General features: G+C 55.4%; 50 protein-coding genes and 1 pseudogene (1 of these 51 only partly in view). 25 read left to right on the top strand and 26 right to left on the bottom strand.

Annotation, left to right across the window (positions count from 1 at the left end; translation table 11 throughout):
* Positions 1–1518, bottom strand: the 5' portion of a protein-coding gene (locus D9980_RS23275; protein ID WP_121608551.1) for a beta-N-acetylhexosaminidase. It extends 876 nt beyond the left edge of the window; 1518 of the gene's 2394 nt are visible here — the first part of the coding sequence; the start codon lies at positions 1516–1518; its stop codon lies beyond the left edge, outside the window.
* Between the two features lie 508 nt (positions 1519–2026).
* The gene (mgtA, locus tag D9980_RS23270; RefSeq protein WP_121608550.1) at positions 2027–4735 is read right to left on the bottom strand and encodes a magnesium-translocating P-type ATPase; all 2709 of its coding nucleotides are present in this window, start codon (positions 4733–4735) and stop codon (positions 2027–2029) included.
* Positions 4736–5272: 537 nt separating this feature from the next.
* Here mgtA and treR point away from each other — a divergent pair.
* The 4 genes from treR (at position 5273) to D9980_RS23250 (ending at position 12057) form a co-directional block, all read left to right on the top strand.
* Positions 5273–6220: a trehalose operon repressor TreR gene (gene treR, locus D9980_RS23265; protein WP_024483407.1), complete on the top strand. Its 948-nt coding sequence runs from the start codon at positions 5273–5275 to the stop codon at positions 6218–6220.
* A gap of 189 nt (positions 6221–6409) precedes the next feature.
* The gene (gene treB, locus D9980_RS23260; RefSeq protein WP_021179093.1) at positions 6410–7825 is read left to right on the top strand and encodes a PTS trehalose transporter subunit IIBC; all 1416 of its coding nucleotides are present in this window, start codon (positions 6410–6412) and stop codon (positions 7823–7825) included.
* A gap of 18 nt (positions 7826–7843) precedes the next feature.
* Positions 7844–9508: an alpha,alpha-phosphotrehalase gene (gene treC / locus D9980_RS23255; RefSeq protein WP_121608549.1), complete on the top strand. Its 1665-nt coding sequence runs from the start codon at positions 7844–7846 to the stop codon at positions 9506–9508.
* Positions 9509–10023: 515 nt separating this feature from the next.
* Positions 10024–12057 (top strand): glycoside hydrolase family 3 N-terminal domain-containing protein, encoded by a 2034-nt coding sequence (locus D9980_RS23250; protein ID WP_121608548.1) that lies wholly within the window; start codon positions 10024–10026, stop codon positions 12055–12057.
* A gap of 57 nt (positions 12058–12114) precedes the next feature.
* Here D9980_RS23250 and D9980_RS23245 read toward each other — a convergent pair whose 3' ends face one another.
* Entirely contained in the window at positions 12115–12639 is a 525-nt protein-coding gene (locus D9980_RS23245; protein WP_121608547.1) for an NAD(P)H-dependent oxidoreductase, read from the bottom strand.
* Between the two features lie 104 nt (positions 12640–12743).
* Here D9980_RS23245 and D9980_RS23240 point away from each other — a divergent pair, with 104 nt between their 5' ends.
* The 3 genes from D9980_RS23240 (at position 12744) to nrdG (ending at position 16834) form a co-directional block, all read left to right on the top strand.
* Entirely contained in the window at positions 12744–13631 is an 888-nt protein-coding gene (locus tag D9980_RS23240) for a LysR family transcriptional regulator (protein WP_121608546.1), read from the top strand.
* A 311-nt stretch (positions 13632–13942) separates the two neighbouring features.
* Entirely contained in the window at positions 13943–16081 is a 2139-nt protein-coding gene (nrdD, locus tag D9980_RS23235) for an anaerobic ribonucleoside-triphosphate reductase (RefSeq protein WP_121608545.1), read from the top strand.
* A 288-nt stretch (positions 16082–16369) separates the two neighbouring features.
* Complete coding sequence (nrdG, locus tag D9980_RS23230; RefSeq protein ID WP_021807485.1) at positions 16370–16834, top strand: anaerobic ribonucleoside-triphosphate reductase-activating protein; 465 nt, start codon at positions 16370–16372, stop codon at positions 16832–16834.
* 48 nt (positions 16835–16882) lie between these two features.
* On the opposite strand, the gene D9980_RS23225 is transcribed toward nrdG, so the two are convergent.
* Complete coding sequence (locus tag D9980_RS23225; RefSeq protein ID WP_121608544.1) at positions 16883–17095, bottom strand: hypothetical protein; 213 nt, start codon at positions 17093–17095, stop codon at positions 16883–16885.
* Between the two features lie 282 nt (positions 17096–17377).
* Here D9980_RS23225 and phnF point away from each other — a divergent pair, with 282 nt between their 5' ends.
* From phnF to phnP, 10 genes are read left to right on the top strand one after another with little or no spacing between them, the layout of a single operon-like run.
* Positions 17378–18106, top strand: coding sequence for a phosphonate metabolism transcriptional regulator PhnF (gene phnF / locus D9980_RS23220; RefSeq protein WP_121608543.1), 729 nt, complete (start codon positions 17378–17380; stop codon positions 18104–18106).
* Positions 18107–18550, top strand: coding sequence for a phosphonate C-P lyase system protein PhnG (phnG, locus tag D9980_RS23215; protein ID WP_121608542.1), 444 nt, complete (start codon positions 18107–18109; stop codon positions 18548–18550).
* A 3-nt stretch (positions 18551–18553) separates the two neighbouring features.
* Positions 18554–19135 (top strand): phosphonate C-P lyase system protein PhnH, encoded by a 582-nt coding sequence (gene phnH, locus D9980_RS23210; protein ID WP_121608541.1) that lies wholly within the window; start codon positions 18554–18556, stop codon positions 19133–19135.
* Positions 19135–20220 carry a carbon-phosphorus lyase complex subunit PhnI gene (locus D9980_RS23205; RefSeq protein ID WP_121608540.1) on the top strand — a complete coding sequence of 362 codons (1086 nt, stop codon included), beginning with the start codon at positions 19135–19137 and terminating at the stop codon, positions 20218–20220. The genes phnH and D9980_RS23205 overlap by 1 nt, the downstream gene beginning before the upstream one ends.
* Positions 20213–21064 carry an alpha-D-ribose 1-methylphosphonate 5-phosphate C-P-lyase PhnJ gene (locus D9980_RS23200; RefSeq protein ID WP_024483395.1) on the top strand — a complete coding sequence of 284 codons (852 nt, stop codon included), beginning with the start codon at positions 20213–20215 and terminating at the stop codon, positions 21062–21064. The genes D9980_RS23205 and D9980_RS23200 overlap by 8 nt, the downstream gene beginning before the upstream one ends.
* Entirely contained in the window at positions 21064–21852 is a 789-nt protein-coding gene (phnK, locus tag D9980_RS23195; protein ID WP_121608539.1) for a phosphonate C-P lyase system protein PhnK, read from the top strand. The genes D9980_RS23200 and phnK overlap by 1 nt, the downstream gene beginning before the upstream one ends.
* Before the next feature lie 13 nt (positions 21853–21865).
* Positions 21866–22570 (top strand): phosphonate C-P lyase system protein PhnL, encoded by a 705-nt coding sequence (phnL, locus tag D9980_RS23190; protein WP_121608538.1) that lies wholly within the window; start codon positions 21866–21868, stop codon positions 22568–22570.
* Positions 22567–23703: an alpha-D-ribose 1-methylphosphonate 5-triphosphate diphosphatase gene (gene phnM / locus D9980_RS23185; RefSeq protein WP_121608537.1), complete on the top strand. Its 1137-nt coding sequence runs from the start codon at positions 22567–22569 to the stop codon at positions 23701–23703. The genes phnL and phnM overlap by 4 nt, the downstream gene beginning before the upstream one ends.
* Positions 23703–24257 carry a ribose 1,5-bisphosphokinase gene (gene phnN / locus D9980_RS23180; protein ID WP_121608536.1) on the top strand — a complete coding sequence of 185 codons (555 nt, stop codon included), beginning with the start codon at positions 23703–23705 and terminating at the stop codon, positions 24255–24257. Before phnM ends, phnN begins: the two co-directional genes overlap by 1 nt.
* An 18-nt stretch (positions 24258–24275) precedes the next feature.
* Positions 24276–25025, top strand: coding sequence for a phosphonate metabolism protein PhnP (phnP, locus tag D9980_RS23175; protein ID WP_121608535.1), 750 nt, complete (start codon positions 24276–24278; stop codon positions 25023–25025).
* Here the strand turns inward: phnP and D9980_RS23170 are convergent.
* The 3 genes from D9980_RS23170 to D9980_RS23160 all read right to left on the bottom strand — a co-directional run bounded on the left by D9980_RS23170 (position 25020) and on the right by D9980_RS23160 (position 27239).
* Complete coding sequence (locus tag D9980_RS23170) at positions 25020–25655, bottom strand: NAD(P)H-binding protein (protein ID WP_024483390.1); 636 nt, start codon at positions 25653–25655, stop codon at positions 25020–25022. The two genes, phnP and D9980_RS23170, sit on opposite strands and share 6 nt — an antisense overlap.
* A gap of 66 nt (positions 25656–25721) precedes the next feature.
* The gene (locus tag D9980_RS23165) at positions 25722–26777 is read right to left on the bottom strand and encodes a DUF1176 domain-containing protein (RefSeq protein WP_284122086.1); all 1056 of its coding nucleotides are present in this window, start codon (positions 26775–26777) and stop codon (positions 25722–25724) included.
* 30 nt (positions 26778–26807) lie between these two features.
* Positions 26808–27239: a YhbP family protein gene (locus D9980_RS23160; protein WP_121608534.1), complete on the bottom strand. Its 432-nt coding sequence runs from the start codon at positions 27237–27239 to the stop codon at positions 26808–26810.
* A gap of 429 nt (positions 27240–27668) precedes the next feature.
* Between D9980_RS23160 and speFL the strand changes: the two genes are divergently transcribed.
* From speFL to potE, 3 genes and pseudogenes are all read left to right on the top strand, one after another.
* Positions 27669–27773: a leader peptide SpeFL gene (gene speFL, locus D9980_RS23155; RefSeq protein WP_112363015.1), complete on the top strand. Its 105-nt coding sequence runs from the start codon at positions 27669–27671 to the stop codon at positions 27771–27773.
* 285 nt (positions 27774–28058) lie between these two features.
* Positions 28059–30220, top strand: a pseudogene (gene speF / locus D9980_RS23150) (ornithine decarboxylase SpeF).
* A gap of 116 nt (positions 30221–30336) precedes the next feature.
* Positions 30337–31653: a putrescine-ornithine antiporter gene (gene potE / locus D9980_RS23145; RefSeq protein ID WP_121608533.1), complete on the top strand. Its 1317-nt coding sequence runs from the start codon at positions 30337–30339 to the stop codon at positions 31651–31653.
* A 75-nt stretch (positions 31654–31728) separates the two neighbouring features.
* Here the strand turns inward: potE and D9980_RS23140 are convergent, their stop codons facing one another.
* Together D9980_RS23140 and ascF are read right to left on the bottom strand one after the other, a co-directional pair.
* Complete coding sequence (locus D9980_RS23140; RefSeq protein ID WP_024483386.1) at positions 31729–33159, bottom strand: 6-phospho-beta-glucosidase; 1431 nt, start codon at positions 33157–33159, stop codon at positions 31729–31731.
* Positions 33160–33196: 37 nt separating this feature from the next.
* Complete coding sequence (gene ascF, locus D9980_RS23135; protein ID WP_121608532.1) at positions 33197–34636, bottom strand: PTS cellobiose/arbutin/salicin transporter subunit IIBC; 1440 nt, start codon at positions 34634–34636, stop codon at positions 33197–33199.
* A 198-nt stretch (positions 34637–34834) separates the two neighbouring features.
* Between ascF and D9980_RS23130 the strand changes: the two genes are divergently transcribed.
* Positions 34835–35854, top strand: a complete 1020-nt coding sequence (locus tag D9980_RS23130) for a LacI family DNA-binding transcriptional regulator (protein WP_121608531.1) — start codon at positions 34835–34837, stop codon at positions 35852–35854.
* A 26-nt stretch (positions 35855–35880) separates the two neighbouring features.
* On the top strand, positions 35881–36177 hold the full coding sequence (locus D9980_RS23125; RefSeq protein ID WP_121608530.1) for a GIY-YIG nuclease family protein: 297 nt from the start codon (positions 35881–35883) through the stop codon (positions 36175–36177).
* Here D9980_RS23125 and D9980_RS23120 read toward each other — a convergent pair.
* Together D9980_RS23120 and D9980_RS23115 are read right to left on the bottom strand one after the other, a co-directional pair.
* Positions 36164–36667 (bottom strand): GNAT family N-acetyltransferase, encoded by a 504-nt coding sequence (locus D9980_RS23120; protein WP_121608529.1) that lies wholly within the window; start codon positions 36665–36667, stop codon positions 36164–36166. The two genes, D9980_RS23125 and D9980_RS23120, sit on opposite strands and share 14 nt — an antisense overlap.
* Positions 36661–37182, bottom strand: a complete 522-nt coding sequence (locus tag D9980_RS23115; protein ID WP_024483381.1) for an SCP2 domain-containing protein — start codon at positions 37180–37182, stop codon at positions 36661–36663. Before D9980_RS23115 ends, D9980_RS23120 begins: the two co-directional genes overlap by 7 nt.
* 288 nt (positions 37183–37470) lie before the next feature.
* On the opposite strand from D9980_RS23115, the gene D9980_RS23110 reads away from it, so the two are divergent.
* Together D9980_RS23110 and D9980_RS23105 are read left to right on the top strand one after the other, a co-directional pair.
* Positions 37471–38466 (top strand): peptidase U32 family protein, encoded by a 996-nt coding sequence (locus D9980_RS23110; RefSeq protein WP_121608528.1) that lies wholly within the window; start codon positions 37471–37473, stop codon positions 38464–38466.
* An 8-nt stretch (positions 38467–38474) separates the two neighbouring features.
* Positions 38475–39353, top strand: coding sequence for a U32 family peptidase (locus D9980_RS23105; protein ID WP_121608527.1), 879 nt, complete (start codon positions 38475–38477; stop codon positions 39351–39353).
* A 112-nt stretch (positions 39354–39465) separates the two neighbouring features.
* Here D9980_RS23105 and D9980_RS23100 read toward each other — a convergent pair whose 3' ends face one another.
* Genes D9980_RS23100 through D9980_RS23090 form a run of 3 tightly spaced genes read right to left on the bottom strand, consistent with a single transcriptional unit; the run spans position 39466 to position 42709 of the window.
* Positions 39466–40605 (bottom strand): ABC transporter permease, encoded by a 1140-nt coding sequence (locus tag D9980_RS23100; protein ID WP_024483379.1) that lies wholly within the window; start codon positions 40603–40605, stop codon positions 39466–39468.
* Positions 40602–41756, bottom strand: a complete 1155-nt coding sequence (locus D9980_RS23095; protein ID WP_024483378.1) for an ABC transporter permease — start codon at positions 41754–41756, stop codon at positions 40602–40604. The genes D9980_RS23100 and D9980_RS23095 overlap by 4 nt, the downstream gene beginning before the upstream one ends.
* Entirely contained in the window at positions 41738–42709 is a 972-nt protein-coding gene (locus D9980_RS23090; protein ID WP_021179061.1) for an HlyD family secretion protein, read from the bottom strand. The genes D9980_RS23095 and D9980_RS23090 overlap by 19 nt, the downstream gene beginning before the upstream one ends.
* Positions 42710–42924: 215 nt before the next feature.
* Between D9980_RS23090 and D9980_RS23085 the strand changes: the two genes are divergently transcribed.
* On the top strand, positions 42925–43938 hold the full coding sequence (locus D9980_RS23085) for a luciferase-like monooxygenase (protein ID WP_202913968.1): 1014 nt from the start codon (positions 42925–42927) through the stop codon (positions 43936–43938).
* A gap of 34 nt (positions 43939–43972) precedes the next feature.
* Here D9980_RS23085 and yedF read toward each other — a convergent pair whose 3' ends face one another.
* From yedF to rimP, 12 genes are all read right to left on the bottom strand, one after another.
* Entirely contained in the window at positions 43973–44212 is a 240-nt protein-coding gene (gene yedF / locus D9980_RS23080; protein ID WP_021179059.1) for a sulfurtransferase-like selenium metabolism protein YedF, read from the bottom strand.
* Positions 44209–45423 carry a selenium metabolism membrane protein YedE/FdhT gene (gene yedE / locus D9980_RS23075; RefSeq protein ID WP_024483376.1) on the bottom strand — a complete coding sequence of 405 codons (1215 nt, stop codon included), beginning with the start codon at positions 45421–45423 and terminating at the stop codon, positions 44209–44211. Before yedE ends, yedF begins: the two co-directional genes overlap by 4 nt.
* A gap of 183 nt (positions 45424–45606) precedes the next feature.
* Entirely contained in the window at positions 45607–47565 is a 1959-nt protein-coding gene (locus tag D9980_RS23070) for a DEAD/DEAH family ATP-dependent RNA helicase (protein ID WP_121608525.1), read from the bottom strand.
* Positions 47555–47629 carry a protein YrbN gene (yrbN, locus tag D9980_RS27360; protein ID WP_223499600.1) on the bottom strand — a complete coding sequence of 25 codons (75 nt, stop codon included), beginning with the start codon at positions 47627–47629 and terminating at the stop codon, positions 47555–47557. The genes D9980_RS23070 and yrbN overlap by 11 nt, the downstream gene beginning before the upstream one ends.
* Positions 47630–47752: 123 nt before the next feature.
* On the bottom strand, positions 47753–48637 hold the full coding sequence (gene nlpI / locus D9980_RS23060; protein WP_021179056.1) for a lipoprotein NlpI: 885 nt from the start codon (positions 48635–48637) through the stop codon (positions 47753–47755).
* A gap of 127 nt (positions 48638–48764) precedes the next feature.
* A complete protein-coding gene (gene pnp, locus D9980_RS23055) occupies positions 48765–50885 on the bottom strand; it encodes a polyribonucleotide nucleotidyltransferase (RefSeq protein WP_121608524.1) in 2121 nt (706 codons plus the stop codon).
* 240 nt (positions 50886–51125) lie between these two features.
* Entirely contained in the window at positions 51126–51395 is a 270-nt protein-coding gene (gene rpsO, locus D9980_RS23050) for a 30S ribosomal protein S15 (protein ID WP_010279698.1), read from the bottom strand.
* Positions 51396–51510: 115 nt separating this feature from the next.
* Entirely contained in the window at positions 51511–52455 is a 945-nt protein-coding gene (gene truB / locus D9980_RS23045) for a tRNA pseudouridine(55) synthase TruB (RefSeq protein WP_121608523.1), read from the bottom strand.
* Positions 52455–52865: a 30S ribosome-binding factor RbfA gene (gene rbfA / locus D9980_RS23040; RefSeq protein ID WP_024483372.1), complete on the bottom strand. Its 411-nt coding sequence runs from the start codon at positions 52863–52865 to the stop codon at positions 52455–52457. The genes truB and rbfA overlap by 1 nt, the downstream gene beginning before the upstream one ends.
* A 69-nt stretch (positions 52866–52934) precedes the next feature.
* The gene (gene infB, locus D9980_RS23035) at positions 52935–55622 is read right to left on the bottom strand and encodes a translation initiation factor IF-2 (RefSeq protein ID WP_021807516.1); all 2688 of its coding nucleotides are present in this window, start codon (positions 55620–55622) and stop codon (positions 52935–52937) included.
* 23 nt (positions 55623–55645) lie between these two features.
* A complete protein-coding gene (gene nusA / locus D9980_RS23030) occupies positions 55646–57154 on the bottom strand; it encodes a transcription termination factor NusA (protein WP_024483371.1) in 1509 nt (502 codons plus the stop codon).
* Between the two features lie 21 nt (positions 57155–57175).
* Complete coding sequence (gene rimP / locus D9980_RS23025) at positions 57176–57628, bottom strand: ribosome maturation factor RimP (protein ID WP_024483370.1); 453 nt, start codon at positions 57626–57628, stop codon at positions 57176–57178.
* Positions 57629–57671: the final 43 nt, after the last annotated feature.

Below are 57671 nucleotides of genomic sequence, written 5' to 3'. Positions count from 1 at the left end.
TACCGGGCGCGTGTCACCCATCCAGGTATCAATGCGGAAGGTCACCTGTTCTGGCGTACGCCACTCGATATCCCGCACTGCACGGCGCGATTTGTCTTTGAAATCGATAAAGCCACGCCATCCCTGCTTGCCTTCGATCAGCGTGAAGGTGCCTTCTACCGGGCTCCCCTTGAAACGCGGCATGCTGAATTGCCAGCTCTGCGCCTGCTCATCCACCTGCACGTTGGTATTTACCCCCAGCGGCTGCGGCAAAATTTCATTGCGATAGTGATAGGCGGTGCTGTGCGGCTGATCGAGATAGAAACCGGTAGAGAGGATGCCTTGATAGCCATCCTGGGCGCTGGCCCCCAAAGAATCTGGCCCACGCCAGGATTGGATCACAATGGTGCGCGGCAAGGTCGGATGGTAAATCTCATCCCAACCCACCATGCGGCGCTGATGTTGTTCGAGGATCTTTTCCAGCTTCTGGTTGAAGAAAGCCTGCAGCGCATGGGCATCTGCCAGCTGGTTCTGCTGCATAAACGCCTGGATGGTTTTGGACTCTTTCCACTGGGTGGCATCCACCTCATCCCCGCCGATATGCAAGTAAGGATCGGGGAAGATAGCCACCAGTTCGCCGATGATGCTATCGACAAACTGATAAACCTTGTCATTCGAAGGATCGAGCGTCGGCTTGTGGACGCCCCAATGGCGTTCCATTTGATACGGCCCTGGTGCACTAAGCAGCTCAGGATACGCCACGGCAATGGTAGAAGCATGGCCCGGCAGGTCGATTTCGGGCACTACCCGAATGCCACGCGCCGTAGCGTAGGCGACTACCTGCTGCATCTGTTCACGGGTGTAGAAATGACCGTCACTGGCCAGTTGCTGTAACTTTGGATAGTGCTCGGAAGCAAAGCGCCAGCCCTGATCGTCGGTCAGATGCCAGTGGAATACGTTGAGTTTAGCGGCCGCCATGCCATCGAGCTGGCGCAGAATATCCTCGACCGGCAAAAAATGGCGCGCCGAATCCAGCAGTACCCCACGCCAAGGGAAGCGTGGGACGTCGGTAATATTCACCAACGGCATAAAGGTGTTTTCGCCGTCGGTCTGCACCAATTGCAGCAGCGTTTCCATGCCGCGTAGCGCACCGAAGCGGGTGTTGGCCGTCAGCGTCGCGCCCTGCGGCGTCACCTTGAGCTGGTAACTCTCGTCGCTGTCCGGTAGCGGCTGAGCTGCAACCTGATGTTTGATGATGATGTTGATCGTTGCCGCCTGGTTTTTCTCGCTCTGTGGGGCCAGCGTCCAACCGGTTTGCCGTTCCAGGCGATCGCGCCAGCGAGCCTGCGCTTCGCTCAAGTCATCGCCCTGAACGTTGAACGATAAGCGATAATCCAGCACCAGCTTGCCTTGCGGCTGAGCTAACTCAACCTGCTGTGGCCAGGGCATCAGCGGCAGATCGCCAGCCGGTTGGGCTAGTGCATTCAGGGAAAATAACAGCGAAGAAGCCAGTAGCGTATAACTGAAGGGTTTGTGCATCGGAAATTCCTCAGAGGAAAAAATCAATCTAGCCAAGGAAGTAGATAAAGACTGAGCTGGGGAGAGATGTCCAACCGCAGGGGCAAAACGGTGCGATGGATCACAGATTGGCTCTGGAGATGCCCCTCACCCCAACCCTCTCCCACGGGGAGAGGGAGCTGGTTTGGCGTTGTCATCACGTCCGCGATCAATCTACTTCAACGCAAAAGGAAGCTAGTTCAGCATTGCAGTCAAGTACCGCGATCAAGCTATTTCGCCGCAAAAGGAAGCTAGTTAGTACCGTGATCAGGTAATTTTCTGCAACAGATGGCGTACTCGGTCGGTCCCCTCTCCCTGTGGGGAGAGGGAGATGGCTCGGCGTTGTCATGAAATATCGTGATCTAACTACTTCACTGCAAAAGGGAACTAGTTAGTGCCGTAATCAGGTAATTTTCTGCAACAGATGGCGTACTCGGTCGGTCCCCTCTCCCTGTGGGAGAGGGTTAGGGTGAGGGGACCATCAGCAAATTTACTGCCAGCCATACCGGCGTACAAACCACCCTTTCACGCACTGGGTCAGCACCATGTAACCAGCGAGGATCAGCACCAGCCACGGGAAGTAGCCCAGCGGCAACGCCTGCAGTTGCAGGAAGCCCGCCAGCGGCGAGAAGGTCAGGCCGATACCGATGGCGATCACCGCCAGCGTCATCACACACAGCGGCCAAGATGGACGGCTCTGAATAAACGGGATCTTGCGCGTACGGATCATATGGACGATCAGCGTCTGCGACAGCAGCCCTTCCACAAACCAGCCGGACTGGAACAGCGTCTGCATTTCCGGCGTATTGGCCTGGAACACGTACCACATCAGGGCAAAGGTCAGCACGTCAAAGATCGAGCTTATCGGCCCGAAGAACACCATAAAGCGGCCCAGATCGCCAGAGTTCCAACGCTGTGGCTTGGTGATCTGATCGTCATCGACGTTATCGAACGGAATGGCAATCTGTGAAATATCGTACAGCAGGTTCTGGATCAACAGATGCAGCGGTAACATCGGTAGAAAAGGTAAAAAGGCACTGGCGATCAGCACACTGAAGACGTTACCGAAGTTGGAGCTGGCGGTCATCTTGATGTATTTCAGCATGTTGGCAAACGTGCGGCGGCCCTCTATCACCCCCTGCTCCAGCACCATCAGGCTTTTTTCCAACAGGATGATATCCGCCGCTTCCTTGGCGATATCCACCGCAGAATCTACCGAAATACCAATATCCGCCGCGCGCAGCGCCGGGGCATCGTTGATACCGTCACCCATAAAGCCCACTACGTGGCCCTGCTTACGCAGCAGTTGGACGATGCGTTCCTTGTGCAGCGGCGTCAGCTTGGCAAACACCGTAGTACGCGCCGCCGCCGCGACCAGCGTGGCGTCATCCATCAGTTCGATCTCGCTGCCACGCAGGATATGCTCCGCATCCAGACCCACGTCCTTACACACCTTACCGGCGACCAGTTCGTTGTCGCCGGTGAGGATCTTGACGGTTACGCCATTCTTTTTCAGCGCAGCCAACGCCGGTGCGGTGCTCTCCTTCGGCGGATCGAGGAAGGCGATATAGCCTTCGAGGATCAGATCCGATTCATCCGCCACGCCATACTCATGATCCGTCGCTGGCAGGATCTTGTTGGCCACCGCCACCACGCGCAGCCCTTGCTGGTTGAGCTCGTCGGTAACACGGCGGATGCGCGCCAGCAGCGCTTCGCTGAGCGGGATCACCTCATCTTCCTGACGCACATGGCTACAGATCGACAGCATCTCTTCCAGCGCGCCCTTGCAGATCAGCTCATGGTATTGCGCCTCTTTCGCAACCACCACTGACATGCGGCGGCGTTCGAAATCGAACGGGATCTCGTCCACTTTGCGGTAATGCTGCAACGCGTCCGGCTGTTGGCTTTCGTCGGCACAGGTCAGCACCGCCACATCCAGCAGGTTTTTCAGTCCGGTCTGGTAGAAGCTGTTCAGCCAGGCGTAACGCAGCACCCGCTCGCTGTTGGCTCCAAACACATCGGTATGGCGCTCCAGCACAATTTTGTCCTGAGTCAGCGTGCCGGTTTTATCGGTGCACAGAATATCCATCGCGCCAAAGTTCTGGATCGCGTCCAGACGTTTGACGATCACCTTCTGGCGCGACAGCTTGACCGCCCCTTTCGCCAGGGTAGAGGTGACGATCATCGGCAGCATTTCCGGCGTCAGCCCCACCGCCACCGAGAGCGCAAACAGTGCCGCTTCCCACCAGTCGCCTTTAGTGAAGCCGTTAATGAGCAACACGATTGGCGTCATCACCAACATGAAGCGGATCAATAGCCAGCTTACTTTGCTGATACCGGCCTGGAAGGCGTTGGGCTGCTCATCCTGGCTGGTTACCCGCTGCGCCAACTGGCCGAAGTAGGTTTCGCTGCCAGTACCAATCACTATGGCCAGCGCGGTGCCGCTGACGACGTTAGTGCCCATGAAGCACAGGTTTTGGCACTCCAACGGATCGCTCACCTGGCCACGGGGATCCGCCACTTTTTCTACCGGCAGCGATTCACCGGTCAGCGCGGCCTGGCTGATAAACAGATCCTTGGCAGAAAGCAACCGCAGATCCGCTGGGATCATATCCCCAGCCGACAGCTTGATGATATCGCCCGGCACCAGCTGTGAGATCGGCAGTTCGCTATGTTCGCTTTTACCGGTATGCGCATCACTGCGGTACACCGTCGCGGTGTTACTGACCATCGCCTTCAGCGCATCCGCCGCCTTGTTGGAGCGGGCTTCCTGAATAAAGTGCAGCAGCGTGGAGATCAGCACCATCAGACCAATCACCAGCGCAGCGATCAGATCCTCGGTGGCGTAGGAAATCAGCCCCAGTACTGTCAACAGGAGGTTGAAGGGGTTGCTGTAGCAGTGCCACAAATGCTTCCACCAGCTTTCGGCCAGCTGGTTTTCGATGGTGTTGCTGCCAAACAGTCCGCGGGCAGTTTCTGCTTCATGCGCGGTGATGCCTTCCGGGTGACTGTTGAAACGCTCATACAGTTGCATCGCGCTGGCGGCGGCACATTCCAGGCGTTGTTTAGCCAAACCGGCAGGCAGCTCTTGCGCCGAGCCACTGACGCTTTCCAATAGCGCATCACGCCGCACCAGGCGGCGTGGCAAATTGCGGCTGAGCAAACCCAGCAGCCGACGGGGGATATATTTAAATTTCATCGTTCGCACCTCATCGCCCAGCGCCTCACGGCAGTGGGTGAACGGCGGATCGGCCCGCTGGCTTGATTTTCTGACGCGCCAAAAATCCTCCGCCGGAACAGATCCTATTATTTTCAATCACAACAGAGGCGAACTATCGAGCAAGTGCCGCTGCTTACCTAAACCGGTAAAACAGCAACGCAGAGCGAAGAGGTTTTACCGGGGAACCGAATGAGTAGTGTCAGGGCTCGGATCAGGATCCATTCAGGGATTTACCTCCGGTAAAGAAAAAGTGAGAACGGCAAAGGCGGCCATTCCGTTTTGCAACACTATGGGCCGCGCACCAAGATCCGCGCGTTAAAATGCGCTATGGTAGCGAGCATAAGTGGGATGTTGTATACCCTATGAATTTCAAGTTGCAGCTAGGCGACAAACTGACTCATCCCCAGGAGCTTACTTTAGTAAGTGACCGGGGTGTGTAAGTACAGGTAACAACGCTGCAACTTGAAAGGCGACGGGTATAAGTTTAAGCCTCATAACCTAAATGAAAAGTAAACCATGCAAAACCGGCTGACAATCAAGGATATCGCCCGCCTGAGCGGGGTAGGCAAGTCTACCGTCTCACGCGTGATGAATAACGAAGGCAGCGTAAGCCCACAAACCCGTGAACGGGTGGAGGCGGTGATCCGCAGCCAGGGTTTTACCCCGTCAAAATCGGCGCGTGCCATGCGCGGCCAGAGCGACAAAGTGGTCGCCATTATCGTTTCCCGTCTGGATTCCCCTTCGGAAAATCAGGCCGTGCGCACCATGTTGCCGCTGCTGTATCAGCAGGGCTTCGATCCGATCGTGATGGAAAGCCAGTTTGAAACCCGGTTGGTAGAGGAACACCTCAACGTACTGCGCCAGCGCAACGTCGACGGCGTGATCCTGTTCGGCTTTACCGGCCTGACCGCTGATATGCTCAAACCGTGGCAGGAAAAGATGGTGGTGGTCGCCCGCGAATATCCGGGGATTTCCTCCGTTTGTTATGACGATGAAGGTGCCGTGAAACTGCTGATGCAGCGCTTACGCAAGCAGGGTCACAGCCATATCAGCTACCTTGGCGTGCAGGAGTCCGATGCCACCACCGGGATGCGTCGCCATCAGGCCTATCTGGATACCTGTCGCGCGCAAAAAATCTCGCCGCTGGTGGCGTTGGGTGAACTGAACTATCAGAGCGGTTTCCAACTGGCCGCCAACGTGATTGAACCTCAAACCACCGCGCTGGTGTGCGCCTCCGATACTATCGCGCTAGGTGCGATGAAGTACCTGCAACAGCAACAGATTACGCCAATCCAGGTGTGCGCCATCGGTAATACGCCAATGCTCAACTTCTTGTTCCCAGAGACGTTTTCCGTTGAGTTGGGCTATGGTACCGCAGGGCAGCAGGCGGCCCTTCAACTGCTGGGCCAGTTGAGTGGTGAACTCAGCATCCGCCAAATCATTATCCCCTGCAAACTTGCCTAATAGCAGGCGCAGCATGCTGCGCCCCTACATATCGTAGCCAGAGTTCATTTTGACGCTATTTGCGGCTTTATTGTTCATTTTGTGATCCTCACCGCAAGTTGGGAACGTTCCCATTTAATAAAAACGGCCTAGTGGCTAAGCTTAAAAACATCAATACCTCTGAGCCTCACTGATAACAAAGGTGCCATAATGAGCAAAGTTCAGCAGCAGGACATCGATCGCCTGATCGTGCTGGTGGGTGGCCGCGAGAATATCGCCACCGTCAGCCACTGCATTACCCGCCTGCGTTTCGTCCTTAACGATCCCGCCAAGGCCAAGCCGAAAGAGATTGAGCAGTTGCGCATGGTCAAAGGCTGTTTCACCAACGCCGGGCAGTTCCAGGTGGTGATTGGCCCTGAAGTTGGTGATTACTATCAGGCGTTAATCGCAGCCACCGGCATCAACGAAGCCGATAAGGAACAGGCCAAACTGGCCGCTCGCCAGAACATGACCTGGTTCGAACGCGGTATCTCCCACTTCGCCGAGATCTTCTTCCCACTGCTGCCAGCCCTGATCAGCGGCGGTTTGATCCTGGGTTTCCGCAACGTGATCGGCGATATCCCAATGTCCGGCGGCCAAACGCTGGCCCAGATGCACCCTGCCTGGAAAACCATTTATGACTTCCTGTGGTTATTGGGCGAGGCCATCTTTATGTTCCTACCGGTGGCTATCTGTTGGTCAACGGTGAAGAAGATGGGCGGTACCCCAGTACTCGGCATCGTGATGGGGATCACCCTGGTCTCCCCGCAGTTGATGAACTCCTACCTGCTCGGCCAGCAAGTGCCAGAAGTGTGGAACTTTGGCTGGTTCACCATTGAGAAAGTGGGCTATCAGGCGCAGGTGATCCCGTCGATCCTCGCCGGTATGGCGTTGGGCTGGATCGAAACTCGTCTGAAAAAGATCGTGCCGGATTATCTGTATCTGGTGGTGGTGCCGGTGGTTTCCCTGCTGTTGGCCGTGTTCCTGGCTCACACGCTGATCGGTCCGTTTGGTCGCATGATTGGCGATGGCGTCGCTTGGGCAGTGAAGTGGGTAATGACCGGTAGTTTCGCCCCGATCGGCGCGGCACTGTTTGGCTTCCTGTATGCACCGTTGGTGATCACCGGGGTGCATCAGACCACGCTGGCAATCGATATGCAGATGATCCAAAGCATGGGCGGTACGCCAGTCTGGCCGTTGATTGCCCTGTCTAATATCGCGCAGGCCTCGGCAGTGCTGGGCATCATCATCGTCAGCCGCAAGGCCAACGAACGTGAGATTTCCGTACCGGCCGCCATCTCCGCCTATCTCGGCGTGACCGAACCAGCCATGTACGGCATCAACCTGAAATATCGCTTCCCTATGCTGTGCGCGATGATCGGCTCCGCCTTCGCAGGCTTGATTTGTGGCCTGACCGGCGTGATGGCTAACGGCATCGGCGTAGGTGGCCTGCCGGGCATCCTGTCTATCCAACCGCAGTTCTGGCTGATCTACTCCGTAGCCATCCTGGTGGCCGTAGTGATCCCACTGCTGCTGACCATGATGGTTTACAAACGCAAAGCCAGCCGCGGCGAGTTACCGGTTTAAACTGAAAGGTATTTTTTTATGAGCAATGTAATTCCCTGGTGGCAGAACGGCGTTATTTATCAAATCTATCCGAAGAGCTTCCAGGACAGCACCGGTAACGGCTATGGCGATCTGGCAGGGGTAACTCAACGGCTGGACTATTTGCAGGAGCTGGGCGTCGATGCCATCTGGCTGACGCCGGTCTATGTCTCGCCCCAGGTCGATAATGGCTACGACGTCGCCGATTACTGCGCCATCGATCCGGCCTACGGCACCATGGCCGACTTCGAACACCTGGTGGCACAGGCCCACCAGCGCAGCATCCGTATCGTGATGGATATGGTGTTTAACCACACCTCCACCGAGCATCCGTGGTTTAAGGCTTCGCAGGATCCTGCCAGCCCGCTGCGTCAGTTCTACATCTGGCGCGATGGCGAAGGTGACGCCCTGCCCAATAACTGGCGCTCCAAATTTGGCGGTAATGCCTGGCAATGGCACGCCGACAGCGGCCAATATTACCTGCACCTGTTTGCTACCGAGCAGGCCGACCTGAACTGGGAACACCCGCCGGTGCGCGAAGAGCTGAAGAAAGTGTGCCAGTTCTGGGCAGATAAAGGCGTGGATGGGCTGCGCCTTGATGTAATCAACCTGGTGTCCAAGCAGCAGGACTTCCCGAGTGATAACCAGGGCGATGGCCGCCGTTTCTACACCGACGGCCCGCGCATTCACGAGTTTTTGCAGGAGATGAGCCGCGACGTGTTTCAGCCACGCGGCCTGATGACCGTGGGCGAGATGTCTTCAACCTCGCTGGAGCACTGCCAGCAGTATGCGGCGCAAAGCGGTGCCGAGCTGTCGATGACCTTCAACTTCCACCACCTGAAAGTAGACTATGCCAACGGGCAGAAGTGGACGCTGGCCGCACCAGATTACGTCGAGTTGAAGCAGATTTTCCACCACTGGCAGCAAGGCATGCATAACCGCGCCTGGAACGCGCTGTTCTGGTGTAATCACGACCAGCCACGCATCGTTTCGCGCTTTGGCGACGAGGGCGAGCTGCGAGTCACCGCTGCCAAGATGCTGGCGATGGTGCTGCACGGTATGCAGGGCACGCCGTATATCTATCAGGGTGAAGAGATCGGCATGACCAATCCAGGCTTCCAGCAGATCGGAAGCTATCGCGATGTGGAAAGTCTGAATATGTACGCCGAACTGCAGGCTCAGGGAAGAAACGAAGGCGAACTGTTGGCTATTCTGGCCAGCAAATCACGGGACAATGGCCGCACACCGATGCAGTGGAACGCGACACCCCACGCAGGCTTCACCACCGGTACGCCTTGGATAGCCTGTGCAGAGAACTACCCCCAGATTAATGCCACGGCAGCATTGGCCGATCGTGATTCGGTATTTTACGCTTATCGCCATCTGATCGCCCTGCGCAAGCAGTATCCGCTGCTGACTCACGGCGACTATCAGGATCTGGCCCCGGCTCACCCGGCATTGTGGTGTTATCAACGTAGTTGGAATGGGCAACGGTTGCTGGTAGTTGCGAACCTGAGCCGCGAACCGTTGGCATGGGATGCCGCTGGCGTTGAATTTTCTGAACTGTGGCGGCCACTGATAAGCAACTATATGGATGCTGCAGAGCAGCCACGGGCCGGAGTTTTGCGGCCTTTCGAGGCGAGTTGGTGGCTGCTGGAGTCCTGATTGGCCACCGGGAGTTGTTTGCTACAATCCATACATAATTGTCTGAAAAACATTGATTTTGTATGGATCGAACAATGAAATTGGCGCTGGGAACACTTCCTCAGTTACTCAGCGCCTGCCAGCAAGCGCCAGGCAGGGGCCAAAAGGCAGCGGATCTAACCGCGACGCCCTGCCGTTGAATCATATATTTAACACTGAGTAATTGACCTTTATTATTCCCCGTATAAATAAATCACCCAGCACAATTATTTTTACTTTCACTTAACTTGCCTAAATTTCTTCCTAAATCATTATTACGCTATTTCAGGCGTAAAAAGATCTGCATCCAAGATCAAAATGTGAAGGATATCCCAAATTGTAAATAGATTTATTTCACGCTGTAAAAAAAACATGCAATAATAGGTAAAATTCAGATTAAAAACATAATTACATAATAAATATAACTATTTTAATTAAACCACCAGACTGATTTTTCCCATCGGCCTTTTTACCTCTCGCGAAATGGAGCACTCTTTATGACCATCAAAAGGAAGTCGATATTTATAGTCAGTGGTTTATTAGCCGCCGGATTGACCGGCTGTGACAATAATGATACCCAGATTACTCCGAGTAATCAGGCGGAGCTGGAGAGCAGAAATATTCCCACGCTTACCGTCGACGGGCTGAAATTTAAAGATCTGAATAAAAACGGCCAGCTAGATCCTTATGAAGACTGGCGTCTTGATAGCGCCACCCGCGCCCGCGATCTGACCGCCCGCATGAACGTGGAAGAAAAAGCCGGTGCCATGATGCACGGTACCATTGGCCTCGATGGTGCTGGCCGCGTCGATATTAGCGCCGCCGAAGAAGATGTGAACCAACGCTTCGTCAACACCTTCATTACCCGCATGGCGGGCGATCCACAGCATATTTCCGCCGATAACAATGCGCTGCAGGAAATGGCCGAGAAGTCTCGCCTCGGTATACCGGTAACCATCAGTACCGATCCGCGCAACCACTTCGTTAACGATCCTAATGCCACCAGCGTCGCGGCGGGCAGCTTCTCACAATGGCCAGAACCGCTCGGCTTGGCGGCAATCGATGATACGGCATTGTCCAAAACCTTTGGTGACATCGCCCGTCAGGAGTACCGGGCCGTTGGGATCCATATGGCGTTATCACCGCAGGCCGACCTTGCCACCGAACCGCGCTGGGGCCGTATCAACGGTACTTTCGGCGAGGATAACCAACTCGCCAAACGCCAGGTGCAAGCCTATATCGAAGGCTTCCAGCATGGTGATAAAGGCCTGACCCAAGACAGCGTCATCACCGTGGTCAAACACTTTGCCGGTGGCGGACCACAGCTTGGCGGGTTGGATCCACACAACATCTTTGGCAAAGAGCAGGTTTACCCAGGCGAGAATCTGGAATACCACCTGGTACCGTTCGAAGGAGCGTTTGCCGCCAATGTGGCCTCGGTGATGCCCTATTACGGCCAACCGATCAACCTGTGGTACAAGGATCAGCTGATTGAAGAAGTAGGCTTTGGCTTTAACAAGCAGGTGTTGACCGAGATGCTGCGTGGCCGCTTTGGTTTCACCGGCGTAGTGCTGAGTGACTGGGGCATCCTGGAAAGCTGCGAAGGTAAATGCGCCACCGGTATCAGCGATGCCGACATCGCCGCCGGAGTCTCGCCTTGGACTGCCGGGATCGGCATGTCGTGGGGCGTTGAGAACCTCACCCGCCAGGAACGCGTAGTGAAAGCGGTGGAAGCCGGGATCGATCAGTTCGGCGGTACCAGCGATCCTAGCGATCTGATAGAAGCCATCAACCAGCAACAGCTGCCGATCGCCACCATCGACGCTTCCGTCACACGCATTTTACAGCAGAAGTTTGAGCTGGGGCTGTTTGAGAAACCTTACGTGGATGAAGCCAAAGCGGTGAAAATTGTCGGCAATGCGGAGTTCCAGCAGAAAGGGGATGATGCACAGCGCCGTGCGCAGATCCTGTTGCAGAATAACCAGGCCCTGTTGCCATTGGCACTGAGCGGCAAGAAGGTGTTCCTGCATAACGTCAACGCTACCGTGGCGGCACGCTATGGGTTGGAAGTCGTCGCTACGCCGGAGGAGGCGGAGATCGCCATCCTGCGAGTAGATACACCGCATCAGAACGATCCGCACTACCCGTTTGGCGTTTCGGTCAACTTTGGCCAACTGGGCTTTGACGATGCCGATACCGTGGTGCTGGATCAGAAAGCGGGCACTTACAGCGGCAGTGAAGACTATCAGTTGATCAAACAGGTGAAGGCGCTCAACATTCCAACGGTGATTTCCGTTTACCTCGATCGCCCGGCGATCCTGACCAACATCGTGGATAAAACCGACGTACTGCTGGCCAACTTTGGCGCATCCGATGAGGCGGTGCTGGATGTGATCACCGGCAAGAGCAAGGCACAGGGTAAGTTACCGTTTGAGCTGCCATCCAGCTGGCAGGCGGTGCTGGATCAGAAAGAGGACGTGGCGCACGATTCTGTCGATCCTCTGTTCCCAATCGGCGCGGGTATTCTGTAATACGGCCCTCTCCTCATCCCTCTTCCCATGTGGAAGAGGGATGCAGAAAGTCACCACTTAAAAACTCTGCACCAGCTTCACTACGTCCGCCGCTTCCTCTGCCAGCTTCTCATCGCTCATATCAAATACGCCCTGCACCAGATGCGGCGGCAAATAATCCATGCCGGTCAGGTTGGCGACGGCGTTAAACGGCCGCAGCAGGTCGGCTACCGGATAGCGGTTATAGCCAGCCGGTGAATAGGCCTGCGCGTTGCCCCCGGTGCTAACCACCAGTTGCAAAGGCTTACCCTGCAGCTGAGTACCTTCGCTACCATAGGCGAAACCGTGGGTTAATACCGCATCCTGCCATTCGCTGAGGATCGCCGGTGAGCTGTACCAATAGAACGGAAACAGCATCACCACCACATCATGCGCTTGCAGCAGTTCCTGCTCGCGGGCCACGTCAATCTGGTAGTCCGGATAAACGCGCATCAGTTCATGCACGGTGACGTTAGGTAAAGGACGCAGCACCTCGATCAGCGCCTTATTGATGCGGGAGTCATCAGGGAAACGGTGGGCGGCCAACACTAAAATACGCGACATGGGGAAATCCTTGTTTATCGAAAGTAAGCCATTTTTTCATTTCCTCCGTTTCCGGTGTAGTCTGTAAACGGTCACATTAACTTCAACCTAAAGTATCAACCATTATGTCGCTGCCCATTGACGTACACCGCCTGTTACCGGCGTTTCTCAGCGCCGCTCAGACACAAAACTTCTCCGCCGCTGCACGCCAGTTGGGCGTGACCCCGGCAGCGATCAGCAAAAATATCCGCGTGCTGGAAGAGAAGCTGGCGCTGCGGTTGTTCCAACGCAACACCCACAGCGTGGTGCTGACTGATGAAGGCAAAGCCCTGCTGGAACAGGTAGCACCGCTATGGCAAGCGCTGACCGCCACGCTGGAGCTGGCCGGGGGCGCACAACTCCCTCCAGCCGGTAGCGTGCGCGTCAGCATGATCCCAGGCTTTGGCCGCCAGGTACTGATGCCGCTGATCCCTGAGTTTTTAAAACGCTACCCGATGATCGATCTGGATCTGTCGCTAGATGCCCGGGTGGTGAACCTGGTCGGTGAAGGTTTTGATGTTGGCATCGGCAGCCAGGTTGATCCCGATAGCCAGCTGGTAGCTCGCCCGCTCTACCCAATGCAGATGCTATTGGTCGCCGCCCCCGGTTACCTTGCCCAACATGGCACACCGCTGGTGCCGGAAGATCTGCTGCAACACAGTTGCCTGCTGCACCGCAATCCGGACACCGGGCGTAATGTAAAATGGCCACTGGCACACAAAATGCTGGATCTGCATGGCCGCCTGACGGCCAGCAGCCCGGAGATGTTGCTAGATTCCGCGCTGGCCGGGCTGGGCATCGCTTGCCTGTCGCGCTGGCATGTGGAACAGCATTTTGCCCAGGGAACCTTGCTACCGGTGCTGCAAGATCACTGGCCTAAACCCACGCAAATCTGGCTTTACTACGCCTCGGCAGATCTGCCACCGCGGGTGCGCGTCTGGGTCGATTTTTTACTGGCGCATTTTCGCCGCTAATCGGCATGATGCGATCGCAATCACGCTTTAACGATCTTTCGGATAATCGGTATTTTCCATTCAAGCCGCTGATAGCAAGGGTTACAAATATTCCTGTAACGGGTAACTGTACAGCGTTCAAACTGCTCCCCCCATTCTTTGACCCACGTCAAAAAAAGCGGCACCACACCCATATATAGTGCCCATATAGATTCAATCACCTATATGTAGTAGTTATCCACAATATCATCCACACCCTCCGCAGCCCTTGCGACCTGCGGTTTTGCCCTGTGGATAAGCCGACGCTCCCCCATGGGGACAGGAGTTACAACGTGAAACCAGTAGTGATTAAACGGGACGGTTGCCAGGTATCTTTTGACGAGATGCTGATCAAGCAGGCCATCGAGCGGGCCGCTTTGGCCGCTGAAGTTGTCGATGCTGACTACTGTGCTACCGTCGCCCGCGTGGTCGCTCAACAGATGGAAAATCGACCGCGTGTCGACATCCACGAAATCCAGCAGGCGGTAGAAAACCAGCTGATGTCTGGCCCGTATAAGCAACTGGCACGTACCTACATCGAATATCGCCACGATCGTGACGTCTCGCGTGAGCTGCGCGGGCGGCTGAACCAGGAAATTCGTGGTCTGGTGGAACAAAGCAACGTCGCGCTGCTCAATGAGAACGCCAATAAAGACAGCAAGGTGATCCCTACCCAGCGCGATCTGCTGGCCGGTATCGTTGCCAAGCACTACGCCAAACAGCATATCCTGCCGCGCGATGTGGTGCTGGCGCATGAGCGCGGCGAAATCCACTATCACGATCTCGACTACTCACCGTTCTTCCCGATGTTCAACTGTATGCTGATCGATCTGAAAGGCATGTTGACCAACGGCTTCAAGATGGGTAACGCCGAGATCGAGCCGCCGAAGTCGATCTCCACCGCCACCGCCGTGACCGCGCAGATCATCGCTCAGGTTGCCAGCCATATTTATGGCGGTACCACCATCAACCGCATTGATGAGATCCTGGCCCCCTTCGTCACCGAGAGCTTCCACAAGCACCAGCAGGTAGCGCAGCAGTGGCAGATCCCAGACGTGGCAGGCTATGCGATGACCCGCACCGAGAAAGAGTGTTACGACGCCTTCCAGTCGCTGGAATATGAAGTCAACACTCTGCATACCGCCAACGGCCAGACGCCGTTTGTCACCTTCGGTTTCGGTTTGGGCACCAGTTGGGAATCGCGCATGATCCAGCAGTCGATCCTGAAAAATCGTATCGCCGGGCTGGGTAAAAATCGTAAAACCGCCGTGTTCCCGAAACTGGTCTTCGCCATCCGCGACGGCCTGAACCACAAGTTTGGTGACGCTAACTACGACATCAAACAGCTGGCGCTGGAATGTGCCAGCAAACGCATGTATCCAGACATTCTCAATTACGATCAGGTGGTCAAGGTCACCGGTTCCTTTAAAACGCCGATGGGTTGCCGCAGCTTCCTCGGCACCTATGAAGAAAACGGCGAGCAGATCCACGATGGCCGCAACAATATCGGCGTGATCAGCCTGAACCTGCCGCGTATCGCTCTGGAGGCCCAGGGTAACGAAGACCGCTTCTGGCAGTTGCTGGATGAGCGCTTGCTGCTGGCCAAGAAAGCCCTGATGACCCGCATTGCCCGCCTGGAAGGCATCAAAGCCCGCGTGGCACCGATCCTGTATATGGAAGGCGCCTGCGGAGTACGGTTGAAGGCCGACGACAATATCGCGGAGATCTTCAAGAACGGTCGCGCCTCGATTTCGTTGGGCTACATCGGCGTGCATGAAACCATCAACGCACTGTTTGGCTCAGAAAAACACGTGTACGACGACGAGCAACTGCGTGCCAAAGCCATCGCCATCGTTGAGCGCCTGAAAAACGCCACCGAAAGCTGGAAGGAAGAAACCGGCTACGGCTTCAGCCTGTACAGCACGCCAAGTGAGAACCTGTGCGATCGCTTCTGCCGCCTGGATACCAGCGAGTTTGGCGTGGTCGCCGGGGTGACTGACAAGGGTTATTACACCAACAGTTTCCACCTCGACGTGGAGAAAAAGGTTAATCCGTACGACAAGCTGGACTTCGAAGCGCCATATCCACCTTTGGCCAACGGCGGTTTTATCTGTTACGGCGAATACCCGAACCTACAGCACAACCTGAAGGCGCTGGAAGACGTGTGGGATTACAGCTACACCCGCGTGCCTTATTACGGCACCAACACGCCGATCGATGAGTGCTACGAGTGTGGCTACACCGGTGAGTTCTCCTGTACCAGCAAGGGCTTCACCTGCCCGAAATGTGGCAACCATGATTCGGCAAAAGTGTCGGTGACCCGCCGCGTGTGTGGCTATCTGGGCAGCCCGGATGCCCGGCCGTTCAACGCCGGTAAGCAGGAAGAAGTGAAACGCCGCGTGAAACATCTGGGCAATGGGCAGATCGGCTAATTATAGCGAATGACCCCTCACCCTAACCCTCTCCCACAGGGAGAGGGGACCGAATGTGCCACGTCTTAACGACGGCATTCGTCCTCAACATAGCCTAGCTACAGATTAACTTCTGCATCTGAGCACAGCATCAGGTCAGCTCCCTCTTACTAAAGGAGAGGCTTGAGATGAGAAGATGGGGCCATATACGTCACAGGTAACTTCCATACCTGACCACCGCACCGTACCAGCTCCCTCTCCCCGTGGGAGAGGGTTGGGGTGAGGGGCCATATAAAAGATCGCAATACTATGAATTTTCACCAGTATTATCCTATCGACGTGGTCAACGGCCCCGGCACCCGCTGCACGCTGTTTGTCGCAGGCTGCGTGCACCAATGCCCCGGTTGCTATAACAAAAGCACCTGGCGGCTGAACTCTGGCCTGCCGTTTACCCAGCAGATGGAAGATCAGGTCATAGCCGATCTCAACGACACGCGTATTCCACGCCAAGGGTTGTCGCTGTCCGGTGGCGATCCGCTGCACCCGGCCAACGTCGCCGCCGTGCTGCAGTTGGTCAAACGAGTGCATGCCGAATGTCCCGGCAAAGATATCTGGCTGTGGACCGGCTATAAGCTGGATGAACTGGATAGCGAGCAGATGCAGATCGTCGATCGGATTAACGTATTGATAGATGGCAAGTTTGTGCAGGATTTAAAAGACCCGGCGCTGATTTGGCGCGGCAGCGCTAACCAGGTGGTGCATAAGCTGCGTTAATTGGGGAATTTTTCACGCTGATGGGCGACGGCTAAAACCTTTATCACCTCATTCGAAGTGATTTTTTGCTCTGATTTTGGCTTTAAACTCGTCCATCCGTTCTTCAGCTTGCCGGAGAGTAAGATAAGCACTCTCTTCTCCATGTAAGCGAGCAAAGGCTGCATCCACCTTTTCCTTCAACCAGCCTTCGTGTTCACCTACCGTTTTCTGCGCTAACAGTTTGGTCTCGTTCTTCGTGCAAAACTGATTATGGTTTGCCATTTGCAAAGCTCCTATTTACCCGACACTTTGATTCACTAAAGTTAGCTCATTTGTGACTTCAAAATCATCTGAAATGCCTTATTTTCTAGCAAATAAGCCAATTCCATTTCTTTAGATCATCATCTCCCTGTCCCAAATTGTTCATCAGTTCGCCACCTACGCGTCACCTGATTGTCATCTGCTCCCGGCAACATTAGCCCAACTTTGTTACCGAGTGCCGATCATGAATTCTATCGCCGCTTTTTCGCTTTCTCCCCCAACCGAAGTGCCGAGGTATTGGCTATGACGCACTTATCTAGACATCCGACCAGTTACCCCACTCGATATCAGCAGATCGCCGCCCAGTTGGAGCGGGAACTGTCCAGTCAATACCGCTGTGGAGATTATCTGCCTTCAGAACAACAGCTTGCCGAGCGTTTTGAGGTCAATCGCCATACGCTGCGCCGCGCCGTGGACGAGCTGGTTGAGCGCGGTTGGCTACAGCGCCGCCACGGCATCGGCATTCTGGTGCTGCTACGCCCGTATAACTATCCGCTGCACGCCAACACCCGCTTCAGCCAGAACCTGTTCGAGCAGGGCAGTCACCCCACCAGTGAGCGCTTACTTGCTGTTTTACGCCCGTGCAATGGGCATATCGCTAGCGCGCTCAGCCGCGAAGAGGGAGAAACCATCATCCACCTGCGCACCCTGCGCCGGGTGAACGGCGTTCCTCTCAGCGTGATCGACCACTATCTGCCCGATCTCGACTGGTGGCCCGCCTTACAACAGTTCCACAGCGGCTCCCTGCATGAGTTTATCCAACAGCAGATCCACCAGCCTCTGACCCGCCGCCAGACCCGCATCAGCGCACGGCGTGCCCAAGCCAAAGAGAGCCGCCTGCTGGAGATCGCCACCCATGCCCCCTTGCTATGCGTGCGCACCCTAAATACCTGTATCGGCAGCGATTTGGCGGCGGAATACTCCGTCAGCCTGGCGCGCGCCGACATGATCGAACTGACGATGGAGCACTGAATGCAATCCTTACAGCAGAGACAACGCTGGATGTCGGTCCTGGCGCATAGCCAACCCGCCCAGCTGCGCAGCCACTGGCAGGCGCTGAGCCTCAACCCAAGCTACCAGCGCCTGCGCGCCCCTGAGATTGGCCTGACACAGCTGCTAGGACGGATGGGAGCGACCGGCCGCCGCTTTGTGTTGGGCGATATGACCGTAACCCGTGCCGTAGTGCAGTTGGAGAACGGTTGCCAGGGCTACAGCTACATAACCGGGCGTGACAAGGAACATGCCGAACTCTGTGCGCTGATCGACGCCCTGCTACAACAACCCGCCAACCATGAATTGCTACAGCTTCAACTGATCGAACCCCTGGCCGCACTACAACAGGAGCAGCGCCAACTGCGCGCCCGTGCCGTAGCAGCCAGCCGGGTGGACTTCTTTACGCTGGTGCGAGGGGATTAAGCCATGACGTTATTAACCGGTTTTGACCAGCCGATTGAGCAATCCCAGTCTGCTTTCCGTTTGATTTTAAAGGCGTTGAGTGAACCTGGCGTGATTGTTGAACTACCAAATTGCCCGGCATGGGGTGCACTGAACGCCGCCAGCACCGCCGTGATACTGACGCTGGCGGATCAGGAAACCCCGCTCCAGCTCTGTGCTGACCTTAAAAGTGAGCAAGTGCTAACTAACATCCGTTTTCATACCGGTGCTCCGCTGGCGACCCGGCAGGAAGATATCCATCTGGCGGTATGGGATGACCAGTTACGGCCTGCCGAGCTGAGCGCATTGCCACACGGCAATGAAGTCTCACCGGAGTTCGGTGCCACGCTGGTAGTGCAGGTTGCAGCATTAGCAGGCAGCCACACACTGTGCCTTTCCGGCCCCGGCATTGAAAAACAAAGGGAAATCGCCCCGCCGTTGCCAGCTGCGCTACGGGCTTATCTACTCGAACGGCCTCAGCGCTTCCCGCTAGGTCTGGACATTATCTTGACCTGCGGTGAGCGCCTGATGGCGCTGCCAAGAACCACCCGCGTGGAGGAGTGCTGATGTACGTTGCGGTGAAAGGGGGCGAAAAGGCCATCGAGGCTGCCCATCAACTACAGGAAAATCTGCGCCGAGGTGACGAAGCTGTCCCAGCGCTCAGCGCAGAGCAAATCGGTGAACAACTTGGCTTGGCGGTTGACCGGGTAATGACGGAGGGCGGTATTTACGATCGCCAACTGGCGGCACTGGCCATCAAGCAGGCCAGCGGCGATCTGGTAGAGGCTATTTTCCTGCTGCGCGCCTATCGCACCACCCTGCCGCGTCTGGCCGTCAGCGAACCGCTGGCTAGCGAGAACATGCGGCTGGAGCGGCGCATCTCGGCGGTTTACAAAGACTTGCCCGGCGGGCAGGTGCTTGGCCCGACCTACGACTATACCCACCGCCTGCTGGATTTTGCGCTGTTGGCCAACGGTGAAACACCTCCGGCACCACAGGCGGATGAGCCGCTGCCAGAGAGCTGCGCCCACGTGTTCGACCTGCTTAACCAGCAACGGCTGGCGCTAGCAGAAGAAGATGACGGCAGCACTCCGGACGATATTACCCGCAACCCACCGGTTTACCCCTGCTCCCGCTCGGCGCGCTTGCAGCAATTGGTGCGTGGCGATGAGGGCTTTCTGTTGGCATTGAGCTACTCCACCCAGCGCGGCTATGGCCGTAATCATCCGTTCGCCGGAGAGATCCGCAGCGGTTACGTTACCGTGGAGATCGTGCCGGAAGAGTTGGGTTTCGCCGTCGATATCGGCGAGATCCTACTGACTGAGTGCGAGATGGTGAACGGTTTTGTCGACCCGCAGGACCGGCCGCCGCACTTTACCCGTGGCTATGGGCTGGTGTTTGGCCGCTCGGAACGTAAAGCCATGGCGATGGCGCTAGTGGATCGCGCCCTGCAAACCGCCGAATACGGCGAGGACGTGGCAGGTCCGGCGCAGGATGAAGAGTTTGTGCTGGCCCACGCTGATAACGTGGAGGCCGCCGGTTTTGTCTCCCACCTCAAGCTGCCGCACTACGTCGATTTCCAGGCCGAACTGGAGTTGCTCAAACGCCTGCAGCAGGAATTTGCCGCTCTTCAGGAGAACCGCCATGAGTGAAGTATTGACCGGCTATAACCTCGGTTATCTGGATGAACAAACCAAGCGCATGATCCGCCGCGCCATCCTCAAGGCAGTGGCGATCCCCGGCTATCAGGTGCCGTTTGGTGGCCGTGAGATGCCGATGCCTTATGGCTGGGGCACCGGCGGCATCCAGATCACTGCCAGCATCATTGGCCGCACTGACGTGCTGAAGGTTATCGACCAGGGCGCCGACGACACCACCAACGCGGTCTCCATCCGCCGCTTCTTCCAGCGCGTAGCCGGTGTTGCTACCACCGAGCGCACGCCAGAGGCCACGCTGATCCAGACCCGCCACCGTATTCCGGAAACACCCTTACAGGCGGATCAAATCCTGATTTATCAGGTGCCCATCCCCGAGCCACTGCGCTTTATCGAACCGCGCGAGACCGAAACGCGCAAGATGCACGCGCTGGAAGAGTACGGCGTGATGCAAGTGAAGCTGTATGAAGATATCGCCCGCTATGGCCATATAGCCACCACCTATGCCTATCCGGTGAAGGTTAACGATCGCTATGTGATGGACCCTTCGCCGATCCCAAAATTCGATAACCCGAAGATGCACATGATGCCCGCATTGCAGTTGTTCGGGGCCGGGCGTGAAAAACGCATTTACGCCCTGCCGCCGTTTACCAAGGTGGAAAGCCTGGACTTTGACGACCATCCGTTCAGCGTGCAGCAGTGGGAAGAGCCTTGCGCTCTATGCGGTTCGCGCCACAGCTATCTGGATGAGGTGGTGCTCGACGACCAAGGCAGCAGGATGTTCGTCTGCTCAGACACCGATTTCTGCCAGCAACAACTCAACCAAGAGGTACCGCACTGATGACTTCCGTTCCATTGAGTGCCACGCCGTTGCTGACGGTCGACAACCTCACCCACCTTTACGCGCCGGGCAAAGGTTTCAGCAACGTGTCATTCGATATCTATCCCGGTGAAGTGCTGGGCATCGTCGGCGAATCCGGCTCGGGTAAAACCACGCTGCTCAAGTCGATCTCTGCCCGGCTGGCCCCGCAACAGGGGCAGATCCTTTACCGCCCACAACCGGGGCAACAGCAGGATCTGTACGCCATGGCAGAAAGCGATCGCCGCCGCCTGCTGCGCACCGACTGGGGCGTGGTCCATCAGCATCCGCTCGACGGTCTGCGGCCACAGGTGTCTGCCGGTGGCAACATCGGTGAGCGCCTGATGGCCATCGGCCAGCGTCATTACGGTGATATTCGCCAGCAGGCCAAACAATGGCTGGAAGACGTGGAGATCCCGGTTTCTCGTCTGGATGATCTGCCCACCACCTTCTCCGGCGGTATGCAGCAGCGCTTGCAGATCGCCCGCAATCTGGTGACCCATCCGAAGCTGGTGTTTATGGATGAGCCGACCGGCGGGCTGGACGTTTCCGTGCAGGCGCGCCTGCTGGATCTGCTGCGCAATCTGGTGGTGGAAATGCAGTTGGCGGCGGTGATCGTCACCCACGATCTGGGGGTAGCACGCCTACTGGCCCATCGTTTGCTGGTGATGAAGGAAGGTGAAGTGGTGGAAAGCGGTCTGACCGATCGGGTGCTGGACGACCCGCACCATCAGTACACCCAACTGCTGGTCTCTTCGGTTCTGTCGTAACGTAGGTGAGATAATGACAATTAAAATCCGGGTTGAACACCTGAGTAAGACCTTTGTCCTGCACCAACAGCACGGCACCCGCCTGCCGGTGTTGCAAGATGCCAACCTGACCGTCAGCAGCGGCGAATGCGTGGTGCTGCACGGCCACTCCGGCAGCGGGAAATCCACCCTGCTGCGCTCGCTGTATGCCAACTATCTGCCAGACAGCGGCAAGATCTGGATCCATCACCAAAACGACTGGCTGGAGCTGGTTCAGGCCGAGGCTCGCCAGATCCTGGCTGTGCGCCGCCACACCATCGGCTGGGTCAGCCAGTTTCTCCGGGTGATACCTCGTATCAGCGCGCTGGAAGTGGTGATGCAACCGTTGCTGGAATCCGGCGTTGAGCGTAGCGAATGCCGTGAACGTGCCGAAGCCCTACTCAACCAGCTCAACGTGCCACAGCGCCTGTGGCAGTTGGCCCCTTCGACCTTCTCCGGTGGTGAGCAACAGCGGGTGAATATCGCCCGTGGATTTATCAAGGATTACCCCATCCTGCTGCTGGACGAGCCGACCGCCTCCCTCGACAGCCGCAACAGCGCGGCGGTGGTGAACCTGATCGAACAGGCCAAACAGCGTGGCGCAGCCATCGTCGGTATTTTCCACGACGCAGGCACCCGTCAGCAGGTGGCAGACCGTTTACATACCATGCAGGCCCCAAAGGTTCTGGAGACGCCATGATTATCAATAACGTCAAGCTGGTGCTGGAACACCAGATCGTTGCAGGTTCACTGGAAATGACCGACGGCGTGATCCGCAGCTTTGCCGATACCCCAAGCCAGTTACCGCAGGCGCTGGATGGCGAAGGCGGCTGGTTGCTGCCCGGGTTGATTGAGCTGCATACCGACAATCTGGACAAGTTTTTCACCCCGCGCCCCAACGTGGACTGGCCAGCGCATTCGGCCATGAGCAGCCACGACGCGCTGATGGTCGCCAACGGCATCACTACGGTGCTGGATGCGGTGGCGATCGGTGACGTGCGCGACGGCGGGCACCGGCTGGAAAACCTGCAAAAAATGATCGACGCGGTGATCTACAGCCAGCGAGCCGGAGTGAACCGGGCCGAACACCGGCTGCACCTGCGCTGCGAGCTGCCCCATAGCAGCACCCTGCCGCTGTTCGAACAACTGATGGATAAACCGGGCGTGTCTTTAGTATCGCTGATGGACCATTCACCGGGTCAGCGGCAGTTCGCCTCGCGTGAGAAATACCGTGAATACTACCAGGGCAAATATCACCTCAATGACCAGCAGATGAGCGAATTTGAGGTGGAGCAGATAGGTCTGTCAGAACGCTGGGCTACGCCAAACCGTGAGGCGATCGCCGCCCACTGCCGGGCGCGTAATATCGCCCTGGCCAGCCACGACGATGCCACCGCCGAACACGTCAGCGAATCTAGTGCGCTGGGCAGTGTAATTGCCGAATTCCCGACCACCGAAGCAGCAGCTCGGGCCTCACATCAGCAAGGTTTGCAGGTGCTGATGGGGGCGCCGAATATCGTGCGCGGGGGATCACACTCCGGCAACGTGGCGGCACATCATCTTGCGGCTCTTGGCGTGCTGGATATCCTCTCTTCCGATTATTACCCTGCCAGCCTGTTGGATGCGGCGTTTCGTCTGGCAAACGACGATCGCAACGCGTTCAGCCTGCCGCAGGCGGTACAGCTGATCACCCGCAACCCGGCACGGGCGTTGGGCTTGCAGGATCGTGGCCTGATCGCCGAGGGGTTGCGCGCAGATCTGGTATTGGCCAAGCCGCACGGCGAGCATATCTACGTGCAAAACGTCTGGCGCCAGGGCAAGCAGGTGTTCTGATGGCCTATCTCATCTACCTGATGGGCCCATCCGGAGCAGGCAAGGACAGCCTGCTCGAACGGCTGCGGGCAGCCACCGGTGCCGGGCCGCTGGTGGCGCACCGTTACATCACCCGCCCGGCCAATGCTGGCTGCGAGAACCATATCGCCCTGAGCGAACAGGAGTTTCTCCGCCGCCGTGCCAAAGGGTTGTTCGCCCTGGACTGGCAGGCGCATGAGCACCATTACGCCTTTGGTATTGAGGTCGATCTGTGGTTATTGCAAGGCATCGACGTGGTGGTCAACGGATCCCGCGCTCATCTACCACAGGCGCTACAACGCTACGGTGCCCAACTGCTGCCAGTCTGTTTGCAGGTTTCCCCGGCGGTGCTGCGCCAAAGGCTAGAACAGCGCGGGCGGGAGAACGCGATCCAGATCGAGCAACGGCTGGCGCGGGCGGCCAGCTATCAGCAAACCCTGCCGGTTGGCTGCCACCTGCTGGATAACAATGGCGATCTCGGGCATACCCTTGACGCACTACTGGCCTTAACCACCGGGCAGCCTGCAATGCAGTAATAAAAAGAGGAAACCAACATGCAACTGACCTTTCTTGGTACCGGCGGGGCACAACAGGTGCCCGCCTTTGGCTGCGACTGCTTGGTGTGCCAACGGGCGCGGCGTGAACCGGCGTTCCGGCGGCGGCCGTGCAGTGCAATGATCAAATTTCAGGGGGAAACGACGTTACTGGATGCGGGATTGAGCTCGTTGGAAAGGCGTTTTGCGGCGGGGGAAATTCAACGTTTTTTACTGACACATTATCACATGGATCACGTTCAGGGGTTATTTCCTTTACGCTGGGGGTGCGGAAATGCGATCCCGGTCTATGGCCCGGCCGATGAACAGGGTTGCGACGACCTGTTCAAACATCCTGGGATTCTGGCGTTCCAACCCCCGTTACACCCCTTTGAAACGGTGGAATTAGGCGGGCTGCACGTCACGCCGTTGCCGTTGATCCACTCCAAACTCACCCACGGCTATCTGGTCCAGGCCCCAGGCAAAGCCCTGGCCTATCTGACCGACACCGTCGGCCTGCCGCCAGAAACCACACGCTATCTGCAACAGGTCACCCTCGATTTACTGGTGTTGGATTGCAGCCTGCCGCCGCAGCCACAGACGCCGCGTAATCATAACGATCTGCCCCGCGCGCAGGAGATCCAGCAACACTTGCAGCCACGGCGTACGCTGCTGACGCACATCAGCCATCACCTCGATTTATGGTTGATGGCCAACGAACTGCCGCCCGGCATGGAGCTGGCATTCGATAATCTCTGCGTCGAGCTATAAACGGTGCGAGCAGTGCAACTGGTCGGATTCTAAAATCTTGACCCCGCTGCCTGGGCTGAAGGCCTGTGTCAGCAGCGTTTGCGCCACGTCTTTGGCAGCAACGCCCTTCCATTTGCCAGGCAGCAGGCCAAACAACGGCTGGCTGAGTCGCTCCAACAAACGCGGCTCAGCACGGGAACCGAACAACATTGAAGGACGTACCAACGTCAGGCGCGGCCAGTTCTGTGCACGTAGCGCCTGCTCCATCTGCCCTTTGGTGCGGTTGTACAAAAATAAGGATTTCGAATTGGCCCCAATAGCACTCACCACCAGGCAATGCTGCGCGCCGAGGCGCTGCCCGGTAAGGGCCGTTTCAACCACCAACTGATAGTCGACATGGCGGAATGCCTCTGCGCTCCCAGCCTGACTGCGCGTGGTGCCCAGGCAGCAGAATACCGCATCGACCGGCTGTGCCAACTGCGTCAACAACTCGTGCAGATCACCCCCGACCGGGTTATGCAATTTGGCGTGTGGCGGGAGCGCCTTACGCGTAGGGGCAATTACCGAAGTGACCTGCCTATCTGCCAACAGCAGACGCAGCAGTTCACTCCCCACCAGCCCGCTGGCGCCTGTGATCAGTACCCGTGCCATATGTTTTCCTCCTCACCCTCTGTTTGCCCAAGGCACAGAACCGCCCGTGGAGACTCTCTAGTTCCTTTACTGCGCCGCCTTCACCTCGGCGACGTACGTCGGTAAATCCCAGGTTCCGCCCGCATGGATTAAACGGCACAGGCCGGTGGTGGCCTCATTACTTTGACGGAACGCCGTGCCATCCCATACCCAACTGGCGGTGGACCAGCAATCGCCCAATCCTCGCCCCTTTTGCCCCATTGAGATTATCCCTTCATCATAGCCAGAGCCGGAATTGGTCACCAATACCGGGGCCTGCTTCAGGGCGCTGTCGATCACCCAATAACCGTAACCTTCGTTATAGGCCGCCCGCCAACACACGGCGGTGATCAGAGCATGGCCATTGCCGAGCGGGGTCAGCGTGATGCCATCCTCGCTTGCACCGTCATTATCCTGTGGGGACTGCATGCGGTCGCAATCATCCGGTTGCAGCGTTGCCAGCAGTTTGGGGGTCAGCGCAGCGATTTCAGGGGCCGTAAGCGGGCGTTCTACCGCCTTGGGCACCTTCACTGCCTGGATCACCGGGGCAGGAATGGCTGCTGGCACGCTGCTTTCCGGCTTGTCGCCTTTTTTAGTCAGGGCACCGGGCGTGCCGATACGCCCCTGCACATCATCCATCTTCAATAAGGTGGCCGAAGCCCCCTCTCCTGACAGCACGAAAGGTGCGGGGCCGCCTTTAAATTCAACCGTGCCACTGCCTTTGATTGCGCCGATCAGTGCCAGAGTCTGGCTTGCTGACAGGTTCCAGTTTCCATACTTGGTCGGTTTGAGCGCACCAGCCGCCTTGCCGTTGATCCATAACGTCAGCTTTGCCACCGCGGCTGAATCACCCTCTTCGTAATCCGCCAAGGTCACTTCCCCCGTTGGGACGGTGCCAGGGCCTGCAATGCGCGTGAGCAGCACCGAACCGTTCGAAGCGCTTGGCTCATCTTCATTAGCGTAGCCCGCCGCGCGACAGGTATTGGTGTTGTCACAAGCCAGCTCCCAGTTCTTATGGCCGAAGGAAACGCCGCTGTCTTGCGCCATCGCAGGGGAAACCAATGCCGCCAGTAGCGATAATGCGGCTATCTCGTTGTTTTTCAATCCATCTATCCTTAATATTCAGCTCGATAATCAACGTGCCCAGTGCAGCTTTTTGCCAAAGCCCAGGGTGTTATCTGTCATCTTCACTTCCTGCAACGCGATCTGCCAAATAGGCGCTTTCATCACCTTGGCCACCGGGAAGCGTTTGCAGTAACGCGTACGGGCCAGTTCCGCCTCGTCCCCGGCCAACAGCGTGATTTCCCCCGCGTATTGTACCCCTCTGATCAGCGCAACGGTCTTGGGCTGCGGCGCAATAGTGCCCACTATCCGATTGTTGCGTTGCATCAGTTCGCCGTGGCGAGTGTGCGGCTCGGTCATCAGCCATAGCGCCATGCGCTCGGCATCGAATACGTAAAAGCAGTTGGCGCACCACATCGCCGTGCCATCACCGGCACACAGCGTGAGCACATGCTGCTTACTGAGAAAACGGATAATGTGCAGCCGATCTTCGCTCTGATTCAACGTAAGTTCTCCTTTTCACCTCCGCTATCTTACCCGCAGATTTGAAGGCAGTCACAATTAGCGACAAATTATGCTCAACATAAAAATAGCATATTAATTAGCAATCCATGCATCTTTATGCAAGACAAGCCTGAGCGTAGTAATAACAAATAAAAAACATCCTAGCTCTATTTCTGCTATTACCTGTTTATATTGAAAGCGATTTTCAGGGGTTGGGTTAGCCTAAGCCAAATTTATCCAGTCCGCTGGTTCCATTTGTAGCAATTACTTCACATATACCCTCGTTGCAGAGTTCATAGCTATTCACTCTGATGCATAGAAAATGAATAGTTAAGTAGAAATCGCTCAATTAACGTGATCTTCATCACTTTATTTCCGTGTTTAGGGGATAAAATAGCGCCAAGTCCGAAACCCATAGGTAAATGGAAAATGGAAAACAACAACAGAAAGATGGCTCACATCCGACGAACTACACATATTATGATGATGGCTCACCGCAGCTGCTTTAGCTTTGCCTTTTTTAACTTCAGATAAACTCCCTCCTCTGCGTTCTTATTGCGTCTTGCAGCTAGACCTATGCCAACGATCCTCCCTGCGCCTGATGGCGACGGTATCGCTTTGTTTTGCTTAAAAACAGAGTGGACCTGGCATAATTGCAACCTCGTTTAAGAACCAAAAACATTTCGTCAAAATAAACTCGTAACCTAATTATGTTCGATGAACATGATTACGCTCACGCACACCTTTATTTTAACGAAAATATTTTCTGGCAAAGACCTTATTTGCCGGTGGGATATTTTCGCCTGAAGAATGATAAAAATGAACAAATTAAAAATTGCAGCGAACCAAAAAACTCTCTCTTGCTTTGAAACCACGCGTGAAATTAGCGACGTGCACCACAGCGACTTTAATGACGTAGCCGCCATCGTGCTTTCCGTAGAAGACGTGCAGCAAGGTCTGGTGGCACAGTTGGAAGAAACAGGTTTAAACATTCCGATCTTTGTCGCCGTCTGCTGTGAAGAAGAACTGGATAACGCCGTATTACCGGCGCTGAACGGCGTATTTGAACTCTGTGGCAAGAACACTCAGTTTTACGGCAAACAGCTGGAAGCCGCTGCGGTAAAATATGAAAGCGAGCTGCTACCACCGTTCTTTAATACCCTGACCCAATATGTAGAGATGGGTAATGCCACCTTCGCCTGCCCAGGCCATCAGGGCGGTGAGTTCTTCCGTAAACACCCCGCAGGCCGCCAGTTCTTTGATTTCTATGGTGAAACGCTGTTCCGCTCCGATATGTGCAACGCCGACGTTAAGCTGGGCGATCTGCTAATCCACGAAGGCGCGCCTTGTGACGCCCAAAAACACGCCGCCAAGGTGTTCAACGCCGATAAAACCTATTTCGTGCTGAACGGGACTTCAGCTTCCAATAAAGTGGTAACCAACGCCCTGCTGAGCCGTGGCGATCTGGTGCTGTTCGACCGTAACAACCATAAGTCCAACCACCATGGCGCGCTGATCCAGGCCGGAGCAACGCCGGTATATCTGGAAACGGCACGTAACCCGTTCGGCTTTATCGGTGGCATCGACGCTCACTGCTTTGAAGAAGGCTACCTGCGCCAGCAAATCCGTGAGACCGCACCGGAACGCGCCAACGATGCTCGGCCATTCCGCCTGGCGATTATCCAACTAGGGACTTACGACGGCACGATCTATAACGCCCGCCAGGTCGTCGACAAGATTGGCCACCTGTGTGATTACATCCTGTTTGACTCCGCCTGGGTCGGCTATGAGCAGTTCATCCCAATGATGAAAGACTGCTCACCGCTGCTGCTGGAGCTGAACGAAAACGATCCGGGGATCATCGTTACCCAATCGGTACACAAACAGCAGGCCGGTTTCTCACAGACCTCGCAGATCCATAAAAAAGACAAACACATCAAAGGACAAGATCGTTACTGCAACCATAAGCGTTTCAATAACGCCTTTATGCTGCACGCGTCCACCAGCCCGTTCTACCCACTGTTTGCCGCACTGGATGTGAACGCCAAAATGCACGAAGGCAAGAGCGGCCAACGCCTGTGGAAAGAGTGTGTGCGCATCGGCATTGAGTCACGCAAAATGCTGTTGGACACCTGCACCATGATCAAACCTTTCGTACCGGAGCAAATCGACGGTAAACCTTGGCAGTCCTACAGCACCGAAGCCATGGCCAACGATCTGCGCTTCTTCAACTTTGTCCCAGGCGAAAAATGGCATGCCTTCGAAGGCTATGAAGAGTCACAATACTTTGTGGATCCCTGCAAACTGCTGTTGACCACGCCGGGCATCGATACCGCCAGCGGCGAGTACAGCAGCTTTGGTATCCCGGCCACCATTCTGGCTAACTACCTGCGCGAAAACGGTATTGTGCCGGAGAAGTGTGACCTGAACTCCATCCTGTTCCTGCTCACCCCGGCGGAAGATATCGCCAAAATGCAGCATCTGGTGGCGCTGATTGCCCGCTTCGAAAAACACGTTGAACAAGACTCTTTGCTGAGTGAAGTCCTGCCAACCGTGTACAAGAACAACGAAAAACGTTACCAGAACTACACCCTGCGCCAGCTGTGCCAAGAGATGCACGATCTGTACGTCAGCTACAACGTGAAAGAATTGCAGAAGGAAATGTTCCGTAAAAGCCATTTCCCACGCGTCGCCATGGATCCACAAACCGCCAATACCGAATTTGTCCGTGGCAAGGTGGAACTGGTTTCTCTCGCTAAAGCCGAAGGCCGCATTGCCGCTGAAGGCGCGTTGCCTTACCCACCGGGTGTGCTGTGCGTAGTCCCAGGGGAAATCTGGGGGGGTCTGCTCAACGCTATTTCCTGGCGTTGGAAGAAGGGATTAATTTATTACCGGGATTCGCCCCTGAATTACAAGGCGTTTATATCCAGCAGGATGAAGATGGCTGGAACCGGGCTTACGGTTATGTCATGAAAGCATAATTAACTTCAGGGAGGCGGCATATTCTTGCCGCCAGACATATTTAGATATTCCTCGAATTTCAATCCGAGATCATACGGCTGCACGAAATTCTAGGGATATAAAAGTGAGAATAATCATGAGCAAATCCAATAATAAGATGGGGGTTGTGCAATTAACGATCCTGACAGCGGTCAATATGATGGGATCCGGCATAATTATGCTGCCAACCAAGCTGGCCGAAGTGGGGACAATTTCCATCGTTTCCTGGCTGGTGACCGCCGTAGGCTCGATGGCCCTGGCCTATGCGTTTGCCAAATGCGGCATGTTCAGCCGTAAATCCGGCGGGATGGGCGGCTATGCCGAGTATGCCTTCGGGAAATCCGGCAACTTTATGGCCAACTACACCTACGGCGTTTCGCTGCTGATCGCCAATATCGCCATCGCCATTTCTGCCGTGGGTTATGGCACCGAACTGTTCGGCGTTGCCCTGCCTCCATTGGGCATCTGTATAGCCACTATCGCCGTGCTGTGGCTGGCTACCGTTGCCAACTTCGGTGGCGCACGCATCACCGGGCAGATCAGCGGGATCACCGTCTGGGGGGTAATTATCCCAGTGGTCGGCATCTCGATTATCGGTTGGTATTGGTTCAGCGGTACCGCTTATCTAGCAGCCTGGAACCCGCATGCGGTGCCTACCTTTGAAGCCATCGGGTCTTCTATCTCGATGACTCTGTGGGCCTTCCTGGGTCTTGAATCTGCCTGTGCCAATACCGATGTGGTAGAAAACCCGGAACGTAACGTGCCTATCGCCGTACTCGGGGGCACACTGGGTGCCGCAGTGATCTACATTGTTTCTACCAACGTGATCGCCGGTATCGTACCAAATATGGAACTGGCTAACTCCACCGCGCCGTTTGGCCTGGCGTTCTCACATATGTTCAACCCAACGGTCGGTAAAATCATCATGGCATTGATGATCATGTCCTGCGTGGGTTCGCTGCTGGGCTGGCAGTTCACTATCGCCCAGGTATTCAAATCCTCTGCCGACAGCGGTTTCTTCCCGAAAATTTTCTCTAAAGTCAGTAAATCAGATGCGCCTGTTAAAGGCATGCTGACCATCGTGATTATTCAGAGCGTGATGTCGCTGATGACCATCAGCCCGTCGCTGAATAAGCAGTTTAACGTGCTGGTTAACCTGGCCGTAGTGACCAATATTATTCCGTATATCCTGTCGATGACCGCGCTGATTATTATCCAGAAAGTGGCCAAAGTACCGGAGAACAAGGCGCGTATTGCCAACGTGATTGCCGTGATTGGTGCGCTGTATAGCTTCTATGCGCTGTACAGTTCCGGTGAAGAGGCGATGATGTGGGGCGCTATTGCTACGTTCTTCGGTTGGACGTTGTATGGGTTGGTTTCACCTCGCTTTGAGATGACTGAGAAGAAGGTGTGAGATTTGATAACAAAGGGCGCTGCATGCAGCGCCCATAAAGTTTATGTCTAAATGGGCACTTCGCTGCCCATTTTGCTAACTCAAATCCGCCCCATTGCTGGCGATCACCTTCTTATACCAGTAAAACGATTTCTTTCTGGTTCTGGCCAAGGTGCCATTGCCCTGATCATCGCGGTCCACATAGACAAAACCATAGCGCTTACTCATTTCCCCGGTAGAGGCAGAAACCAAATCGATGCAGCCCCAGGAGGTGTAACCCATCACCGGGATGCCATCTTCGATAGCGTCTGCCATGGCTTTGATATGCTCACGTAAATAGCTGATGCGGTATTCGTCGTCGATCTCGCCCTGCGGATTGATTTCGTCCTTCGCCCCCAACCCGTTCTCCACCAGGAACAGCGGCTTCTGATAACGGTCATACATCATGTTCATGGTGATGCGCAGGCCCAACGGATCGATACCCCAGCCCCACTCACTGGCTTGGATATGTGGGTTTTTCAGCGATTTGACGATGTTGGCTGCGCTGCTGTTGTGCTCGTTCATTTCAGCCGAGGCACAACGGGAGGCGTAATAGCTGAAGGAGACAAAATCGACGCTGTTTTTGAGGATCTCACCGTCGCCTGGCTCCATTGCTATAGTGATACCCTTTTCCTTAAACAGACGCTTGGTGTATGACGGGTAAGCGCCGCGAGCCTGAACGTCGATGAAGAACAGGTTCTCGCGATCTTTCTCCAGCGCAGCCCAGACGTCTTCAGGTTTACAGGACCAAGGGTAGAAATTGCCCCCAGCCAGCATGCAGCCAACCTGATTGTGCGGGTTAACCTCATGGGCGATTTTGGTCGCTAACGCGCTGGCCAACAGTTCATGATGCGCAGCCTGATATTTCACCTGCTCCTGATTATCGCCTGGCTCGAACACCAGCCCCGCGCCGGAGAACGGGCTGTGCAGCAGGATATTGATTTCATTAAACGTCAGCCAGTATTTCACCAGCCCATCAAAGGCCTCAAAACAGGTGCGGGCGTAGTGGGTGAAGAACTCCACCATTTTCCGGTTGCGCCACGAACCGTATTCCCGCACCAGATGCATCGGCACATCAAAGTGGCACAGCGTGACCAGCGGTTCGATGCCGTGCTTTTTGCACTCGGTGAAAACGTCGCGGTAGAAAGCAATCCCTTCCGCATTCGGCACCGTTTCGTCCCCGTTAGGGAAAAGACGGCTCCAGGCGATCGAAGTACGGAATACGCTGAACCCCATCTCTGCCATCAGGGCAATGTCATCTTTATAGCGATGATAAAAATCAATGCCGACATGGCTAGGGTAGAACTCGTCTTCCCGCAGCTCAAAGCGCTTTTCCTGGCCCAGTTTTACTGCCAGCCGATCTTTGCCATGAGGGATCATATCAACCGTGGTCAGCCCTTTGCCGCCCTCAAGATAAGCGCCTTCGGCCTGGTTAGCCGCTAGTGCACCACCCCATAAAAAGTCTGCGGGGAAAACAGATGCTGGCATAAGATACCTCTTCTCAAATATGCATTTTTACAACAGGTTATACGGATAACGCGGGCGCCGATTTGGCTTTTTCACTTTCCGCATCTTCGGTGACCGGGATATCTTCAAAGCCCAGCAACAGCGTAAGGATGAAGGAAAGCACCACCGCCAAAATCATCACGCCAAACACCCAGACAATGGTCATTGGGTTGGCCGGATCAAAGAACTGCACGCTGGTAAATAGGCCTGGTGAGGCCATCGAGTGGCTCGCCAATCCGGCAATTCCGGCCACGCCGCCGCAGACAAAACCACTGATCAGCGCTGCGATAAGCGGGCGCTTCAAGCGTATTGCCACACCATAAAGCGCGGGTTCTGAAATCCCGGCAACAATCGCCGATGCCGCAGCGGCCAGCGCCGTCTGACGCAGCTCCGGGTTTTTGGTCCGCCAGGCTACCGCCAACGATGAACCGCCCAGCGAGAGGTTGGCACCAATTTCAGAGGGCATCACCATGCCTTCTTTGCCGGTTTCCGCGATGGTCTGAATGATGGTTGGCGTAAAGACGCGGTGCATCCCGGTCATCACCAGCAGCGGCCATAGCCCGCCCATAATCGCTACGGATAACCACCCCAGATAGCTGTGAATGGTGTACACCAGCGCGGAAATGCCGCTACCAATCCAGATGCCCAGCGGGCCAATCAACAAGATGGCGATCGGCGCAGAGATCAGCACGATCAGCATCGGTTTGAGGAAGTTTTTCGTCACGGCTGGCGTGATGCGATCGACCCATCTTTCAATATAGGAGAGCAACCAGGTCATGAACAACGCCGGGATCACCGTGTAGGTGTATTTCACCGCCGTGACCGGGATACCCATAAATTCAACCTGTTGGCCCTGCGCGGCTTTCGCCATCAGATCGATAAATGCGGGATGAACCAGTACCCCGGCAATCGCAATCGCCAGTGACATATTGGTTTTGAATTTTACCGCTGCGGAAGCGGCAACCATCACCGGCAGGAAGAAGAACGCCCCGTCGCCAATGACGTTAAGGATAATCAGCGTTGAGGAGCCTTTGCCGAACACGCCGGTCATATCCAGGATCATGGCGAGCAGTTTCACCATCGAGCCGCCGATAATGGCCGGGATCAGCGGTGACATGGTACCAATCAGCGCGTCCAGGATCCCCGCACCGATACGTTTGAGAGTGATCTTGTTCTTTTCCGGTGCCGGTTGCTGGGCTACCGCCCCTTCGGGCAACAGTTTCAACACTTCGGCATAGGCCTGTGAAACGGTGTTGCCAATGATCACCTGACACTGATTTTCGCTTCTTACCACACCCAGTACGCCACCAATTGCCTTCAGCCTGACGGCATCGACGAGGGTGTCGTCGTTGAGCACAAAGCGTAAACGCGTCATGCAATGAGTCACCGCCGCGACGTTACTCGCTCCCCCAACTGCATCCACTATCGATCTTGATACCGCCGCATAATTCTTAGACATGAGGACAACTCTCATTGATAGGTAACCGGTTCCACACAGGATTGTTGATATTCATATCGAAGATCAATCTATAATTTTTTTTATTGTCTATTTTGTGATTGTGATCGACATGAATGGGTTCGAGAAGCTGCAAAGGGTCTGCTCTAATGCGATTGAATGTGTAGAATGGGGATAATTGTTAAAAGCCGGGAAAACCCTATGTCTACCATGCAGGAAGTGGCAAAAAAAGCAGGCGTCTCAAAAGCCACTGTTTCGCGCGTTCTTTCCGGCAAAGGGTACGTCAGCGAAGCCACCAAAGATCAGGTGTTTAAAGCCATCGAAGAGGCGGGTTATCGTCCCAATCTGCTGGCGAGAAATCTGGCCACCAATAAATCCCAGTGCATTGGCCTGGTAGTCACCAACACCCTCTATAACGGCAGTTATTTCAGCGAGATACTTTCTCAGGCCGCGCAAAAGCTGGAAGACAACGGTCGCCAGTTGATCCTGGTGGACGGCAAGCACAGCGCCGCAGAAGAGCAAGAGGCGATCCGATTCCTGCTCGATTTACGCTGCGACGCCATCATCATCTACCCGCGTTTCTTAACCATCGAAGCGATGGACGACATCATCGAGCAGCACAAGCAACCCATCATGGTGGTGAATCGCAGGCTGAGAAAACACCAAAGCCATTGCATCTGCTGCGACCACAAAGGGGCCAGCTTTAAGGCAACAAAATACCTGATTGAGCAGGGCCACCGGAATATCGCCTTTATTACCGGCTCACTGGATTCACCAACGGCGATTGAGCGGCTATCCGGCTATAAAGAAGCCTTAAATCAATATGATATTGAGTTGGATGATAAACTCATCATCAAGGGAAAGTGGACGCCAGCCAGCGGTGCGGCGGCGATGGAGTCCTTGCTCAAGGATAAAATCACCTTTAGCGCGGTACTCTCCAGCAACGATGATATGGCCGTTGGTGCCATCAAGAAATTGAACGAGGCGAGCATTGCCGTCCCCAATGACGTCTCGGTTATCGGCTTCGATAATATCCCTACGGCTCCGTATCTATCCCCGTCGTTATCCAGCGTTAAAGACCCGGTGAGCGATATGATGAGCGAAGTGATCGACCGGCTGATCGCTATGCTCGACGGTGGCTATCTGTCGAAGGACAACGTTTTTACTTCGGAACTGCTGGTTAGGGATTCGGTGGGTCAGGGTCCTTTTTGGGCTCGGTAACTATTTGAACTATTACGCAGGCCATTATGAGTGAAATAACCTGGCATCTCTATATGCTGCGAATGCCAAGCGGGATGCTGTACACCGGTATCACGACAGACGTCGCCCGACGAGCGGCGCAGCATCAGGCCGGTAAAGGGGCCAAAGCCCTACGTGGCAAAGGGGAGCTGAAACTGGTTTTTCACTGCCAGGTTGGGGATCGCTCAATGGCTTTGCGGCTGGAGTATCGGGTGAAACAGTTGAGCAAAAAACAAAAAGAGGTGCTGATAGTGAATCCGCCCCTCTCATTGGAATACCTGCTACCGGTAGTTAAAAGCGACTAAAGGGCGCCGAATACTCCACCACCCCATTCACACCACTCAGCGCGTCTTCCGCCAGCGGATAAACCTGGAATGCGGCTTCCGTTCCTGGCCAGCGGCAATGCAGATCGAACTGGGCAGCCGTTTTAAAGCCGAAGCGCCCGTAGTAAGCCGGTTCGCCCAGCACCACTACGGCGGCATAGCCGAACTCATTCAGCGCATCCAACCCTTCGTAAACCAGCTTTTCGGCCAGCCCTTGGCGACGCAGGCTTTCCTCAACCGCCAACGGCGCAAGGCCAACCCATTGGCGATCCTCGCCCGCAACGTCAACCGGGCTGAATGCGGCATAACCGACCACGCCACCCTCTTCGTCGGTAGCAACGATGCCCAGCGTCAACAACCCGTCTTCACGCAGTTGTTGCACCAGCTCGGCTTCGTCATCACGGCCAAAGGCGTTACGCAGCAGCGCATCAATGCCTGCGGCATCCACCGGAATTTCAACGCGGATCAGCATGGCTGCGGCACACGGGAAGTTTGCGCCGTGCCCTCCTGCAAACCTGCTTCCACAAAGTCCGCTAACCGCAGCAGCCCAACGCGTAACGGCGTAGGCATCGCATCCAGATCGATAGCGTCCATCAGATTTTTTACATACAGGCCCAATTCGGTATCTCCTTCAATCTGCAACCGACGCTGGAAAAACAGCGTGTCGGGATCTTGTTTACGTGCCGCAATCAAGATCAGATCGTTGGCTTCGCCGCTGAAGCTGACGTCCGCCTCAGCCTGTTGGCTAACCACCAGCCTATCGTTTTCTACCGTCATAAACCATTGCAGAGCCAGATCGCGCACTTCAATCTTCAGCCAGCGCGATTCGAGAAACTCCAGATCCCCCTCAGCCAGCGCCTGACGGAACTGCCAGCTCAGCACCTGTTGCAAAACCTGACGCTGCAGAGCAAACGGCGTGAATTTTAACGGTACGCGCAACAGCGACGGCCCTTGACGCACAATGCGTGCTCGTAGTTTTTCCAACACTGTTATTCACTCCTTTCTACTCAGTCTGAGGTTATTTTGCCACATTGCGGCTACGCGTAACCGGTCTATATCAACAAATGGTGCAATTAACGCTCATCTTTCCCTACAGATTTCAAGTTACCGCTTGAATATCAATACGCCAGAAGCTGCCTCAAATCAAAGCTTGTTAACCTCGGGTTCACTAAAATTGTCTCCCCATTTACATCATTGCCAGGCGAATCAATGGCCCGGCAACGTTTATCACAGCATATACCTGGCCAGGTGTATGGCTGGAATCAGGATAGATCTATGGAGCTGCTTTGCCCCGCTGGCAACCTGCCGGCCTTGAAAGCCGCGGTAGATAATGGCGCAGACGCCGTTTACATCGGCCTGAAAGACGATACCAATGCGCGCCACTTTGCCGGGCTGAACTTTACCGAGAAGAAGCTGCAGGAAGCGGCCGACTATGTGCACCGGCATGGCCGCAAGCTGCATATCGCCATCAACACCTTTGCTCACCCCAATGGCTACGCCCGCTGGCAGCGTGCCGTAGATATGGCTGCCCAGTTGGGTGCCGACGCGCTGATCCTGGCAGATTTGGCAATGCTGGAGTACGCAGCGGAACGTTATCCACAGGTGGAGCGCCATGTTTCGGTGCAAGCCTCTGCGACCAATGAAGAAGCCATCCGTTTTTATCAACGCCACTTCGACGTTGCGCGAGTAGTGCTGCCGCGCGTACTGTCGATGCATCAAGTGAAGCAATTGTCACGCACTAGCCCGGTACCGTTGGAAGTTTTCGCCTTTGGCAGCCTGTGCATCATGGCCGAAGGGCGGTGTTACCTCTCCTCTTATCTAACCGGGGAATCGCCTAACACCGTAGGCGCCTGCTCACCAGCCCGCTTTGTACGCTGGCAACAAACGCCACAGGGGATGGAATCGCGCCTGAATGACGTGCTGATCGATCGCTATCAGGACGGCGAAAACGCTGGTTACCCAACGCTGTGCAAAGGCCGCTATCTGGTGGATGACGTGCTCTATCACCCGCTGGAAGAACCCACCAGCCTGAATACGCTGGAGTTGCTGCCGGAGCTACTGGCCGCCAATATTGCCTCGGTGAAGATTGAAGGCCGCCAACGCAGCCCTGCCTATGTCAGCCAGGTTGCACGCGTCTGGCGCCAGGCCATAGATCGCTGTATGGCCAACCCGGCTGGCTATCAAGCCGATGCAGCCTGGATGGAAACGCTCGGCGCAATGTCCGAAGGCACCCAGACCACGCTTGGCGCGTACCACCGCAAATGGCAGTAGGAGAAAACATGAAATATGCATTAGGCCCGGTGCTCTACTACTGGCCAAACAGCGAGATTGAAGCCTTTTATCAGCAAGCAATCAGCAGCAGCGCCGATATCATCTATCTCGGCGAGAGCGTCTGCACCAAACGGCGTGAGATGAAAGTAGGTGACTGGCTGGCGCTGGCACAGGAGATCGCCAAATCGGGTAAGCAGGTGGTGATCTCTACCCTGGCTTTGCTACAGGCACCTTCAGAGCTGAATGAGCTGAAGCGTTATGTGGAGAACGGCGAATTCCTGATCGAAGCCAACGACCTTGGCACGGTGAATATGGCCGCCGATCGCGGTTTGCCGTTTGTCGCCGGGCATGCCCTCAATTGCTACAACGCCTACACTCTGCGCCTGCTGCACAAGCAGGGCATGATGCGCTGGTGCATGCCTGTAGAGCTTTCACGCGACTGGCTGGTGAATTTACTGCAGCAATGTGATGAATTGGGGTTCCGCCAGGGGTTTGAAGTGGAAGTGTTGAGTTACGGCCATTTACCTCTTGCCTATTCGGCGCGCTGTTTTACTGCCCGCTCAGAAAACCGGGGCAAGGATGAATGTGAAACCTGCTGCATCAAATATCCGCAGGGGCGCATCGTCAATTCTCAAGAGAACCAACAGGTGTTTGTGCTCAACGGTATCCAGACCATGAGCGGTTACTGCTACAACCTGGGCAACGAACTGACCAGCATGCAGGGATTGGTGGATATTGTACGTCTATCGCCACAGGGGGTTGAAACACTGGCGATGCTCGACGGCTTCCGGGCTAATGAGCAAGGAAAGCAGCCACTGACGTTAACCGACCATGCCGAATGCAACGGCTACTGGCGGCGCGTAGCCGGATTAGAGTTGGTGCAATAAATCCTCTATCGCAGAACACTACATTTCATTCGGATTGTTGACAAAGCAAAGACGGGCGCAGCATGCAGCGCCCCTACGTAAAATCGGGTTGGGAGTAGCCATGACGTCTTCCCTACACCTGACGTTTACGGAATAGATTACGCAGCCCTACTCGGTTGCGTAGTGCTCCGACGCCAATACCAATCAGCGTATAAATCGCCCCCAATAGCAGCAGCATGGCAACGTCTCCGCCGACATCACGCAGCGATAGCCCCATCTGATTCACACCGGCAATCGCTTTGGTTGCCCAGGTTGAGGGGATCATCGAAGAAATCGCCCTGACCCACTGCGGCATCGCTTGCAGCGGCCAGATGGTGCCAGAAAGGTAAAACACCGGGGTGGTGATAAACGACAGCGTCAGGTAAATCATCTCCACGCTGCGCAAGCATTCGGTCACCAGTTTGCCTAGCCCAAGCACTGCAAGCAGGAACGGGAAGGTCAGCAGCAAGATCTCCGGGATCGTCGCAGTCTGGCGATAGCCCAAGACCCAGGGCCACAGCACAAATAACACAATCGACAAGAACAGCCAGATCGGCAGCAGAGCCGACAGCCCCCCCAGATAAACAGGAAGCGACGGCTTGCCGCCCGGCGTTCCTTTCAACACAATGCTGACCCGCACGCAGGCAATCAACAATGAGTGCTGCAATAACATCACCAACAAACCCGGGAAGATAATCGCCGCAAAGCTGATGCCGGGGTTGAATACGTCCAGCGTTTGGCTCTGGATCGGCATCATGATCACCTGAGCCTGCCGTTCACTGAAACCACTGCGCATTAGCAACGAGGTGTTGTACTGGCCCAGCAACTGCTGGTAAGCCGCCACCACGTCCTGTTGGATCTGGCCGTTCGCCAGCCGGTTGGTGGCATCACCGAACACCGGGATCTCGATGTTTTTGCCGTTGAGGATCTTCTTCTCCAGATCCACCGGCATGATGATCACCGCAAACAGTTTGCGCCAACCCAGATCGCGTTTTGCCTCATCCAGGTTGTCGTAGGTTTGAATAGCGATCTTAGGGGTGGCATCCAACTGGCGGATAAGCAGGCGGCTGGCGGTGCTGTGATCCTGATCGATCACTCCCACCGGCAGATCCCACACCGTGCGGTTGGCATAAACCATACTCATGATGCACAGTGACAGGATCAACATCAGCCACATCGGCCGTTCCAACATGCTCGTCAATACTTTGCGGAAAGTGAGCCAATAGCTTTTCATCCTACCGTCTCCTCTTTTGCCAGCCGCTTCAGCAGCCGGTTACGCACCAACAGTGCAGTCACCAACGGGTAAACCACCAACAGCGCACACACGCTGAGGATAGCGCTGGCGGGCACCTGCCGCAGGAAGACGTCGAACATGGCGTACAGCGCGTGGGTAAGAGGCTCGATATTAGAGATGATGCGCGCCGGTAGCGGCATGGAAAGCTCAGGCACAGCCATGCCAGAGAAAGTCAGTGCAATACTCACCAACATGCCAATCAGGGTGTAGGCAGTAATGGCGCTGCCGGTAAAGGTATACAGCAACAGGCCGATGCTTTGTGCTGCCATCACATAGAAGAAACCAATCATCAGCATAAACAGCGGGTTGCCGCTGACGCGAGCGTCAAAAATGCCCACCAGCGCGGCAATCTCCACCATCAGCAAGGTAGTGAAACACAGGGTGTAGGGAGCCAGTTTCCCCAGCAGCGCCAGGCTGAAGGGCTTGGCTTTCAGCAAGGACTTACTGCGCGCCATCACGTAAATCATGCAGGTCACCACAAACAGCTGCAGCATATGAATGGTGGCGGCAAACTGCTGATAATAGATATAGCTGCCGCTGGCATTGAACAGGCTGCCGTAGTTGAGGGTGACATCCGCCAGCGGTGGCAGCGACTTGCCCATGGCCCCGGCAATGATCGAGCGGTAATTGGCGTTGGCCTCGGTCATCAGACCACTGAAATCCTGGGTGGAATACAGCCCGGCACCGTAAAACAGCGCGTTGTAATACAGCACCACGCTCGGCTGATTGCCCGCCAGCGCGTCCGCCTCAAAATCGGCCGGGATAGACAGCAAAGCGTAGTCCTGCGCACTACGCAGACGGCGCAACGACTCATCAAGACCGCCGTCATAGGCTTGCACATGGGCATGAGAACCCGCATCCAGCTTGCGGATCAGGTTTTTGGATAGCGGGCTGTGATCGTTATCCACCACCGAGACCGGCAGATCGAGCAAGGTCCCTTCCGAGAAGTTACTGCTGATCAGGCCAAACAGGATCAATGGGAAGATCCACCCCAGCCAGTGCACCACCGGCCGGCGAAAAGCGATGCGGCACTCGTTGCTGAACGCGTGGCTGAAGCAGCGCCAACCCGCCCTTACTCTTTCCATTGCCATAAGGTGCTCATCCCTGGGCGCAGGCCATCTATCGGCTGCGACGGATACAAACGAACTTCAAAGGTTTTCAGATCAAAGTCACCGGTGGCCCGCGTGGCCCGCTTGGTGGCGTAATCACCTAGAGGGGCGATATAGCGCACTTCGGCCTCGATCGTTTGGTCTTTCAACGCTGGGACGCGCAGTTGGACCTTATCCCCCTTGCGGACATGCGCCAGAATATCTTCCCGCAGGTTAAACACGAAATAGGCGTCAGGTACGCGGATCAGCGTCATCAATGGGCTGGAGGCGTTGAGCAGCTCACCCACTTCTGCCGGGATTGGCCCCACTTCGCCATCAACCGGAGCTTTAACCAGTAAGTCGTCGGTCTGGGCCTGAATTTCTAGCAGGTCTTGCTCCGAGGCCCTCAGTGCTGCTTCATATTTCTGCCGCAGTTCGATACGATCGCCGTTGATGCCTTCGTCCAAATTGGCTTTGGCGGCCTGCACTTGTTGATAGGCGGTATCACGCGCACGGCGTGAGCTGTCCAATTCAGATTTGGATACGTAGCCTTTGCTGGCGACGCTCAGGTTACGGTCGTAATCGTGTTGGGCATTCTGGTATTGCGCCTCGGCCTGTGCCAGGTTGGCGCGCAGGTTACGGATGCTTTCTTCACGGGTGCCATGCAGCGATTGGTCCAACTGCGCTTGGGCCTCATCCCGCGAAGCCTGCGCCGAACGTAGCTGGGCCATCAGCTCCGGGCTTTCCAGCCGCAGCAGCAGTTGCCCGGTTTTCACATCGTCCCCACGCTCTACCAGGCGCTCTATCACCCGGCCCTTGGCTTTGGAAGCGACGATCACTTCGGGGGCATCCACTTCGCCCTGCAACAACAAATCCTGATTATGCGCGCGGAATAGCACCGCCATGGCGATAGCTATCCCCATCAGCAGCAGGGTAAACAACGTCTTTTTCTTCATTACTACAGCCCCTTGAACATCAGCGTGCAAACAAAAGCCATCATAGCCCTAAAAAAACCATTATTCTCATAAGGATATTGCGAGCACATATATCCCCTTTTATAACCGTATTTTCGATTATGCTTTTAACACAAAAAGCATAATCGCTTTTTTAGTTGCAGATCCCTGCAATCGCCCTTTAAGCGATCAACCAGATAAGCACAATGGACGATAAAATGACTGAACACACACAGGTGCCGCTTTCGGTACTGGATTTATCCCCAATCCCTCAAGGAGCCAAGGCGCGCGATGCGTTTCACTGCTCGCTGGATTTGGCGCAACATGCCGAAAAGTGGGGCTATCAGCGCTACTGGCTAGCGGAACACCACAATATGACCGGCATCGGCAGTGCCGCGACGTCGGTATTACTCGGTTATTTAGCCTCCGGCACCCAGAGCATTCGCCTCGGTTCAGGTGGCGTGATGCTGCCAAACCATGCGCCGCTGGTGATTGCCGAACAGTTCGGCACCTTGGAGTCACTGTATCCGGGGCGTATCGATCTGGGACTTGGCCGTGCGCCGGGTACCGACCAACGCACCATGATGGCGCTGCGTCGCCACCTCTCTGGCGAAGTGGATAACTTCCCGCGTGACGTGCAGGAACTGCAACATTACTTTGGCGAAGTACAACCGGGGCAAGCAGTGCAGGCCGTACCGGGCCAAGGGTTACAAGTGCCAATCTGGCTGTTGGGTTCCAGCCTCTACAGTGCGCAGTTGGCGGCACAGCTCGGCCTGCCGTTTGCCTTCGCCTCGCACTTTGCGCCAGATATGCTGTTCCAGGCACTGAATGTGTACCGTGAGAACTTTAAGCCGTCTGAGCAGTGCCAGCAGCCGCACGCGATGGTGTGTGTCAACGTGGTCGCCGCAGACAGCGACCAAAACGCGCGCTTCCTGTTCACCTCTATGCAGCAGCAGTTTATCAACCTGCGCCGTGGCTCACCAGGCCCACTGCCGCCGCCGGTCGATAATATCCATGCGCTGTGGACCGCTGGTGAGCAGTATGGCGTCGATCAGGCGCTACGCATGTCGATCGTCGGTAGCGAAAGTACCATCCGCCATGGCCTGCAAAGCCTGCTGCGCGAGACGGATGCGGATGAGATCATGGTTAACGGCCAGATTTTCGATCATCAGGCGCGTTTACGATCGTTTGAGATTGTTGCCGGGGTGAAAGGCGATTTAGTGAAGGGATGAATGATAAGGGCACCGTAATGGTGCCCTTGTTCTATCAACGCTGGATGAGATAACGAATGGTTGGCCCATCCTGCTGAATATCCAGCACCTTGTAGCCGTGGTTACGGGCATCGAGCGGGATATTATTGATCGACTGCGGGCAATCGCTGATCACTTCCAGTATTTCGCCCGGCTTCAACTGCGGCATAGCCTCTAACGTGGCCACCGCCGGATAAGGACAAGGCTCTCCCACCATATCCAACCGGTAATCCGGCACGATCTCTGTCTGTTTCATACTTCACTCCTTAAGTTCACCACCTGCGCATCTGGCTTGGCGCGGAAAAAGCGTTTCTCCCACCACAGCATCGCGGCAAAGGCGATGGCCAGCAGCAGATAGGTCACCAGCAAACCGCCGATCGGCCCGAAGGTGTCCAGCAGGTTAATCTTGTCGTAATTGGTCGCCAAGGCTGGTGCCAGATCGTCCCAGTAGTAGGCTAGCAGCGTAGCGCCGATAATGTTACCCAACCCCACCCACCAGTAATGGACCTGCCCTTCCACCGCACGATACATCCAGCCGGTTTCGCAGCCGCCCGCCAGCACAATACCGAAGCCAAACAGTAGGCCGCCCAGTACCGCATTGGGCCCGGCCCACATGATCTTCGGCGAGACGCCCAGTTGCACATAGCTGAAGATGCCGATGGCGCTGACCGCCATGCCGATAATAATTGCCTTGGCCATATGTGTACGGCCAGTGATCCACAGATCGCGGAACGCCGAGGTAAAGCAGATCTGCGCCCGTTCAATCAGCAGACCAAAACCGATACCAAACAGCATGGCGATGCCGAGTTTCGGCGCATCAAACAGCGTCCATAATGACCAGGCCACCGTAAGGCAGAAAACCACCATACCCAAACGGAAACGACGGCGTGCCTGCTCGGGTTTTTGCGTCAACGGTGAGGCCGCTTTCACTCTTTGCAGCTTGACCGGAATACGGAACATCGGCAGCAAGGTAAATTTGGCACCGAAGTAAGAACCAGCCGCCGTTGCCAGCGCAAAAAACCAGGCATGTAAAGAGAACTGCGGAATACCGGTAAAGAAGGCCGCCAGGTTACACCCCATCGCCAAACGTGCGCCAAAACCGGCAATAATGCCGCCCAACAACGCCTGTGCAATGCGGATACGGTGCTGCGGCATACGTAATTTGATGTTGTTGGCCCACAGCGCAGCAGCGATGCACCCCGCAAACATGCCTATAATCATGCGCCCATCGATACGGTCGAGTGGTGTGCCCTGTAGGCCGATCACCTTAAAGTAGCCCCACTGCTCGGGGTGGAAACCCAACCACTGCAAGATATGGCCGCCCCAGCGGGTAAATTCGCCGGTAACCGCCCAGAAGGTGCCGGTCATGCCGAAATAGTAGGTCGAGAGGATCCCGGCGGCAATCACCGCCGGTAGGGGCGCCCAAAAGCGCACCAGGTATTGAGATTTGAATTGTTGCCAGTTCACGGCAGCTCCTGTGCATCCGTAAGATAAACCTTGCGAATGATACGCCCTTTAGCGGTATTAACTGAGATGCCAGGCAAAAAAAAACCAGTCCGAAGACTGGTTTGATCATACTGACAACGTATCAATGTCAGGGCGCAGCATGCGGCGCCCCTACGCTGTTAACCCGTAAGGGGTTGTCAGCAATTATGCATCACCGAAACGGCGACGTGGTGCGGCAGGAGCTGCTGCATCGTCACGGCGTGGTGCTGGCTTGTCACGGTTGAAGTTACCGCCACGGCGTTCGCCACCGGCAGCATTACCGCCTTCACGACGCTCACCGAAAGAACGGCGTGGTGCTGGTGCACCTTCGCGACGCTCGCCGTTGAATGGACGGGCACCGCCACGACGCTCACCACCGTTACCACCGGCAGGACGCTCACGACGTTCATGCGGCTGCGCATCGCCCAGCAATTGCATGTTCATCGGCTTGTTCAGAATGCGAGTGCGAGTGAAGTGATTCAGGATCTCGCCCGGCATGCCTTTTGGCAGCTCGATGGTGGAGTGGGAAGCAAACAGCTTGATGTTACCGATGTAACGGCTGCTGATGTCACCTTCGTTAGCGATCGCGCCAACGATATGACGAACTTCCACGCCGTCATCACGGCCTACTTCAATGCGGTACAGCTGCATTTCACCAACGTCACGGCGTTCGCGACGTGGACGCTCAGCGCCACCATCACGGCTGTCTGGACGTGCATCACGACGACGGTCGTTGCTACGCTCGCCACCGCGATCATCACGGTCGTTGAACTCACGACGTTGACGCGGTTTGAACACTGGATCTGGTGGCAGGATCAGAGGACGTTCGCCCTGCGCCATTTTCAGCAGTGCAGCGGCCAGCGTTTCCATATCCAGATCTTCACCCGGCTGCAGCTTAGCCAACAGCGCACGGTACATATCCAGATCGCTGCTTTCCAGCTGCTGCTGAACTTTAGCGGCAAACTTGGCCAGGCGGCGCTCACCCAGCAGATCTGCGTTTGGCAGCTCTACTTCAGGGATGGTCAGCTTCATGGTGCGTTCGATGTTGCGCAGCAGGCGGCGTTCGCGGTTTTCGACGAACAGCAGCGCGCGGCCAGCACGGCCAGCACGACCGGTACGGCCGATACGGTGAACGTAAGACTCTGAATCCATAGGGATGTCATAGTTTACTACCAGGCTGATACGTTCAACGTCCAGACCACGAGCGGCAACGTCGGTGGCGATCAGAATATCCAGACGGCCATTTTTCAGACGCTCCAGGGTCTGCTCACGCAGCGCCTGGTTCATATCACCGTTCAGTGCGGCGCTGTTGTAACCGCTGCGCTCCAGCGCTTCGGCCACTTCCAGGGTCGCATTTTTGGTACGTACGAAGATGATCGCCGCGTCAAAATCTTCAGCTTCCAGGAAACGCACCAGCGCTTCGTTTTTACGCATGCCCTGCACGGTCCAGTAGCTCTGGCTAATGTCCGGGCGAGTGGTGATGCTGGACTGAATGCGCACTTCCTGTGGATCTTTCATGAAGCGACGGGTAATACGACGGATCGCTTCCGGCATGGTCGCAGAGAACAGCGCGGTCTGATGTTCAGCCGGGATCTCCGCCATGATGGTTTCTACGTCTTCGATAAAGCCCATGCGCAGCATTTCGTCGGCTTCGTCCAGAACCAGGCCTTTCAGGCCAGACAGGTTCAGGGTGCCACGTTTCAGGTGGTCCAGCAGACGGCCCGGGGTCCCTACTACGATTTGCGGGCCCTGACGCAGAGCGCGCAGCTGCACGTCATAACGTTGGCCACCGTACAGGGCCACCACGTTAACGCCATGCATGTGCTTGGAGAAATCGGTCATGGCTTCAGCGACCTGAACCGCCAGTTCGCGGGTTGGAGCCAATACCAGGATTTGTGGTACTTTCAGGGCTGCATCGAGGTTGTGCAGCAGGGGCAGCGAGAACGCCGCAGTTTTACCACTACCGGTCTGCGCCATGCCCAGCACGTCGCGGCCGTTCAACAGGTGAGGAATACACTCAGCCTGGATCGGTGATGGTTTTTCGTAGCCCAGATCGGTCAGGGCAGCAATGATCGGAGCAGACAGCCCCAGGTCAGCAAAAGAGGTTTCAAGCTCAGTAGTCATGTACACGTGCCTCATTAATAATGGCAGCCAGTCTACATAACTCGTCGAGAAAATTTTCAGTCATTTTCATTGAAAAGTGTGAACCGGCTCAAATTAGATTATAAAACAGACAAAAAAGCCCTCGCCCGTTAAGGCGATTACTTTGGTCAAAAAACCAATGTAAATCAGGCTGATAAGTGTCCGTCAGCTATTGCTGGTCCGATTCCGATAGGTCGTCTTGTTCTTGGCCCAACAGCGCCAATTCCAACAATGCATAGCGGTGCTCAACAAAGTTATGAACATTGTTAGCCACCGTCAGTTTGAACAGCGCCGAAGCGGTGTCCTTGTCCCCCAGACTTAGGTAGTGCTTACCTAAATAGAAGTCAGTTTCACTGAGATGCTCAGCGAGCGAAGTGTTATCCGTTGCATCTGCCTTGAGGCGTTCCATCAGCGTTTTTTCGCTGATTTTGCCCAGGTAGAATTCGACAATATTCCATCCCCATTGCCCTCTGTCCGATTTGTCATAACGCTGCTGGAGCGATACGGTAGCCATCTTGGGATCGATTTCTCTCTCCACCAGATAAAGCCACAGCGAACGGAAGGGATCGTTTGGGTCGTCTTGATAAAACGCCTGCAGATCATCCTGCGCCAACGGGAAGCGGCCGCCATAATACAGTGCGATGCCCCGGTTTAAACGCGCGTAATTGTAAGTTGGATCAAGCTCTAGTACAGAATCAAACGCTTCATAGGCAGCATCAAAATTGCCTGCCTGCGTTAAGTAAATGCCCAGGTAGTTGAAAACTTCTGGCATATCAGGACGTATCGCTAGCGCTTGTGAAAAGTCATTGCGCGCTAGAGCACGTAAACCAAGACTATCATACAGCACACCGCGCTCATATAAAAGCTGTGCTCGCTCATCGTCCGTTAATGCCCGGCTGGCAAGTATTTGTTCCATGCGCGCCAGGATCACTTCCTGCTGCAGCGTGGGCTGCAACGGAATAGCCAGAACTTCGTCTTTACGCCAATCATGGTTGCTGCATCCTGCCAGCAATAGTGCTGTCGCAACGTAACACCAGCGCAAGAAAGGCTTCATTTCCCACTCCCGAAGACAAACATTGGATGAACGTCCTGTCCTCCGCTTGCTAATACGCGAGTATCCTACCCACGTGATAAGAACAGCCCCTGCCCTACGGCAGGGAGCTGTAAAACTGTTGATACAGTTATTCTGCTTCTGGTGCTGGAGCCGCAGCGGATTCTGGCGCTGTAGCTTCTTTGATGCTCAGGCGCACACGGCCCTGGCGATCAACTTCCATTACCTTAACCGGTACTTCCTGACCCATCTGCAGATAGTCGGTCACTTTCTCAACGCGCTTGTCGGCGATTTGAGAGATGTGCACCAGGCCTTCTTTACCGCCGCCGATGGCCACGAAGGCACCAAAATCAACGATACGGGTCACTTTACCCTGATACACACGACCAACTTCGATCTCAGCGGTGATCTCTTCGATGCGGCGGATAGCGAACTTCGCTTTGTCGCCGTCGGTCGCAGCAATCTTCACTGTACCGTCATCTTCAATTTCGATGGTGGTGCCAGTTTCTTCGGTCAACGCACGGATGACTGAACCACCTTTACCGATCACATCTTTGATCTTGTCTGGATTGATCTTGATGGTGTGAATACGCGGTGCGAACTCGGAGATATCGCCACGTGGCGTGCTGATAGCCTGTTCCATCACGCCCAGAATGTGCAGACGAGCACCTTTGGCCTGATTCAGAGCCACCTGCATGATTTCGCGGGTGATACCTTCAATTTTAATGTCCATCTGCAGCGCGGTGATACCATCGCGGCTACCGGCCACTTTGAAGTCCATGTCGCCCAGGTGATCTTCGTCACCCAGAATATCAGACAGTACGACAAAGTTTTCGTCTTCCTTCACCAGGCCCATTGCGATACCCGCAACGGCTGCCTTGATTGGCACACCTGCATCCATCAGTGCCAGAGAAGCACCACAAACGGAAGCCATTGAAGAAGAACCGTTGGATTCGGTGATTTCGGACACCACACGCACGGTGTACGGGAAATCTTCTGGTTTAGGCATCATAGCTAAAACGCCACGTTTTGCCAGACGACCATGACCGATTTCACGACGCTTCGGTGAACCAACCATGCCGGTTTCACCAACAGAGTACGGAGGGAAGTTGTAGTGGAACAGGAAGCTGTCGGTTTTCTCGCCCATCAGCTCGTCGATGTTCTGTGCGTCACGCGCGGTACCCAGAGTGGCAGTAACCAGCGCCTGAGTTTCACCACGAGTGAACAGTGCGGAACCGTGGGTACGTGGCAGAACGCCAGTGCGCACGTCCAGACCACGGATCATGTCTTTCTCGCGGCCATCGATACGCGGCTCGCCACGCAGCACACGGCTACGTACGACGTTTTTCTCAACGGTGCCCAGGATGTCCTGAATTTCAGACGCGTCCAGAGTCTCGTCTTGCGCCAGCAGAGTTTCCACTACGCTATCTTTGATCGCATCAACCTGAGCGTAACGCTCTTGTTTTTCGGTGATGTGGTAAGCATCGCCCAGACGGCTTTCGGCCAGCTCGGTTACGCGCGCATGCAGCGCTTCGTTAACCGCTGGTGCCTGCCAATCCCACTTCGGCTTGCCTGCTTCAGCAACCAGAGCGTTAATGTTTTCGATAACGATTTGCTGTTGGTCATGGCCAAACACGACTGCGCCCAGCATCTGATCTTCGCTCAGCACGTCAGCTTCGGATTCCACCATCAGTACTGCACCAGCGGTACCGGCAACCACCAGATCCAGGCTGCTTTCTTTCAGCTCGTCAGTGGTTGGGTTCAGTACGTACTGATTGTTGATGTAACCCACGCGAGCAGAACCGATTGGGCCATTGAACGGAATACCGGACAGGCTCAGGGCAGCAGAGGCACCGATCATCGCTACGATGTCTGGGTTTACCTGTGGGTTCACGGAAACCACGGTGGCGATCACTTGCACTTCGTTCAGGAAACTATCTGGGAACAGTGGGCGGATCGGGCGGTCAATCAGACGGGAAGTCAGGGTTTCGCCTTCGCTCGGACGGCCTTCACGACGGAAGAAGCTACCCGGGATACGGCCAGCAGCGTAGGTACGCTCCTGATAGTTCACGGTCAGAGGGAAGAAGCTCTGGCCTGGTTTGGCTTTCTTCTGGCCTACTACGGTGACGAATACTGCGGTGTCATCCATGCTCACCATCACGGCAGCAGTGGCTTGACGTGCCATCATACCGGTCTCAAGCGTCACGGTGTGTTGGCCATACTGGAATTTGCGAATAATCGGAGTCAGCAAAATTTAATCCTTAATTGGTGGCGCGCAATCGTTCTTCGACTCGACACGCCTGTGGTTCACTGACCTTCTCACTACATCCTCGCGACTAATGACAATCCTTATCTCTCATGAGATAAAGCCTCTCATTAGCCGCGCGAACCTCTGTAACGGAAGATCCTCAGTAATACATTAACCTGATTTGCTTATGCTTCCTAGAAGAAAGGGGCCACATTTGGCCCCTTTCTACTGAAACTTGCTCGATTAGCGACGCAGACCCAGACGCTCGATCAGGCTGGTGTAACGTGCTACATCTTTACGCTTCAGGTAGTCCAGCAGCTTACGACGCTGAGAAACCATACGCAGCAGACCACGACGGCTGTGGTGATCTTTTTTGTGCTCTGAGAAGTGGCCTTGCAGATGGTTGATCTGCGCAGTCAACAGGGCAACCTGAACTTCGGTAGAACCGCTGTCGTTAGTACCACGACCGAAGTCAGCTACGATTTTAGCTTTAGCTTCAACACTTAGAGACATTGTCATACTCCAAAATTATAGATAATAAATACAGGCGCCGATCTCTAATTCAGCAACCCAATGCATAAGCTGCGCCATTCTACTCTTAGCGCAGGGCGATCGCAAGGCGGGCAGGTCAGTCGAAATATTCGACAACCAGGCGGCGCGGCGCGACTCGGCCATCATCGGCAATCTCGCCAATGCCGATAAATTTACGTTCTTCGCCTTCGGTAATGCGCACCAGACCCGAGACCGGAGCCCCTGCGGCCTGCACCGGCTGCCCTTGCTTGACGTAACCCGCTACCGCTGGCAGCAGGTTCACTTCAGGGAAGTCTTCGGCCGGGCTGTCCATCGGCATCAGCAACGGATCGAGCAGTTCGCTCGGCGCAATGCTCTGCTCCTGTGCCTGCTCCACTAGAGCATTCAGCTGTTCCAACGTGATCATGCGGGCGATCGGGTACTTCGCCACCTGCAGACGGCGCAGATAAATCACGTGCGCTCCACAGCCCAGTAGTTCACCGAGGTCATCCGTGATGGTACGGATGTAGGTGCCTTTTGAGCAGTGAATTTCCAGCTCAAGCTCATCCCCTTCCCAGCGGATAAACTGCAACTCATACACGGTGATACTACGTGCTTCACGCGGGACTTCGATACCCTGGCGAGCATATTCGTACAGCTTTTTGCCTTGGTATTTGAGTGCGGAATACATCGAAGGCACCTGCTGGATGTTACCCCTGAAGGTGTCCAGCGCGGTATCAAGCTGCGCTTGGGTGAAGTTTACCTGCCGCTCCTGCACGATCTGGCCATCGGCATCCGAGGTGTCCGTGCGCTGGCCCAAACGGGCAATCACGCGGTAACGCTTATCGGAATCGAGCAGGTACTGGGAGAACTTGGTGGCTTCACCCAGACAGATTGGCAGCATACCGGTCGCCAGTGGATCGAGCGCGCCGGTGTGGCCCGCGCGGTTGGCATTGTAGATACGCTTTACTTTTTGCAGGGCATCGTTAGACGACAAGCCCTGCGGTTTGTCCAGCAGCAGTACGCCGTGAATGTCACGGCCGCGACGGCGAGGGCGACTCATTAAGCCTCCTCTTCATCGCCAGATGCATTGCGACGTTCGGCATCGCTCTTCACTACGTTGGTCACCAGGTTGGACATACGCATGCCTTCAACCAGTGAGTTATCGTAGGAGAAGGTCAGTTCCGGCACTACGCGCAGGCGCATCGCTTTGCCCAGCAGCGTACGGATATAGCCAGAGGCATCCTGCAACGCTTTAATGCCGTTGGTCACCAGATCCGGATCGTGGTTTTCGGTCAGCACGTTCAGGAAGGTGACGTAAACTTTGGCGTAAGCCAGATCGCGAGACACTTCAACACCTGAAACGGTAGCCATGCCGACACGCGGATCTTTGACTTCACGCTGCAAGATCATCGCAATCTCTTTTTGCATTTCTTGTGCCACGCGTTGACCGCGGCTGAATTCTTTTGCCATTTGGAAACCCTCCAGACAAATCGGGGGGCACAAGGCCCCCTAAAAACAGATTTAAGCGTTTTTCGAGGCTTAAGCGATAGTACGCTGGATCTCGATGATTTCGAACACTTCGATCATGTCGCCAACGCGCACGTCGTTGTAGTTCTTAACGCCGATACCACATTCCATACCGTTACGGACTTCGTTAACGTCATCTTTGAAGCGGCGCAGGGATTCCAGCTCGCCTTCATAGATAACCACGTTGTCACGCAACACGCGGATTGGGTTGTGACGCTTGATGTTGCCTTCGGTCACCATACAGCCGGCAACAGCACCGAACTTAGGTGATTTGAACACATCACGTACTTCAGCCAGACCGATGATCTGCTGTTTGTACTCAGGCGCCAACATACCGCTCATCGCCTGCTTCACTTCGTCGATCAGGTTATAGATCACGGAGTAGTAACGCAGATCCAGGCTTTCTGACTCGATCACGCGGCGGGCAGAAGCATCCGCACGCACGTTGAAGCCCAGGATGATGGCGTTGGATGCCGCAGCCAGGGTCGCGTCGGTTTCGGTGATACCACCTACGCCAGAACCCACAATCTTCACCTTCACTTCGTCGGTGGAGAGTTTCTGCAGTGAATCGGAAATCGCTTCACAGGTACCCTGTACGTCGGTTTTCAGCACGATGTTCAGTTCAGAAACTTCACCTTCGGTCATGTTCGCGAACATGTTCTCCAGTTTAGATTTCTGCTGGCGAGCCAGTTTAACTTCGCGGAACTTGCCTTGACGGTACAGCGCAACTTCACGCGCTTTCTTCTCGTCACGCACTACGGTCGCTTCGTCACCCGCAGCAGGAACGCTGGACAGGCCCAGGATCTCAACTGGGATAGAAGGACCCGCAGAGGTCACTTCACGACCCAATTCGTCACGCATCGCACGAACACGGCCATACTCGAAGCCACACAGGACGATATCGCCCTTGTTCAGCGTCCCTTCCTGTACCAGTACGGTAGCCACTGGGCCACGGCCTTTATCCAGGAAGGATTCGATTACCACACCGCTCGCCATGCCGCTACGAACCGCTTTCAGTTCGAGAACTTCGGCCTGCAGCAGGATAGCGTTCAACAGTTCGTCGATACCGGTACCGGCTTTCGCAGATACGTGAACGAACTGAGCTTCACCGCCCCACTCTTCTGGCATAACGCCATACTGAGACAGCTCTTGCTTGACGCGGTCCGGATCGGCTTCTGGTTTGTCAATTTTGTTAACCGCAACCACCAATGGCACTTTAGCCGCCTGAGCATGCTGAATGGCTTCGATGGTTTGTGGCATCACGCCGTCGTCTGCTGCTACCACCAGAACCACGATATCGGTCGCCTGAGCACCACGAGCACGCATTGAGGTAAACGCTGCGTGGCCTGGGGTATCCAGGAAGGTGATCATGCCGTTTTCGGTTTCTACGTGGTAAGCACCGATGTGCTGGGTAATACCACCGGCTTCGCCAACTGCCACCTTGGTGGAACGGATGTAGTCGAGCAGAGAGGTTTTACCATGGTCAACGTGGCCCATGATGGTCACGACTGGCGCACGAGACTCGGCACCGGCGCCGGTGTCACGGTCGCTCATCAGCGCTTCTTCCAGCTCGTTCTCACGACGCAGGATAACTTTGTGGCCCATCTCTTCGGCAACCAGCTGTGCGGTTTCCTGGTCGATGACCTGGTTGATGGTGGCCATAGCGCCCAGCTTCATCATCGCTTTGATGACCTGAGAACCTTTAACCGCCATCTTGTTAGCCAGTTCGGCAACGGTGATGGTCTCGCCGATCACCACGTCACGGTTCACTACCTGAGCTGGCTTGTTAAAGCCCTGCTGCAGGGTGCTTGGCTTACGCTTGCCTTTACCGCCACGGGTCATGGTGCGAGCTTCTTCGCGGTCTGCTTTAGACTCGGAGAGCTTGTTGCCTTTCTTCTGTTTGGTCGCTTTGCCACCGCGAGTACGGCTACGGCGCTCACCTTCAACTTTAGCGTCGTTTTCGTCTTCGGCAGCACGAGCGTGCTCGGAGGTGGTTACGTGGTAGTCGGCTGTTTCAACCGCAGCGCTTGCTGCTTCGGCTTCGGCCCACTTCTCACCGTTTTCTTCGGCCATACGGCGCGCTTCTTCCGCTACGCGTTTGGCGTCTTCTTCCACCTTACGGCGTACTTCTTCTTCCGCTTTACGTTTCAGTTCGGCGGCTTCGGCTTCACGGCGTGCTTTTTCTGCCTGAGCTGGCTTGGTCATTTCGTCGGTATGTTGATTGGTCACTTTTTCTTTTTCCGCTGAATTACGCTTAGCAATCTCCGCGGCCTCACGTTTGGCTTGCTCTTCGGCTGCGCGCTTAGCTTCTGCTTCGCGTTTCGCTAGCTCTTCCGCTTCGCGCCTTGCCTGCTCTTCCGCTTCACGCTGTGCCTGCTCAGCCGCTTCAGCCTGTTGGGCTTCCTGCGGATCGCGATTTACATAAGTGCGTTTCTTGCGGACCTCAATTTGCACCGATTTACTCTTACCGCCGGTGCTCGGAATATTCAAGGTGCTGCGCGTTTTGCGCTGCAACGTGAGTTTGCTTGGCGCACTACCGTGTTCACGGTTCAGGTGCGCCAATAAGGTTTCTTTCTCATGCTGTGTCACAGAGTCGGTCTCAGACTTGTTGATCCCTGCATCAGCAAACTGCTGTACCAGGCGATCAACCGGTGTCTGTATCTCTGCTGCCAGCGATTTTACGGTTACATCTGTCGTCATGCTGTTCCTTCCTGCTACAGTTATTACGCGTTGTCGCCAAACCAACAGATATTACGTGCGGCCATAATCAGCTCGCCGGCTTGCTCATCGCTAAGCCCTTCAATATCAGCCAGATCGTCAACACCCTGCTCGGCAAGATCTTCCAGCGTACAAACCCCACGCGCGGCCAGTTTAAAGGCCATGCTGCGCTCAAGACCCGGAAGGTTGAGCAAATCATCAGCAGGTTTTTGGTCGCCCAGGCTTTCTTCCTGTGCCAGGGCCAGCGTGGTCAATGCAGCTTTGGCGCGATCGCGCAACGCTTCAACCATATCTTCATCCAGACCGTCGATTTCCAGCAGCTCTTTGATTGGCACGTAAGCCAGTTCTTCCAGCGTAGAGAAGCCTTCTTCGACCAGAACGGTGGCGAAATCTTCGTCGATATCAAGATACTTGGTGAAGGTATCAATGGCGGCATGAGCCTCGGCCTGATGCTTGGCCTGCAGATCGTCCGCCGTCATCACGTTCAGTTCCCAGCGATCATCATCACGATGCTGTTTCAACAGTTGGGAAGCTAAACGCACGTTTTGGCCATTACGGCCGATCGCCTGTGCCAGGTTGCTGGCTTCAACGGCGATGTCCATCGTGCACCGATCTTCATCCACCACGATCGAGGCAACATCTGCCGGGGCCATGGCGTTAATGACGAACTGTGCAGGGTTATCATCCCACAGGATGATATCAATACGTTCCCCGCCAAGCTCGCTCGAAACGGCCTGGACGCGGGCACCGCGCATACCGACACAAGCACCGACCGGGTCGATACGCTTGTCGTTGGTTTTCACGGCAATTTTTGCACGGGAGCCAGGATCGCGGGCTGCCGCTTTAATCTCAATCACTTCTTCGCCAATTTCCGGCACTTCGATGCGGAACAGCTCTTTGAGCATATCCGGGCTGGAACGGCTGACGAACAGTTGCGCACCGCGCGCTTCCGGACGAACTGCGTACAGTACACCGCGGATACGGTCACCCGGGCGGAAGTTTTCGCGTGGCAGCATGTCTTCACGGCCAATGACCGCTTCGGCGTTGCTACCCAGATCCAGCGCTATGCTGTCACGGTTAACTTTTTTCACCACACCGGTGACGATCTCACCTTCGTGTTGGCGGAAGGCATCAACCACCATCGCACGCTCGGCTTCACGCACTTTCTGTACGATGACCTGCTTCGCGGTCTGAGTGGTGATACGGTCGAAGGTCACAGATTCAATCTGATCTTCGATATAACCGCCCAATTCCATAGACGGATCTTCATACTGTGCAGCTTCCAGCGTGATCTCACGCGTTGGCTGGGTCACTTCATCAACGGCAACCCAACGGCGGAAGGTGTCGAAATCGCCAGTCTTACGGTCAATGCTGACACGGACCTCGATTTCCTGCTCATATTTTTTCTTGGTGGCGGTGGCTAAAGCGGTTTCCAGGGCTTCGAAAATCTTCTCACGTGGTAGGGATTTTTCATTGGAAACTGCTTCAACAACAGCCAGAATCTCTTTGTTCATCCTAGTTGCCTCATCCAAACTTTAAAAGTGGGGTACCAGGTTCGCTTTCTGAATATTACTCAGCGCGAACACTTCATCTTTCCCATCCACAGTAACCGTGATCATCTCGCCTTCTACAGACTTGATGATGCCCTGCCATTTGCGGCGGTTTTGTATCGCCATACGCAGAACAACGCTGACTTCGTCACCGAGAAAACGTTGATAGTGTTCCGCGGTAAACATAGGGCGCTCAAGGCCAGGAGAGGAGACTTCCAGGTTGTAAGCGACCGTGATCGGATCTTCGACGTCCAGTACAGCGCTGACCTGGTGGCTGACATCAGCGCAATCATCAACATTGATTCCGTTGTCACTATCAATATAGATGCGTAGTGTCGATTGGCGCGCCCGAATAAATTCGATGCCTACGAGCTCAAAGCCCAACGCCTCTACCGGTGCGGAAAGCATCTCTGTTAATTTTTGCTCTAATGTGGACAAGCCCACCCCCAAGACATAAAAAAAGGGCCTAATAGCCCAGTGA

This window comes from Serratia sp. 3ACOL1, assembly GCF_003668775.1.
Taxonomy (GTDB): domain Bacteria; phylum Pseudomonadota; class Gammaproteobacteria; order Enterobacterales; family Enterobacteriaceae; genus Chania; species Chania fonticola.
This window is presented reverse-complemented; position numbering and strand designations above follow the sequence as displayed.

Excerpts from the sequence above, each read along its gene's own strand:
- mgtA (WP_121608550.1), bottom strand. The coding sequence starts at position 4,735 with ATGAAATTTAAATATATCCCCCGTCGGCTGCTGGGTTTGCTCAGCCGC.
- treR (WP_024483407.1), top strand. The coding sequence starts at position 5,273 with ATGCAAAACCGGCTGACAATCAAGGATATCGCCCGCCTGAGCGGGGTA.
- treB (WP_021179093.1), top strand. The coding sequence starts at position 6,410 with ATGAGCAAAGTTCAGCAGCAGGACATCGATCGCCTGATCGTGCTGGTG.
- treC (WP_121608549.1), top strand. The coding sequence starts at position 7,844 with ATGAGCAATGTAATTCCCTGGTGGCAGAACGGCGTTATTTATCAAATC.
- D9980_RS23250 (WP_121608548.1), top strand. The coding sequence starts at position 10,024 with ATGACCATCAAAAGGAAGTCGATATTTATAGTCAGTGGTTTATTAGCC.
- D9980_RS23245 (WP_121608547.1), bottom strand. The coding sequence starts at position 12,639 with ATGTCGCGTATTTTAGTGTTGGCCGCCCACCGTTTCCCTGATGACTCC.
- D9980_RS23240 (WP_121608546.1), top strand. The coding sequence starts at position 12,744 with ATGTCGCTGCCCATTGACGTACACCGCCTGTTACCGGCGTTTCTCAGC.
- nrdG (WP_021807485.1), top strand. The coding sequence starts at position 16,370 with ATGAATTTTCACCAGTATTATCCTATCGACGTGGTCAACGGCCCCGGC.
- D9980_RS23225 (WP_121608544.1), bottom strand. The coding sequence starts at position 17,095 with ATGGCAAACCATAATCAGTTTTGCACGAAGAACGAGACCAAACTGTTA.
- phnF (WP_121608543.1), top strand. The coding sequence starts at position 17,378 with ATGACGCACTTATCTAGACATCCGACCAGTTACCCCACTCGATATCAG.
- phnG (WP_121608542.1), top strand. The coding sequence starts at position 18,107 with ATGCAATCCTTACAGCAGAGACAACGCTGGATGTCGGTCCTGGCGCAT.
- phnH (WP_121608541.1), top strand. The coding sequence starts at position 18,554 with ATGACGTTATTAACCGGTTTTGACCAGCCGATTGAGCAATCCCAGTCT.
- D9980_RS23205 (WP_121608540.1), top strand. The coding sequence starts at position 19,135 with ATGTACGTTGCGGTGAAAGGGGGCGAAAAGGCCATCGAGGCTGCCCAT.
- D9980_RS23200 (WP_024483395.1), top strand. The coding sequence starts at position 20,213 with ATGAGTGAAGTATTGACCGGCTATAACCTCGGTTATCTGGATGAACAA.
- phnK (WP_121608539.1), top strand. The coding sequence starts at position 21,064 with ATGACTTCCGTTCCATTGAGTGCCACGCCGTTGCTGACGGTCGACAAC.
- phnL (WP_121608538.1), top strand. The coding sequence starts at position 21,866 with ATGACAATTAAAATCCGGGTTGAACACCTGAGTAAGACCTTTGTCCTG.
- phnM (WP_121608537.1), top strand. The coding sequence starts at position 22,567 with ATGATTATCAATAACGTCAAGCTGGTGCTGGAACACCAGATCGTTGCA.
- phnN (WP_121608536.1), top strand. The coding sequence starts at position 23,703 with ATGGCCTATCTCATCTACCTGATGGGCCCATCCGGAGCAGGCAAGGAC.
- phnP (WP_121608535.1), top strand. The coding sequence starts at position 24,276 with ATGCAACTGACCTTTCTTGGTACCGGCGGGGCACAACAGGTGCCCGCC.
- D9980_RS23170 (WP_024483390.1), bottom strand. The coding sequence starts at position 25,655 with ATGGCACGGGTACTGATCACAGGCGCCAGCGGGCTGGTGGGGAGTGAA.
- speFL (WP_112363015.1), top strand. The coding sequence starts at position 27,669 with ATGGAAAACAACAACAGAAAGATGGCTCACATCCGACGAACTACACAT.
- potE (WP_121608533.1), top strand. The coding sequence starts at position 30,337 with ATGAGCAAATCCAATAATAAGATGGGGGTTGTGCAATTAACGATCCTG.
- D9980_RS23140 (WP_024483386.1), bottom strand. The coding sequence starts at position 33,159 with ATGCCAGCATCTGTTTTCCCCGCAGACTTTTTATGGGGTGGTGCACTA.
- ascF (WP_121608532.1), bottom strand. The coding sequence starts at position 34,636 with ATGTCTAAGAATTATGCGGCGGTATCAAGATCGATAGTGGATGCAGTT.
- D9980_RS23130 (WP_121608531.1), top strand. The coding sequence starts at position 34,835 with ATGTCTACCATGCAGGAAGTGGCAAAAAAAGCAGGCGTCTCAAAAGCC.
- D9980_RS23125 (WP_121608530.1), top strand. The coding sequence starts at position 35,881 with ATGAGTGAAATAACCTGGCATCTCTATATGCTGCGAATGCCAAGCGGG.
- D9980_RS23120 (WP_121608529.1), bottom strand. The coding sequence starts at position 36,667 with ATGCTGATCCGCGTTGAAATTCCGGTGGATGCCGCAGGCATTGATGCG.
- D9980_RS23110 (WP_121608528.1), top strand. The coding sequence starts at position 37,471 with ATGGAGCTGCTTTGCCCCGCTGGCAACCTGCCGGCCTTGAAAGCCGCG.
- D9980_RS23105 (WP_121608527.1), top strand. The coding sequence starts at position 38,475 with ATGAAATATGCATTAGGCCCGGTGCTCTACTACTGGCCAAACAGCGAG.
- D9980_RS23100 (WP_024483379.1), bottom strand. The coding sequence starts at position 40,605 with ATGAAAAGCTATTGGCTCACTTTCCGCAAAGTATTGACGAGCATGTTG.
- D9980_RS23095 (WP_024483378.1), bottom strand. The coding sequence starts at position 41,756 with ATGGCAATGGAAAGAGTAAGGGCGGGTTGGCGCTGCTTCAGCCACGCG.
- D9980_RS23090 (WP_021179061.1), bottom strand. The coding sequence starts at position 42,709 with ATGAAGAAAAAGACGTTGTTTACCCTGCTGCTGATGGGGATAGCTATC.
- D9980_RS23085 (WP_202913968.1), top strand. The coding sequence starts at position 42,925 with ATGACTGAACACACACAGGTGCCGCTTTCGGTACTGGATTTATCCCCA.
- yedF (WP_021179059.1), bottom strand. The coding sequence starts at position 44,212 with ATGAAACAGACAGAGATCGTGCCGGATTACCGGTTGGATATGGTGGGA.
- D9980_RS23070 (WP_121608525.1), bottom strand. The coding sequence starts at position 47,565 with ATGACTACTGAGCTTGAAACCTCTTTTGCTGACCTGGGGCTGTCTGCT.
- nlpI (WP_021179056.1), bottom strand. The coding sequence starts at position 48,637 with ATGAAGCCTTTCTTGCGCTGGTGTTACGTTGCGACAGCACTATTGCTG.
- rpsO (WP_010279698.1), bottom strand. The coding sequence starts at position 51,395 with ATGTCTCTAAGTGTTGAAGCTAAAGCTAAAATCGTAGCTGACTTCGGT.
- truB (WP_121608523.1), bottom strand. The coding sequence starts at position 52,455 with ATGAGTCGCCCTCGCCGTCGCGGCCGTGACATTCACGGCGTACTGCTG.
- rbfA (WP_024483372.1), bottom strand. The coding sequence starts at position 52,865 with ATGGCAAAAGAATTCAGCCGCGGTCAACGCGTGGCACAAGAAATGCAA.
- infB (WP_021807516.1), bottom strand. The coding sequence starts at position 55,622 with ATGACGACAGATGTAACCGTAAAATCGCTGGCAGCAGAGATACAGACA.
- nusA (WP_024483371.1), bottom strand. The coding sequence starts at position 57,154 with ATGAACAAAGAGATTCTGGCTGTTGTTGAAGCAGTTTCCAATGAAAAA.